The sequence below is a fragment of the Haloferax profundi genome, from assembly GCF_001469865.1.
Taxonomy (GTDB): Archaea; Halobacteriota; Halobacteria; order Halobacteriales; family Haloferacaceae; genus Haloferax; species Haloferax profundi.
Genome location: NZ_LOPV01000429.1, coordinates 1 through 52,983 on the forward strand (window position 1 = coordinate 1; position 52,983 = coordinate 52,983).

General features: G+C 63.3%; 52 protein-coding genes and 1 tRNA gene. 33 read left to right on the forward strand and 20 right to left on the reverse strand.

The genetic code is table 11. From position 1 onward, the window contains the following. On the forward strand, positions 1 to 2,323 hold a 2,323-nt coding region (locus tag AUR66_RS14385; RefSeq protein WP_058572969.1), incomplete at its 5' end, for an ATP-dependent DNA helicase. Beyond that, positions 2,320 to 2,814, forward strand: a complete 495-nt coding sequence (cgi121, locus tag AUR66_RS14390) for a KEOPS complex subunit Cgi121 (RefSeq protein WP_058572970.1) — start codon at positions 2,320 to 2,322, stop codon at positions 2,812 to 2,814. The genes AUR66_RS14385 and cgi121, both read left to right, overlap by 4 nt. A 221-nt stretch (positions 2,815 to 3,035) precedes the next feature. Here cgi121 and AUR66_RS14395 read toward each other — a convergent pair. Continuing rightward, positions 3,036 to 3,108: transfer RNA gene (locus tag AUR66_RS14395), tRNA-Gln, on the reverse strand. 132 nt (positions 3,109 to 3,240) lie between these two features. Between AUR66_RS14395 and AUR66_RS14400 the strand changes: the two genes are divergently transcribed. Continuing rightward, on the forward strand, positions 3,241 to 3,813 hold the full coding sequence (locus AUR66_RS14400; protein WP_058572971.1) for an IMP cyclohydrolase: 573 nt from the start codon (positions 3,241 to 3,243) through the stop codon (positions 3,811 to 3,813). A 69-nt stretch (positions 3,814 to 3,882) separates the two neighbouring features. Beyond that, complete coding sequence (locus AUR66_RS14405) at positions 3,883 to 4,542, forward strand: metallophosphoesterase family protein (protein ID WP_058572972.1); 660 nt, start codon at positions 3,883 to 3,885, stop codon at positions 4,540 to 4,542. A gap of 71 nt (positions 4,543 to 4,613) precedes the next feature. Here the strand turns inward: AUR66_RS14405 and AUR66_RS14410 are convergent, their stop codons facing one another. Next, a complete protein-coding gene (locus tag AUR66_RS14410; protein WP_058572973.1) occupies positions 4,614 to 5,960 on the reverse strand; it encodes a tryptophanase in 1,347 nt (448 codons plus the stop codon). 287 nt (positions 5,961 to 6,247) lie between these two features. Beyond that, entirely contained in the window at positions 6,248 to 7,426 is a 1,179-nt protein-coding gene (locus AUR66_RS14415) for an aspartate kinase (RefSeq protein ID WP_058572974.1), read from the reverse strand. 185 nt (positions 7,427 to 7,611) lie between these two features. Between AUR66_RS14415 and AUR66_RS14420 the strand changes: the two genes are divergently transcribed. After that, the gene (locus tag AUR66_RS14420) at positions 7,612 to 8,040 is read left to right on the forward strand and encodes a hypothetical protein (protein ID WP_058572975.1); all 429 of its coding nucleotides are present in this window, start codon (positions 7,612 to 7,614) and stop codon (positions 8,038 to 8,040) included. Positions 8,041 to 8,136: 96 nt separating this feature from the next. Here the strand turns inward: AUR66_RS14420 and AUR66_RS14425 are convergent, their stop codons facing one another. Then, complete coding sequence (locus AUR66_RS14425; protein WP_058572976.1) at positions 8,137 to 9,693, reverse strand: DNA-directed DNA polymerase II small subunit; 1,557 nt, start codon at positions 9,691 to 9,693, stop codon at positions 8,137 to 8,139. Between the two features lie 79 nt (positions 9,694 to 9,772). Here AUR66_RS14425 and AUR66_RS14430 point away from each other — a divergent pair, with 79 nt between their 5' ends. Next, a complete protein-coding gene (locus AUR66_RS14430) occupies positions 9,773 to 10,585 on the forward strand; it encodes a S26 family signal peptidase (RefSeq protein WP_157533142.1) in 813 nt (270 codons plus the stop codon). Positions 10,586 to 10,648: 63 nt separating this feature from the next. Here the strand turns inward: AUR66_RS14430 and AUR66_RS14435 are convergent, their stop codons facing one another. After that, positions 10,649 to 12,250 (reverse strand): Cdc6/Cdc18 family protein, encoded by a 1,602-nt coding sequence (locus tag AUR66_RS14435; RefSeq protein ID WP_058572977.1) that lies wholly within the window; start codon positions 12,248 to 12,250, stop codon positions 10,649 to 10,651. A gap of 375 nt (positions 12,251 to 12,625) precedes the next feature. Here AUR66_RS14435 and AUR66_RS21335 point away from each other — a divergent pair, with 375 nt between their 5' ends. The 6 genes from AUR66_RS21335 to AUR66_RS14465 all read left to right on the forward strand — a co-directional run bounded on the left by AUR66_RS21335 (position 12,626) and on the right by AUR66_RS14465 (position 19,186). Beyond that, on the forward strand, positions 12,626 to 12,778 hold the full coding sequence (locus AUR66_RS21335) for a hypothetical protein (RefSeq protein WP_157533143.1): 153 nt from the start codon (positions 12,626 to 12,628) through the stop codon (positions 12,776 to 12,778). Between the two features lie 1,061 nt (positions 12,779 to 13,839). Then, positions 13,840 to 14,481, forward strand: coding sequence for an Era-like GTP-binding protein (locus AUR66_RS14445; protein ID WP_058572979.1), 642 nt, complete (start codon positions 13,840 to 13,842; stop codon positions 14,479 to 14,481). Positions 14,482 to 14,487: 6 nt separating this feature from the next. Next, complete coding sequence (locus tag AUR66_RS14450) at positions 14,488 to 14,880, forward strand: DUF2073 domain-containing protein (protein ID WP_058572980.1); 393 nt, start codon at positions 14,488 to 14,490, stop codon at positions 14,878 to 14,880. Positions 14,881 to 14,928: 48 nt separating this feature from the next. Further along, positions 14,929 to 15,939 (forward strand): OapC/ArvC family zinc-ribbon domain-containing protein, encoded by a 1,011-nt coding sequence (locus AUR66_RS14455; RefSeq protein WP_082682225.1) that lies wholly within the window; start codon positions 14,929 to 14,931, stop codon positions 15,937 to 15,939. A gap of 320 nt (positions 15,940 to 16,259) precedes the next feature. Next, positions 16,260 to 18,818 carry a DEAD/DEAH box helicase gene (locus AUR66_RS14460; protein WP_058572982.1) on the forward strand — a complete coding sequence of 853 codons (2,559 nt, stop codon included), beginning with the start codon at positions 16,260 to 16,262 and terminating at the stop codon, positions 18,816 to 18,818. A 143-nt stretch (positions 18,819 to 18,961) separates the two neighbouring features. Next, positions 18,962 to 19,186, forward strand: a complete 225-nt coding sequence (locus AUR66_RS14465) for a hypothetical protein (RefSeq protein ID WP_058572983.1) — start codon at positions 18,962 to 18,964, stop codon at positions 19,184 to 19,186. A 122-nt stretch (positions 19,187 to 19,308) separates the two neighbouring features. Here the strand turns inward: AUR66_RS14465 and AUR66_RS14470 are convergent, their stop codons facing one another. Both AUR66_RS14470 and AUR66_RS14475 read right to left on the reverse strand, forming a co-directional pair. Next, a complete protein-coding gene (locus AUR66_RS14470) occupies positions 19,309 to 19,506 on the reverse strand; it encodes a universal stress protein (protein ID WP_231727907.1) in 198 nt (65 codons plus the stop codon). A gap of 54 nt (positions 19,507 to 19,560) precedes the next feature. Further along, on the reverse strand, positions 19,561 to 20,256 hold the full coding sequence (locus tag AUR66_RS14475) for an Sjogren's syndrome/scleroderma autoantigen 1 family protein (protein WP_058572984.1): 696 nt from the start codon (positions 20,254 to 20,256) through the stop codon (positions 19,561 to 19,563). Between the two features lie 152 nt (positions 20,257 to 20,408). On the opposite strand from AUR66_RS14475, the gene mdh reads away from it, so the two are divergent. After that, positions 20,409 to 21,323 (forward strand): malate dehydrogenase, encoded by a 915-nt coding sequence (gene mdh, locus AUR66_RS14480; RefSeq protein ID WP_058572985.1) that lies wholly within the window; start codon positions 20,409 to 20,411, stop codon positions 21,321 to 21,323. Positions 21,324 to 21,402: 79 nt separating this feature from the next. Here mdh and AUR66_RS14485 read toward each other — a convergent pair whose 3' ends face one another. After that, positions 21,403 to 23,142 carry an excinuclease ABC subunit C gene (locus AUR66_RS14485; protein WP_058572986.1) on the reverse strand — a complete coding sequence of 580 codons (1,740 nt, stop codon included), beginning with the start codon at positions 23,140 to 23,142 and terminating at the stop codon, positions 21,403 to 21,405. A 223-nt stretch (positions 23,143 to 23,365) separates the two neighbouring features. On the opposite strand from AUR66_RS14485, the gene AUR66_RS14490 reads away from it, so the two are divergent. Next, entirely contained in the window at positions 23,366 to 24,880 is a 1,515-nt protein-coding gene (locus tag AUR66_RS14490) for a methyl-accepting chemotaxis protein (protein ID WP_058572987.1), read from the forward strand. A 38-nt stretch (positions 24,881 to 24,918) separates the two neighbouring features. Here AUR66_RS14490 and AUR66_RS14495 read toward each other — a convergent pair whose 3' ends face one another. Further along, a complete protein-coding gene (locus AUR66_RS14495; RefSeq protein WP_058572988.1) occupies positions 24,919 to 25,455 on the reverse strand; it encodes a VIT1/CCC1 transporter family protein in 537 nt (178 codons plus the stop codon). Between the two features lie 128 nt (positions 25,456 to 25,583). On the opposite strand from AUR66_RS14495, the gene AUR66_RS14500 reads away from it, so the two are divergent. From AUR66_RS14500 to AUR66_RS14510, 3 genes are all read left to right on the forward strand, one after another. Then, positions 25,584 to 25,859 carry a hypothetical protein gene (locus tag AUR66_RS14500; RefSeq protein ID WP_058572989.1) on the forward strand — a complete coding sequence of 92 codons (276 nt, stop codon included), beginning with the start codon at positions 25,584 to 25,586 and terminating at the stop codon, positions 25,857 to 25,859. A gap of 164 nt (positions 25,860 to 26,023) precedes the next feature. Further along, on the forward strand, positions 26,024 to 26,992 hold the full coding sequence (locus AUR66_RS14505; protein WP_058572990.1) for an ABC transporter ATP-binding protein: 969 nt from the start codon (positions 26,024 to 26,026) through the stop codon (positions 26,990 to 26,992). Then, positions 26,989 to 27,915: an ABC transporter permease gene (locus AUR66_RS14510; protein ID WP_058572991.1), complete on the forward strand. Its 927-nt coding sequence runs from the start codon at positions 26,989 to 26,991 to the stop codon at positions 27,913 to 27,915. Before AUR66_RS14505 ends, AUR66_RS14510 begins: the two co-directional genes overlap by 4 nt. Before the next feature lie 17 nt (positions 27,916 to 27,932). On the opposite strand, the gene ligA is transcribed toward AUR66_RS14510, so the two are convergent. Further along, positions 27,933 to 30,035: an NAD-dependent DNA ligase LigA gene (ligA, locus tag AUR66_RS14515; protein ID WP_058572992.1), complete on the reverse strand. Its 2,103-nt coding sequence runs from the start codon at positions 30,033 to 30,035 to the stop codon at positions 27,933 to 27,935. A 54-nt stretch (positions 30,036 to 30,089) separates the two neighbouring features. Further along, the gene (locus AUR66_RS14520) at positions 30,090 to 30,308 is read right to left on the reverse strand and encodes a hypothetical protein (protein ID WP_058572993.1); all 219 of its coding nucleotides are present in this window, start codon (positions 30,306 to 30,308) and stop codon (positions 30,090 to 30,092) included. Positions 30,309 to 30,463: 155 nt separating this feature from the next. Between AUR66_RS14520 and AUR66_RS14525 the strand changes: the two genes are divergently transcribed. The 9 genes from AUR66_RS14525 (at position 30,464) to AUR66_RS14565 (ending at position 39,164) form a co-directional block, all read left to right on the forward strand. Then, a complete protein-coding gene (locus AUR66_RS14525) occupies positions 30,464 to 31,789 on the forward strand; it encodes an O-acetylhomoserine aminocarboxypropyltransferase/cysteine synthase family protein (RefSeq protein ID WP_058572994.1) in 1,326 nt (441 codons plus the stop codon). Continuing rightward, entirely contained in the window at positions 31,786 to 33,033 is a 1,248-nt protein-coding gene (gene metX, locus AUR66_RS14530; RefSeq protein ID WP_058572995.1) for a homoserine O-acetyltransferase MetX, read from the forward strand. The genes AUR66_RS14525 and metX overlap by 4 nt, the downstream gene beginning before the upstream one ends. 119 nt (positions 33,034 to 33,152) lie before the next feature. Then, positions 33,153 to 34,445: an O-acetylhomoserine aminocarboxypropyltransferase/cysteine synthase family protein gene (locus AUR66_RS14535; protein WP_058572996.1), complete on the forward strand. Its 1,293-nt coding sequence runs from the start codon at positions 33,153 to 33,155 to the stop codon at positions 34,443 to 34,445. Positions 34,446 to 34,573: 128 nt separating this feature from the next. Next, positions 34,574 to 35,695: an inorganic phosphate transporter gene (locus AUR66_RS14540; protein ID WP_197409796.1), complete on the forward strand. Its 1,122-nt coding sequence runs from the start codon at positions 34,574 to 34,576 to the stop codon at positions 35,693 to 35,695. A gap of 123 nt (positions 35,696 to 35,818) precedes the next feature. Then, on the forward strand, positions 35,819 to 36,208 hold the full coding sequence (gene fer, locus AUR66_RS14545) for a ferredoxin Fer (protein WP_058572998.1): 390 nt from the start codon (positions 35,819 to 35,821) through the stop codon (positions 36,206 to 36,208). 101 nt (positions 36,209 to 36,309) lie between these two features. Then, on the forward strand, positions 36,310 to 37,266 hold the full coding sequence (locus AUR66_RS14550) for a hypothetical protein (protein WP_058572999.1): 957 nt from the start codon (positions 36,310 to 36,312) through the stop codon (positions 37,264 to 37,266). A 103-nt stretch (positions 37,267 to 37,369) separates the two neighbouring features. Then, positions 37,370 to 38,431: an A24 family peptidase gene (locus tag AUR66_RS14555; protein WP_058573000.1), complete on the forward strand. Its 1,062-nt coding sequence runs from the start codon at positions 37,370 to 37,372 to the stop codon at positions 38,429 to 38,431. 94 nt (positions 38,432 to 38,525) lie between these two features. Next, positions 38,526 to 38,894 carry a phosphoribosyl-AMP cyclohydrolase gene (hisI, locus tag AUR66_RS14560; protein ID WP_058573001.1) on the forward strand — a complete coding sequence of 123 codons (369 nt, stop codon included), beginning with the start codon at positions 38,526 to 38,528 and terminating at the stop codon, positions 38,892 to 38,894. A gap of 24 nt (positions 38,895 to 38,918) precedes the next feature. Then, positions 38,919 to 39,164 (forward strand): hypothetical protein, encoded by a 246-nt coding sequence (locus AUR66_RS14565; protein ID WP_058573002.1) that lies wholly within the window; start codon positions 38,919 to 38,921, stop codon positions 39,162 to 39,164. A gap of 38 nt (positions 39,165 to 39,202) precedes the next feature. Here the strand turns inward: AUR66_RS14565 and glmM are convergent, their stop codons facing one another. Then, entirely contained in the window at positions 39,203 to 40,567 is a 1,365-nt protein-coding gene (gene glmM / locus AUR66_RS14570) for a phosphoglucosamine mutase (RefSeq protein ID WP_058573003.1), read from the reverse strand. A 126-nt stretch (positions 40,568 to 40,693) separates the two neighbouring features. Between glmM and hisA the strand changes: the two genes are divergently transcribed. Beyond that, a complete protein-coding gene (gene hisA / locus AUR66_RS14575; protein WP_058573004.1) occupies positions 40,694 to 41,410 on the forward strand; it encodes a 1-(5-phosphoribosyl)-5-[(5-phosphoribosylamino)methylideneamino]imidazole-4-carboxamide isomerase in 717 nt (238 codons plus the stop codon). Positions 41,411 to 41,428: 18 nt separating this feature from the next. On the opposite strand, the gene AUR66_RS14580 is transcribed toward hisA, so the two are convergent. Beyond that, positions 41,429 to 41,785, reverse strand: a complete 357-nt coding sequence (locus AUR66_RS14580) for a hypothetical protein (protein WP_058573005.1) — start codon at positions 41,783 to 41,785, stop codon at positions 41,429 to 41,431. A 15-nt stretch (positions 41,786 to 41,800) separates the two neighbouring features. Further along, positions 41,801 to 41,959: a hypothetical protein gene (locus AUR66_RS14585; protein WP_231727908.1), complete on the reverse strand. Its 159-nt coding sequence runs from the start codon at positions 41,957 to 41,959 to the stop codon at positions 41,801 to 41,803. Between the two features lie 441 nt (positions 41,960 to 42,400). Between AUR66_RS14585 and AUR66_RS14590 the strand changes: the two genes are divergently transcribed. The 3 genes from AUR66_RS14590 to hisB all read left to right on the forward strand — a co-directional run bounded on the left by AUR66_RS14590 (position 42,401) and on the right by hisB (position 44,001). Continuing rightward, complete coding sequence (locus tag AUR66_RS14590; RefSeq protein ID WP_058573006.1) at positions 42,401 to 43,024, forward strand: DUF7344 domain-containing protein; 624 nt, start codon at positions 42,401 to 42,403, stop codon at positions 43,022 to 43,024. Positions 43,025 to 43,164: 140 nt separating this feature from the next. After that, complete coding sequence (locus AUR66_RS14595) at positions 43,165 to 43,344, forward strand: hypothetical protein (RefSeq protein WP_058573007.1); 180 nt, start codon at positions 43,165 to 43,167, stop codon at positions 43,342 to 43,344. A gap of 63 nt (positions 43,345 to 43,407) precedes the next feature. Beyond that, complete coding sequence (gene hisB / locus AUR66_RS14600; RefSeq protein WP_058573008.1) at positions 43,408 to 44,001, forward strand: imidazoleglycerol-phosphate dehydratase HisB; 594 nt, start codon at positions 43,408 to 43,410, stop codon at positions 43,999 to 44,001. Positions 44,002 to 44,004: 3 nt separating this feature from the next. On the opposite strand, the gene AUR66_RS14605 is transcribed toward hisB, so the two are convergent. Continuing rightward, positions 44,005 to 44,742 carry a hypothetical protein gene (locus AUR66_RS14605; protein ID WP_058573009.1) on the reverse strand — a complete coding sequence of 246 codons (738 nt, stop codon included), beginning with the start codon at positions 44,740 to 44,742 and terminating at the stop codon, positions 44,005 to 44,007. Between the two features lie 139 nt (positions 44,743 to 44,881). Here AUR66_RS14605 and AUR66_RS14610 point away from each other — a divergent pair, with 139 nt between their 5' ends. Together AUR66_RS14610 and AUR66_RS14615 are read left to right on the forward strand one after the other, a co-directional pair. Further along, positions 44,882 to 45,385, forward strand: a complete 504-nt coding sequence (locus AUR66_RS14610; protein WP_058573010.1) for an ACT domain-containing protein — start codon at positions 44,882 to 44,884, stop codon at positions 45,383 to 45,385. 280 nt (positions 45,386 to 45,665) lie between these two features. Next, complete coding sequence (locus tag AUR66_RS14615) at positions 45,666 to 46,298, forward strand: IMPACT family protein (protein WP_058573011.1); 633 nt, start codon at positions 45,666 to 45,668, stop codon at positions 46,296 to 46,298. Positions 46,299 to 46,342: 44 nt separating this feature from the next. On the opposite strand, the gene AUR66_RS14620 is transcribed toward AUR66_RS14615, so the two are convergent. The 5 genes from AUR66_RS14620 to upp form a co-directional block, all read right to left on the reverse strand. Further along, positions 46,343 to 49,183, reverse strand: coding sequence for a TRAP transporter permease (locus AUR66_RS14620; protein WP_058573012.1), 2,841 nt, complete (start codon positions 49,181 to 49,183; stop codon positions 46,343 to 46,345). 3 nt (positions 49,184 to 49,186) lie between these two features. Next, complete coding sequence (locus AUR66_RS14625; protein ID WP_058573013.1) at positions 49,187 to 49,675, reverse strand: DUF1850 domain-containing protein; 489 nt, start codon at positions 49,673 to 49,675, stop codon at positions 49,187 to 49,189. Between the two features lie 51 nt (positions 49,676 to 49,726). Then, positions 49,727 to 50,770: a TAXI family TRAP transporter solute-binding subunit gene (locus tag AUR66_RS14630; protein ID WP_058573014.1), complete on the reverse strand. Its 1,044-nt coding sequence runs from the start codon at positions 50,768 to 50,770 to the stop codon at positions 49,727 to 49,729. 388 nt (positions 50,771 to 51,158) lie between these two features. Next, entirely contained in the window at positions 51,159 to 51,368 is a 210-nt protein-coding gene (locus AUR66_RS14635; RefSeq protein ID WP_058573015.1) for a DUF7569 family protein, read from the reverse strand. A gap of 93 nt (positions 51,369 to 51,461) precedes the next feature. Then, positions 51,462 to 52,142 (reverse strand): uracil phosphoribosyltransferase, encoded by a 681-nt coding sequence (upp, locus tag AUR66_RS14640; protein ID WP_058573016.1) that lies wholly within the window; start codon positions 52,140 to 52,142, stop codon positions 51,462 to 51,464. Positions 52,143 to 52,389: 247 nt separating this feature from the next. On the opposite strand from upp, the gene AUR66_RS14645 reads away from it, so the two are divergent. Next, positions 52,390 to 52,719, forward strand: coding sequence for a hypothetical protein (locus AUR66_RS14645; RefSeq protein WP_058573017.1), 330 nt, complete (start codon positions 52,390 to 52,392; stop codon positions 52,717 to 52,719). Positions 52,720 to 52,983 lie beyond the last annotated feature (264 nt).

Consider the following 52,983-nt stretch of genomic DNA (forward strand, 5'->3'; position numbering starts at 1 on the left):
CGGCGAGAGCCTCGTCGCCGCCGTCCCGACAGCGAGTGGAAAGACACTCATCGCCGAACTCGCGATGCTGTCGAGCGTCGCCCGCGGCGGGAAAGCGCTTTACATCGTCCCGCTCAGAGCGCTCGCCTCGGAGAAGAAAGCCGAGTTCGAACGCTGGGAGGAGTACGGCATCGACGTGGGCGTCTCCACGGGGAACTACGAGTCCAGTGGCGAGTGGTTGTCGTCGCGCGACATCATCGTCGCTACCTCCGAGAAGGTGGACTCCCTCGTCCGCAACAACGCGGCGTGGATGGACCAGTTGACCTGCGTCGTCTCCGACGAAGTCCATCTCGTCAACGACCGAAACCGCGGCCCGACGCTCGAAGTCACGCTGGCGAAACTCCGGCGACTCAACCCGAGTCTGCAAGTCGTCGCGCTCTCGGCGACTGTCGGCAACGCGGGCGAAGTCGCCGACTGGTTGGACGCCGAACTCGTCCAGTCCGACTGGCGACCCATCGACCTGAAGATGGGCGTCCACTACGGCAACGCCATCAACTTCGACGACGGGAGTCAACGAGAAGTTCCCGTCGGCCGCGGCGACAGACAGACGCCTGCACTCGTCGCCGACGCCCTCGATGGCGACGACGCCGACGACCAGGGGTCGTCGCTCGTCTTCGTCAACTCGCGGCGGAACGCCGAGTCCGCGGCGCGGCGGATGGCCGACGTGACAGAGCAGTACATCACGGGCGACGAACGCGGTGAACTCGCGGAACTCGCGGCCGAGATACGCGACATCTCGGACACCGAAACGTCGGAAGACCTCGCAAAAGTCGTCGCCAAAGGCGCGGCGTTCCACCACGCTGGCCTCGCGTCGGAACACCGAACCCTCGTCGAGGACGCGTTCCGCGACAGACTCATCAAGTGCATCTGCGCGACGCCCACGCTCGCCGCCGGCGTCAACACCCCGAGTCGCCGCGTCGTCGTCCGCGACTGGCAACGCTACGACGGTGACTACGGCGGCATGAAACCGCTCGACGTGCTCGAAGTCCATCAGATGATGGGCCGCGCGGGTCGCCCCGGACTCGACCCCTACGGCGAAGCGGTCCTCCTCGCCAAAGACGCGGACTCCCGGGACGAACTGTTCGAGCGGTACATCTGGGCCGACGCGGAAGACGTGCACTCGAAACTCGCGGCCGAACCCGCCCTTCGGACGCACCTGCTCGCAACCATCGCGTCTGGGTTCGCCCACACCCGCGAGGGCCTCCTCGACTTCCTCGACCAGACGCTCTACGCGACGCAGACCGACGACCCCGAGCGGTTAGCACAGGTGACAGACCGCGTCCTCGACTACCTCGAAATCAACGGGTTCGTCGAATTTGAGGGTGAGACAATCAAGGCAACCCCGGTCGGCCACACCGTCTCGCGCCTCTACCTCGACCCGATGAGCGCCGCCGAGATTATCGACGGCCTCGAATGGGCGGCGAAACATCGGTCGGAGAAACTTCGCGCACTCGAAGGCGAGACGAATCCCAAACGACAACGAGAGTCCGACGCCACCGCAGGATTCCAGAAGGCCAGCGAGATGGTCACTGCCGGCGGAGACGGCGAGAACGACGGGTCGGACGACGAGTTCGAATCGGACCGCACGTATCCGACGCCGCTCGGCCTCTACCACCTCGTCTGCCGGACGCCGGACATGTACCAACTGTACCTGAAATCGGGCGACAGAGAGACCTACACCGAACTGTGCTACGAGCGCGAACCCGAATTCCTCGGCCGCGTCCCCTCGGAGTACGAGGACGTCGCCTTCGAAGACTGGCTCTCGGCGCTCAAGACGGCGCGACTCCTCGAAGACTGGGTCAGCGAGACCGACGAGGACAGAGTCACGGAGCGGTACGGCGTCGGCCCCGGCGACATCCGCGGGAAAGTCGAGACGGCAGAGTGGTTGCTCGGTGCCGCCGAACGACTCGCCAGCGAACTCGACCTCGACGCCGTCTACGCGGTGCGTGAGGCCAAGAAACGCGTCGAGTACGGTGTCCGCGAGGAACTGCTCGACCTCGCTGGGGTCCGCGGCGTCGGTCGAAAACGTGCCCGGCGACTGTTCGAAGCAGGTGTCGAAACGCGCGCCGACCTCAGAGAGGCGGACAAGTCGCGCATCCTCGCCGCACTCCGCGGACGACGAAAGACTGCCGAGAACATTCTCGAAGCGGCAGGTCGAAAGGACCCCTCGATGGACGACGTCGACGAGTCAGACGCGCCGGACGACGCCGTCCCCGACGACACTGGATTCGAAACGGCGAAAGACAGGGCCGACCAACAGGCGAGTCTGGGTGATTTCGAATGAGAGTCCTCGAAGCAGAAGCGACCGTCTCGGACCTCGACGCGTTCATCGCCACCGTCGGCGACATCTCGGACGACACGGGCGCGACGATTCAAGCGTTCGACGCCCGGTTCGTCGTCGGCCGCGACCACCTCGAACGGGCGGTCGAACTCGCCGACCGTGCCATCGCTCGCGGGAACGAAATCGCTCGTGACCGCGCCGTCGAGTTCATCCTCTACGCCAGCGGTCGCCGGCAAATCAACCGCGCGTTCGAGATGGGCGTCTCCGAGGGGACGCTCCCTGTCGTGATTGTCGTCGACGGCGGCGACGAAGGAGCGGCAGAGACGGCGCTGTTCGACCGTCTGGACCTCGAACAGGCAGAGACGCTCGACGACTACGACCGAGACCAAGTCTGTGACTTCTTCGACATCGGCGCGGCCGAAATCACCGCCGCCGACGGGGACATCCCAGCACTCGTCCAAGAACGCGTCGCACTCCTCACGGTCGACCGCTGACGCCGATTTGTAAAGGTCATCTCGACACCGATTCGACCGCTGTCGTGCGATTGTTCCACACGAAACGAACCCCTTTGGATTTTGAAAGCTACCCCTTCGTTTCAAGTGGAGACGAGGGGCGCGGAACCCCTGAGAGTGGATGTGAGAAACGGGAAGAATAGTCCCACCAGGATTCGAACTTCCGGGAGTCGCCTCCCGACGTTCGAATCGCGAGACCAGTATAGTCCCACCAGGATTCGAACCTGGGTCGTTGCCCCCAGAAGGCAACAGGATTGGCCACTACCCCATGGGACTTCGCATCACTTCGTACTTCACGAGTATTTGTAAACGTTGCGTGTCGGGGTTTCAATGCCAACTACTCACACACTGTCGGATAGACGTGCATAAACCGCCACCTATTTGCCCTCGTTCTATCCATTGTCGTGTATGTACGTCGGACGATTCGTCGTCGTCGGTCCCGGAATCGGTGCCTACCGCGTCTCCTCTCGGTCCTTCCCGAATCGACAGGTCGTCGAGCGGGACGGTACCCTGACCGTCGGGCCGACGCCCGACGCCCCGGAGACTGACAACCCCTACATCGCCTACAACTGCGTCCGCGAAGGTGGCGACTACGTCGTCGTCGGCAACGGGTCGCAGGTCGACCCCATCGCAGAGAAACTCGACATGGGCTACACGCCCCGCGACGCCCTCGCGGAGATTCTCCTCGCACTCGACTACGAGAAAGACGACTACAACACGCCGCGTATCGCCGGCGTCGTCGGCGCAGACGAAGCCTACATCGGCATCGTCCGCAAGGACGCCCTCGTCGTCGAGGAAGTCGACGAACCCACACTCGTCGCAACCTACGAAGAAGACGACCCCCGAGCGTTCGACCTGACGGCCGAGAACGCTGTCGACGCCGCCCGCGAACTCTACGACCACGAGTTCGAACACGCCGTCTGTGCCGCAGCGGCGACCGTCGGCGATTCGGTGGAAACGGCCTTCTACAACGGCGAGTAAGAGAGTCAGCGAACGACCGGCTTTCAGCCCGGCCACCACCTTTTCAATCACGCGACCGTACTGGTAGCTATGCGTCTGGGCGTCATTTCGGACGTGCACGGGAACCTGCCAGCACTCGACGCTGTTCTGTCGGACATGCCACCCGTCGAGCACGTCGTCTGTGCCGGCGACGTGGTCGGATACAATCCGTGGCCCGACGAGTGCGTAACCGAACTCGCGGAGCGTTCGGTCCCAACCGTCTCGGGGAATCACGACCGAGCGGTGACCGCTGGGACCGGCTTTCGGTTCAACAGTCTGGCCGCTGCAGGGGTCGACTTCGCCCGGGACGAACTCTCGCCGGAATCACTCGACTGGCTGACGTCGCTGCCGAAGACCCAGACTGTCTTCGACGGACACGTCAAACTCGTCCACGGCCACCCCAACGACCCTGACCGCTACACGTACCCCGACGATTTCTCCCCCAGTCTCCTCTCGGGTGAAGACCTCCTCGTCATGGGACACACTCACGTCCAGGGTCACGCCGTCTACGACGACGGCATCGTCCTCAACCCCGGGAGCGTCGGCCAACCCCGCGACGGCGACCCGCGGGCGGCCTACGCCGTCGTGGACCTCGACGCGATGGCCGTGGACGAACACCGCGTCGGGTACGATATCGACCGCGTGGCCGAACGCGTCACCGAGGTCGGACTGCCGGAACGAATCGCCACCCGACTCTACGAGGGCCGGTGAGCAGAACCGACGAATTCGAGACGAAGACGACGCGAAAACAGCGGTCGGCGTCGAACAGCGGTCGCCGTCGCTTAGTTCGAGACGGGTTCGAGTTTCGCCGAGAAGTGCCGGAGTTCCTTCATCGGCGGTTCCTCGACGATTTCGAGGCCGTGGTACTCCTCGGCCGTCTCCACCACCTTCGCCGCCGTCTCGGCGATGTGTTCGAGGTGTTCGTAACTGTAGGTCCGCCGCGGGAGAGCGAGACGGACGACGTCCGGGCGGTCGGTTCCGGGGAACGCGAATCCGCCGAGTTCGACGCCGCGGACGCCGCCTTCACGGTAGAGCGCACAGACGAGTTCCTGCCCCGGGAACTGGTCTTTCGGGATGTGCGGGAATATCTCGCCGGCGTCGAGGTAGACGGCGTGGCCACCCGTCGGGAGGTAGACAGGGACACCTTCTTCGGAGAGTAAGTCGCCGAGGTCGGCCACCTGTTCGACTCTGTCGCTGACGTACGGCGGCGAGACTGCTTCGCGCAGGCCGACGGCCATCGCCTCGATGTCGCGACCCGAGAGACCACCGTAGGTTGGGAACCCTTCGAAGAGAATCGCGCGCTGTTTGGCGTGTTCGAAGATGGTCTCGTCGCGCATGGCGGTGAACCCGCCGATGTTGACGAGGGCGTCTTTCTTGCCGGACATGGTGATTGCGTCGGCGTGGGCGAACTGTTCGCGAGCAATCTCTGCGACCGACTGGTCTTCGTACCCCGCTTCGTGTTCCTTGATGAAGTGGGCGTTCTCGGCGAACCGACAGGCGTCGATGACGAACAGGGCGTCGATGTCGCGGGCGAACTCGGCCACAGCGCGGATGTTCGCCATCGAGACGGGTTGGCCGGCGACGGAGTTGTTCGTAATCGTCTGGACGACGACCGGAATCGCGTCTGCGCCGACTTCCTCGACGAGGGCGTACCCCGCGTCGATGTCGAAGTTCCCCTTGAACTTCTCGTTCGAATTGGGGTCACGGGCGGCGGGCGACGGACAATCGACGGGTTCGGCACCCTGATTGACGACGTGTGCCCGCGTCGTGTCGAAGTGGGAGTTGTTCGGAACCACGTCGCCTTCTTCGAGAAGGACACCGTAGAGGACGTTCTCGGCACCGCGACCCTGGTGGGTCGGGATGACGTACTCGAATCCCATCACGTCGCGGACGGACTCGGCGAGTCGCGCGAACGATTCGCTGCCGGCGTACGCTTCGTCGCCGCGAATCATGGCGGCCCACTGCTCGGCCGACATGGTTCCCGTCCCAGAATCAGTGAGTAAGTCGATGTAGACGTCGCGAGCGTCGAGATTGAATACGTTGTACCCTGCCCGTTCGAGGGCGGCCTCTCGTTCCTCGCGAGAGGGAAGTTCGATGGGTTCGACCATCTTTGCTTTGTACGAGCGCATACCCGACACACGCCTGCGAATGTGAAGAATCGTATAGGCGGAAAAACGAGGGACTGCGCGCGTTTCTCGGCGTTCGTGGACGAGAGTGTACATCGGTGTGGACGCCGCTGTGAGCGCCGTCAGCGAACCACCTGTCGCCCAAGAAGTGTAACAGATATCGCTCAGGATGTCACCTATCGCGCACCCGTGGTCGTGCCTCCACGGCGACAGGTCGACAAAAGTACCCGGTGGAACGCCACCGGTCGACCGTCCAGACGGAGACGTCCGGACGGTGCAGCACTACGGCGTTAGAATTCCTGCTGGATGATTTTGAGTGTGTCTTCGCGGTCGTCCCACGCGACGAAGACAGCGACGGACGTCGCAGACGTGATGACGTCGTGGATGTTGATGCCGGCGTCGGCGAGGGGTTGGACGATGTCGAGGATGACGCCCGGTCGGTTCGGGAGTTCGCCGCCGGTGACGCGAATGACGGCGATGTCGTCTTCGACGGTGACCGACGAGAGTGCGTCGTCGGAGACGACCCGGTCGTGGAGGACTGCTTCCGCCTGATTGGCGTCGTCTTCGAGGACGTAGAACGTGATAGAGTCCATGCCGGAGGCGACCGAATCGACGTTGATTTCCTCGTCACGGAGGGCGACAGAGAGGTCCGCGAGGATTCCCGGTCGGTTGCGAATCGCCCGGCCCGCGACGGTGAGACAGGCCAGCGGTTCTTCCTGCATGTCGATGAGGTTGTGGAACTCGCCTTCGATGAGCGTCCCGCCGGTGAGCAGGTCACCGTGTTGGTAGTGGACGACGCGAACGTCGAGTGCTTCGTCCTTGTAGGAGAGCGCAGAGGGTGCGACGACTTCGGCACCACGGAACGAGAGGTTCCGGAGTTCGTCGACGGTGATGCGGCCGACGTTCCGCGCGCCCTCGACGACGCGCGGGTCCCCGGTCATGACGCCTTCGACGTCGGTCACGATGACGACTTCGTCGGCGTCCATGTACTTCCCGAGCATGACGGCGGTGGTGTCAGACCCGCCACGGCCGAGCGTCGTAATCTCGCCGGCGTGGTTCTGTGCGAGGAACCCCGTGATGACCGGGACGACGCCGTCTAACTCCTCGGCGAGTTCGGCGGCGCGTCGCTGGGTCTCTTCGACGTCGACTTCGCCGAGGTCGTTCGTGATGACCGGCCAGTCGTCGGCGCCGGGTTCGACGAACAGGGCGTCGACCCCGCGGGCGGCGAGGGCCGCTTTCAGCATCCGGACACTCGTCCGTTCGCCCATCGAGACGATTTCGGCCCGGTCTCTATCGTCTGCGTCGAACTGAATCTCGTCGAGCAGGTCGTCGGTCGTCGACCCCATCGCGGAGGCGACGACGGCTATCTCGTGTCCTTTCTCGACCGCTGCCGCGATGGAATCTGCGGCGCGGTTGATTCGGTCACCACTCCCGAGAGAGGTGCCACCGAACTTCGCGACTACGCGCATCGTTCCTCCGAATCGTGGTGCTTCGACGCTTGGTGCTCAATCATGCGAGGGGCTAACGCGGGGGGACGTATAACTATGTCCTCTTTTTCAACCGTTGCCGACATCCCGAAATACGGTTGCGAGACGGCCCTTATCCCCCGTCTCTCGGTACGGAGGTTTATCAACGAAGGAGCGGAACGTTCACTATGGAAGTCAGAGACGCCGTCGACTCCGACGCCGAAGCGCTCGCCGCCGTCGCGAACGCGCCGAGCAGAGCGATGCGTCGGTTGATACGCGACCGAACCGTTCGGGTCGCCACGGAGGACGCCGGTTCCGACCCGAACGTGGACGCGCCGGCGGCAGACGAACCGATTCTCGGGTTCGTCGGCTTCGACGTGCAGGAGGGCGTCGTCCACGTGACTCGCCTCGACGGCACGGAAGCGGCGGTGTGCCGCCTCCTCGAAGAACCCCTCCGGTTCGCGAGTGCAGAAGGTCTTCCGGTCGAAGTTCTCGTCGTCGAGTCCGAACCGTCGCTCCGCGAGGCAGTGACGAGCGCCGGGTTCGAACAAGTCGGCAACGGCCCGCGGTTCGACGGCTATCCGACGGTCCGCTATCGGTACAGCGAGACGGCGTAATCGACCGTCAGAACCGAGTGTTCGAGTGGAAGCGAAGGGGTCCAGTCGTCGGTGTCGACGGACCTGTCGAACTCAGCCCCGACGAGAAAATCCGGGTCAGGAGAACTTCCTGACCGTCATGTCCAGTGTGTCTAGGTCGACGATGGGTGCGTAGCCCGAGTCGGGGTCGATGTTGACGGACTTCTGGAAGTCGGTCTGGGACTGCCAGCACCCGGAGTTGACCGCGAGGACGTTGTGGTACTTGCCCCATCCGAGTTTGTGGACGTGGCCGGTGTGGAAGATGTCCGGTACCTGTTCCATGACGAGATAGTCGAGTTCTTCGGGCGCGAGGCGCGTGTGGCCACCGAACTGCGGCGCGACGTGGCGCTTCTTCAGCAGTTGGTACATCGCCTTGTGCGGTTCGTCGTAACTCGCCTTCTCCGCGGGGAGTTCGGCGATGACCTCGTCCAGCGAGACGCCGTGGTACATGAGGATGTTGACGCCTTCGAGCGTGACCATCGAAGGATTGCTCGTAATCGTGGCGTCGTGCGCAGACATGATGTCACGGAGTTCGTCGTCGAATCCCGGTTGTGGTTCCGCGAGGCGAACCGCGTCGTGGTTGCCGGGAATCATCACGATGTCGAGGTCACCGGGGACCGATTTGAGGCGTTCCGAGAACGCCTCGTACTGGTCGTAGATGTCGACGACGTCGAGTTCTTCGTCCTGATTCGGGTAGACACCGACGCCTTCGACCATGTCGCCGGCGATGAGGAGGTACTCGATGTTCGCCGCCTCTTCTGTGTGTAGCCAATCGGCGAAGCGGTCCCACGCTTCCGCCATGAACTCCTGACTGCCGACGTGCACGTCGGAGATGAGCGCCGCCTGCACGTGGCGGTCCGCGGTGTTCGGCCTGTGCCCACGGGGAACGTCCGGGAAGTGCATCGAGTCGACGAAGAGGATGCCTGCGTCTCCAGAGAGCGTCCCCTGGACCGCGATACACTCGTCCATGAGGAGTTCGTCGACGTACGCGGCGATGTCCTTGTCCTTCATCACGAGACACGGGAACGTCCCCGTCGTGTCTTCGAGTTCGACAATCCAGTGACCGCTCTTGGTCGAGCGAACGTCGTTGACGAGGCCGACGAGTTCGGCGTCCTCGCCGCCGGACATCTTGGAGATGGCCTTGGCCGGGCGGTGGTTGACGCGCCCGCGAAGCATCTTCGAGAGTTTCTCGTACCGGTCGCGGAACACCTTCACGAAGTCGTCGTACTCGCCGGTTCCAGTCGACTGACCGGTCATGTCGTTCGCGATTTCGAGCGACCGGAGCGCCGGATCTGTGTTTCGGCCGCTCCACGACCCCTTCGCTTCAGGTGGAGTTGTCTCACTAACAGGTTCGGTCTGGTCGGCCGGTGTTGCAGGTGAAACAGAGGGGTCTTTCTCGGGCGCACCGCTCGCAGGTTCGACCTCGGGCGGGTCCGCTTCGGGTGTAGACGCGAGCACCCCGCGGACGTGGTCGGCAGTGATTCGAAGCGCGTCGTCCGGGACTGACTCGACGACCTGGGCGAGTGTCACGCCCGGGTCGTCTGACCCAGCGATGAGCGTCACGGCCTCGCGTTCTGCGTTGTAGCCGCGACTGACGAGTGCCCGGACGATGCGCGCCGGCGTCTCCAGTGGCACACGGCGAAATCGGCGGAGCGGAGCAAAAAGGGTGCCGAAACCCAGAACGTTGAAACCCAGTCCGGGTAAATTGAGAGTGATGAGTGCCGACGACGGTCCCCCGGTCCCCAAATCCTCGCGGGGTGGGCCCGACCCCGACGAAGGGTTTCTCAAACGACTCCGAACCGCGGAGGATGGCCCACTCCTGTTCATCCGCGAAGCACTGGTCAGTGCCTTCGCGGTGCTCGCTGTCGGCTTGCTCCTGTTCGCCGTCAGTGGCGTCTGGCCACCCATGGTCGCCGTCGAGAGCGGCAGCATGGAACCGCACATGCACAAAGGTGACCTCGTGTTCATCACCGGACCGGAGCGATACGCGCCCGACGCGGCAGTCGAAGGTACGTCCGTCGTCACCGCCGAAGTCGGTGCCGACGTCGACTATCGAACGTTCGGCGGCGACGGCAGCGTCATCGTCTACGACAATCCAGGTGTCGGCGGCCCACCCATCATCCACCGCTCGATGCTCTGGGTCGAAGAGGGTGAAAACTGGTACGACAGGGCCAACCCCGACTACATGTCGGCGAGCAACTGCCAGCAACTCACCCACTGTCCGGCACCCTACGACGGGTTCATCACCAAAGGCGACAACAACGCGCGCTACGACCAGGTGAGCGGTATCAGCGAACCCGTCCGCCCCGAGTGGGTCCAGGGTGTCGCCCGCATCCGCATCCCGTTCCTCGGATGGGTTCGCCTGACCCTCGCGAGTACCATGTCGACGGCGACACCGGTGACGCCGGTGACTCTCGAACACGTACCTGTTTCAGTCGTGGAGGCACCTGTTCCAGTCGAACAAGCACTCTCGGCCTCAGTGACCAGCGACCCGATACACGTCACTCAGCCGTCGCTGGCAGCGTGAACCGACCGGAAAATCGCTCTTCTCCGTGTAGTGCAGCACTTCGCTGCGCTTCGGTGCTTCCACTCAGTTATCGAACCGAGCCTGCACGAACGGTTGGGCGCTCTCGATGTCACCGAGACGCGAGTCGGTGAGTAAGACGGCCTCCGTCTCGTCGATGGGAACTGAGAGGCTGATTTCCTTCGTTCGGCCGTACCGTCCCTTCGAGACGACGACGGCGTTGACGATGCCGAGCATGTCGAGTTCCGAGATGAGGTCCGTGACACGACGCTGCGTGAGCACGTCGGCGTCTATCTCCTCGCAGAGGCGCTTGTAGATGTTGAACACCTCGCCAGTGTTGATGTTGCGAACACCGTTCTTCTCGAGGAGGATGATAGCGAAGAGGACGATTTTCGACTGCGTGGGGAGCGTCCGGACGACTTCGACGACCCGGTCGAGTTCTATCTTGTCCTGCGCCTGTCGGACGTGTGCCTCTTCGACGGTGTCGGCCTGTCCACGCTCGGCGAGTTCGCCTGCGGTACGAAGCAAGTCGAGGGCACGGCGGGCGTCACCGTGTTCCTGCGCGGCGAACGCAGCACACAACGGGATGACGTCGTCGGTCAGTGCGCCGCCTTTGAACGCGACGTCGGCGCGGTGCTGGAGGATGTCTCGAAGTTGGTTAGCGTCGTACGGTGGGAAGACGATTTCTTCCTCGCCGAGACTCGACTTGACCCGCGGGTCGAGGAAGTCGGTGAACTTCAGGTCGTTCGAGATACCCATGATAGAGATACGCGAGTTGTCGAGTTCGGAGTTCATCCGCGAGAGGTTGTAGAGCGTGTCGTCGCCGGATTTCTCGACGAGTTTGTCGATTTCGTCGAGCATGATGACGACCACGCGCTCTTTGTAATCGACGGCGTCGAAGAACGTCGTATAGACCCGGTCTGTGGGCCACCCGGTCATCGGCACCGTCTCCATCTCGTCGGCGTCGTTCGAGAGTTCCTCGGCCCGTTCGTCTATCTCTGCAATCGAATCGTAGGGGGTATCTTCGAGTGCGTTCGGGTCTTCTGTCGCCCGTGTGCGCATCTCATCGAGTCGGTCGATCTCCGCCTCGATTCGTTCGAAGTTCTTCTCGATGAACTTGTTCGCGAGTTGGGCGAGGACACGATACTGCGTGTCCGTCACCTCGCAGTTGATGTACTCGACTTCACACGGGACGTCGTACTTCTGCGACGTCGATTCGAGTTCCTGACTCACGAACTTCGCGCTCGCAGTCTTTCCGGTCCCGGTCTTCCCGTAGATGAGAATGTTCGACGGCGTCTCCCCGCGTAACGCGGAGACCAGAATCGTCGCCATCTGGTTGATTTGGTCGGTACGGTGGGGGAGTTCGTGCGGCGTGTACGACGGCCGAAGCACCTCTTTGTTCTCGAAGATTGGTTCTCCGGCGAGGAGGTCGTCGAACAACCCTTTCGACTCGTCGTCGTCGTTCAAGACGACTTTGTCGAGACCAACGTCGGGGTCTTTGTGCTGGTCGACGTCGACGTCGTCCTCGTCCGGAACGTCGGCATCGGGGCCGATGCTCGCCTGGATATCGATATCCTCGGCGGATACGTCGGTCGATTCTGCGTCCCGTGCAGAACTATCCGCTTCTTCTGCTCGGTGGCCACCTCGTGAATTGTCGTCCTCACCCATCGTGAATACCCCTTCGTTTCAATTGGAATAGTCGCCCGAAACGGCCCTGAGAGAGCATGAGACCGGATATAACCGGCATCTGCTCGTGAAGCCACAGCAGGCGATTCCAGATGATGCAAAGGAACCAAACGAAGAGTTGGTACAAAAGTCTTACTTCTCCGACTTATCGGCCACTCGAGCGTGCAAAAATCGCGAGACCAGAAGGGTTTCGACAGGAGAGCTTCGGAGTCCCGTCTCGGCAGAGACGGTGCTGTCCGTCAGAATCACGTGACGACAGGTTCTGTTCGAGTGAACGTTCGATTCGGTTCGACTCGAATCGGTGTGTTTGCGACAAACTAATCACGTACTATCGGCAGGTTGCACACCCATCGGTCGGTGGTCATCACCGACGTCGACAATCGTGTAGATGTCGACAATCGCGCAGATGCCGACCTCGATATCGACTATCACGTAGATGTCGAACGCAGTCTGGGTATCGAAAGCGGCTGGTTCTCGGACGCACTCGAAGGAGCCACCGTGAACCGATGACTCGTTCGCGGAGTGCATCGCGAGCGCGCGCGAGTGCGCAGTTCCTCGACGGGAAGTGTCCCGAGACGTGTTTCGTGGTGGCGTTTGGACGAGCGAACGAGTTGGCGTTCGCCCACGGCGGGCCGAGCAAGTCGACGAGTCGTTCGCTTGGAGCGACTCCGACACGAAAAATCGCGTCCGTAACCCCCTTCGTTTCGTGTGGAGACGAGTGAATCGCTCTATCGAATAAATCAGGTAGTAGCAGCGTTCTCCTTCTCGTTTGACCCCCTCGTTTCCGCTGCAATTAACTGCCGGTTCTCCAGTTCGACAGGAAACCCTTGGGTCTCGATTCCCCCACACCCCTTTGTTTCGGGTGGAGACGACAACAGGTGGGGAGGGGGGTTCGGCGACTTCTAGAAGGCCGTGGTTTTATTACACTGGGATGCACACCATACCCGTAGTAGAGAAAATAGTGTTATTATTGGGTGGGTGTGGACTAGAATTAACAGTCGACCGCCGTCTAGCGGTTCACCCTCCCTCCCCTCTCGCGGCGTTCCACCTGAAACGAAGGGGTGGGGGTGTTCCTCCCCCCTGTTCACCGTCCGTCACCACCCGCTACCGTCGACTTCCACCTCGAGAGGTCGTCAGGCCGTTGGTCTGGTTCACTGTCCGACGAAACAGCCTCACTTTCACGTCGTCGTCGACGTTACCTTCTCTTCGTGTCTGTCGACGTTCCAGCGAGAGGACCTGCACGTCGACACGGTGCAGTCGCACTCTGACTGGTTTCCACGATAAACGTCCGTTACACGTCTGATAAACGTCCAATTATCCTCGCTCGTGTGCGCACACGGGAACAAGAAGTACACTTTCTCCCGAATTATCGGTCTGCACACGAACACAGGGGGTAAAATCGGTCGAATCGGTGAGTTTCGGGAGGTTCGACCCAAAGAGACGAACACACTCGGTTCTGGTAATTGTATCTGAAACTTGACTAGTGTCTGACGTAGTGCTTAAGTGAGTCCGGTTGGGTGATACCTCCATACGCCCTCCACGACGCGTTCGGGAGGTGCGGGAGGCCCAGGATGGGACTGCTCACAGATCTAAGAGACAGCATCTCACGAGTCGTCGACCGGCTCTTTTCGGAGAGCGAGCCGAAGCGGATCGGAATTTATGGCCCGCCCAACGCCGGGAAGACGACTCTCGCAAATCGTATCGCCCGTGACTGGACCGGTGACGCAATCGGTCCCGAGAGCCACATCCCTCACGAGACCCGTCGCGCCCGACGGAAGGAGAACGTGGAGATCGAACGGAACGGCAAGAAAGTCACCATCGACATCGTCGACACGCCGGGTGTCACGACGAAAGTCGACTACAAGGAGTTCCTCGAACACGACATGGAGAAAGACGACGCCGTCCGTCGGTCCCGCGAGGCGACCGAAGGCGTCGCCGAAGCCATGCACTGGCTCCGCGAGGACGTCGATGGCGTCATCTACGTTCTCGACAGCACGAAAGACCCAATCTCGCAGGTCAACACGATGCTCATCGGTATCATCGAGAGCCAGGACCTGCCGGTGCTCATCTTCGCAAACAAGATAGACCTCGAAGAGTCGAACGTCGAGCGCATCACCAACGCGTATCCGCAACACGAGACGGTCGAACTCTCGGCACTCGAGGGAGAGAACATGGACGAAGTGTACGCAAAAATCGCGGAGTACTTCGCGTGATTCACCATGCCTGAAGCAACGGCCTCCGACAACGGTTCTGGTGGGGTCCAGATAGACCTCTTCAGTGGAAATCGGATGGCAAACCTCACGAGCATGGAGAAGATTCGTCTCATCCTCGACGGTGTTCGCGATGGAAACATCGTCATCCTCGAAGAGGGTCTCTCGCCCGACGAAGAGTCGAAACTCATCGAAGTGACGATGGCAGAGATTAGCCCCGACGAGTTCAACGGCATCGAGATAGAGACGTATCCGCGCTCACAGACCGCAGACCAGAGTTTCCTCGACCGACTGATGGGTCGGCAATCGACGCAGAAACTCACGGTCATCGGTCCAGCGAACCAGATTCAGACGCTCCACAAAGACGAGAATCTCATCAGTGCGCTCGTCTCGCGAAAGTAGGGGTTCGCAAACGACCAATCACGCGCCATCCGGCGCCCACATTTACCAATGCCACATCAATGCACGACGTGCGGTAAGGTGTTCCCCGACGGCTCGAAAGAGATGCTCTCGGGGTGCCCGAGCTGCGGCGGTAACAAATTTCAGTTCCAACCCGCGTCTAGCGCCGGCGGCACTCCCGCCGACGCCGCGGGAGGCAGTGACGACACTCCTACGCAGCGCGGCGCCGGAACGCGGGACTTGACGTCCTCTGCGGCCGACGCCGTCCGTGAACGAGCGACAGAGACAGAATCCCGTCCCGACACCGGTGACGAGGAAGTGACGGTCAGCGACTGGGTGAACTCGAAGCGAGAGTCTGGAGCGTCGGCAGACGCTGCCAGACCTGATTCGTCGCGTGCGTCGTCGACTGACGCGCCGGCCGGTCCCGCGAGTCGTTCACCGAACGACCCCGCGAGTGATTCACCAAGTGCACCATCTGGTGAGTCGAGTAGCGACGACTCGTCGCGTGGGTGGGGCGAGTGGCCCACTGCGCCGAATAGTCCATCAGAGACCGAACCCGAACCCCCACGTGGTACCACTGCAGGCGAAGCGGCGGGGTCGGAAACAGCAGGTTCGTCGGACCACGCGCCGCACATCCGCGCACGAGAGACGGACGAGGATACGTCCCAGAGGAGCGCTCGAAGCGACGTAGTCACGCCGGAGGAACTCGCTGCTGCCGGTGCGAAACACCGTGAGTCCACCGAACGGACCGAACCCGGTGTCACTGCGTCCGACCGGAACGAGACACCAGACGAAGCAGAGGCGTCTGCACCACAGACTGCTCCGCCGGACGTCGACGGGACGACCATCGAACCGTCGTCCGACGAACGTCCTGACCTCGACCAACTCCGCGAGGAACTCAACGACCAGTTCGAGAGCATCAAGATCGTCAACCCCGGTCAGTACGAACTCAACCTCATGGAACTGTACGACCGAGACGAGTACATCATCTCGCTCCGTGAGGATGGCCGGTACGTCATCGAAGTCCCCGACTCGTGGGGTCCTGGGTCGCGAGAAGACTAACCTGTCTCCTTCACTTCTCGACTCGACGAATCAGTCCGGATCGGCTGGTCTTCCAGACGAGTAGGCACAATCGTTATATACGATAGTTGAGATTATATTCTCTTGGGGAACGCTATGTCCAACCCACGTACGAGTACAAGAGTCGCCGAGTGGGCGGCGCTCGTTGGAGCGTCGCTTCCGGAACCGCGACCAGACGACCCCGACTTCGACGCTGCCGACAGCGCACGGTGACGACCATCACCGACGCAGCGGACGGCAGTTCATTTCACTTTCACCGTGCTCTACGAACCCTTATCGGCCAGGGCACGTAATCCCAATCGATGCCGGCCTCTGAGGACGTCGCGTACGTCGACCACTCGCTACTCGTCCCGTCGTTCATCGAGCGACGACTCTATCAGATTCGACTCGCAGGCGCCGCACGCGACGACCACACCCTCGTCTGTCTGCCGACTGGTCTCGGAAAGACGACGGTCAGTCTCCTCGTCACCGCCGAGCGACTGTACGAAGTCGGTGGCAAGTCACTGTTCCTCGCCCCGACGAAACCGCTCGTCCAACAGCACGCCGACTTCTACCGTGAGGCCCTCACCATTCCCGACGACGAAATCGTGGTCTTCACCGGCGACGTTCGCCCCGACGACCGGGCGGAACTCTGGCAAGACGCCCAGATAGTCATCGCGACGCCGCAGGTCATCGAAAACGACCTCATCGGGAACCGAATCTCGCTCAGCGACGTGACGCACCTCACCTTCGACGAGTGCCACCGTGCCAGCGGCGACTACGCGTACGTCTACATCGCAGAACGCTACCACGCCGACGCGGAGAACCCACTGGTCACGGGGATGAGTGCCTCGCCCGGTGGCGACCAAGAGGCCATCCTCGAAGTGTGTGAGAACCTCGGAATCGCGGACGTCGAGGTGATGACCGAAGGCGACGCCGACGTCGACGAGTACACACACGACACCGACGTCGAGTGGAACCGCATCCAACTCCCCGACGAGATTCTGGAGATTCGCGACGCCCTCAACGAGGTCATCACCGACCGACTGGACAAACTCAAGCAGTTGGGTGTCGCGCGTTCGACCAACCCCGACGTCTCGCAGAAAGACCTCAACCGGATGCGTGCGGAACTCCAGCGTCTGATGAACGCCGACAAGTCGGAGGGCTACAAGGGCATGTCGACGCACGCGGAGGTGATGAAACTCCGGCGTGCGGTCGAACTCGTCGAGACGCAGTCTGTCGAGTCCGTCCGGCGCTACTTCGAACGCCAGCGAAACGCGGCCCGGTCGTCCGGGGCGTCGAAGGCGAGTCAGCGACTCGTCGCGGAACCCAAAGTTCGGGAGGCGATGCGGAAAGCGGAGTCGTTCGACGGTCTCCACCCGAAGTTCAGGAAGACGCGCATCCTCCTCGCCGAGACACTGGGTATCCACGACGGCGAACGCGTCATCGTGTTCACCGAGTCGCGCGACACTGCCGAGGCGTTGACCGAGTTCCTCTCTGAGAACTTCTCTGTCCGCCGATTCGTCGGTCAGGGTGACCGCGAAGGGTCAGACGGGATGTCCCAGAAGGAGCAACAAGAGACACTCGACAAGTTCCGCAGCGGCGAGTTCGAAGTCCTCGTCTCTACCTCTGTCGCAGAGGAGGGACTGGACGTGCCGGAAGTCGACTTGGTGCTCTTCTTCGAACCCGTGCCGACGGCCATCCGCTCCATCCAGCGCAAAGGTCGGACCGGCCGACAGGCAGACGGCCGCGTGGTGGTCCTCCTCGCCGAAGACACGCGCGACGAGGCGTACTTCTGGATATCGCGCCGACGCGAGAAGACGATGCAGAACGAACTCCGCGAACTCAAGGGTGCTGCGGCGGATATCGAGGCCGAACTCGACCACTCGCAGCGTGACCTCGCGGCGTTCGCAGGGAGCGAATCCACCGGAAACGATGGGGGAGACGCCGCGACGAACGCAGAAGCGGTGAGTGAACCTGCCGACACCTCGTCCGACGAGGCCTCCGAAACTGTCGCCGCTGCGAGCGCGAAGAACGGACAGTCCGGCCTCGCCGACTTCGGCCCATCGGACGAGCAGTTGGCACGGGTCGAACCCAGTGACGAGTCCGACGACGCCGAGGCCACGGGAGACGAACCCACTGACGACACTGACGACGTGAACGTCGACGCCGGCGACGACGACTCGACAGCAGACGACCAGGCGGGAACCATCGCGAAGGCCGGGGCCGACGACGGCGTCGAAATCGTCGTCGACCAGCGCGAACTCGATTCGAACATCGCGCGCACGCTCTCGAAGCGCGAGGACGTGACGACGCGACTCGAAACCCTCGCCGTCGGCGACTACGTCCTCTCGGACCGCGTCGCAGTCGAGCGAAAGAGCGTCTCGGACTTCCTCGACACGCTCACGGGTGGCGACCGCTCGCTGTTCGAGCAAATTGCCGACCTCACGCGACACTACGCCCGCCCGCTTCTCGTCGTCGAGGGACGGGGTCTCTACGAAGAGCGGAACATCCACCCCGGTGCGATTCGCGGTGCCCTCTCGTCTGTCGCCGTCGACTTCGGCGTGAGCGTCCTCTTCACCGAGGACGAAGACGACACCGCAGAGATGCTCGCGACCATCGCCACCCGTGAACAGACCGACCGTGAACGGAGCGTGAGCGTCCACGGCGGCAAGAGCGCCAAGACACTCGACGAACAACAAGAGTACGTCGTCTCCGCCATCGCCGACATCGGTCCCGTCACTGCGCGGACGCTCCTCGAAGCGTTTGGGAGTGTAGAAGCGGTGATGACGGCGAGCGAGGACGACTTGCAGGAAGTCCGTGGCGTCGGCGCAGTCACCGCCGAGCGAATCCGCGAAGTCGTCGGGTCGGAGTACCGCTGAAATTGACAGGATTCGCCGTCCCCGAAAACGCCGATTTCTCCCGAGATTCGATACAAAGACGGTAGTGATAGTCGTCGGTATTGGTCACTATTGTTGTGGCGGAAAAAACATTATATGGTCTGGGACTAAATTACTACTCGAACATGAGTAACTCTTCCTCGACCACCGAAACCCCGACCGGACAGCGCACGTTCTACGGCGAACCACAACACGAAGATAGCCACGTGAACGACCGAGACATCTTCTGTGCGGACGAATCACGCGACGACGAACGTGGTCTGTTCACCCAGACCTCGCACTACCTCGCTACGACCGACGAGGACTTCGCACACTCGACCGGAACGCAGCACACTGTTCGCGTCGCGTAAGCACCGCCGGCAAGTCGAGGAAGCGACTTTTCGCGGAGAAGTAGTACGTACTGCTACGGCATCGGCACCGTCCGATAGCCGTCGGTTTCGGTCGGCGTTCCACACGTCGACTGTGATGGTCGTCAGTTCTGGTTCGTCCGGGACGTCTGCCGAGGCGAGGCGTTCGCGGGCATCGTCGAGGATGGCGTCAGTCGCGTCAGTCTGTTGGTTTGTGAAGTGGACGACGTGGAGGCCCCGTCCATTCCGACGGCCATGTCGATGGCGAAGTCGAGGGCGCGCTTACTGGCGTCGGTGCCGTCGATGGGGATGAGAATCTGCATACCGAGTGGAGGGTTTGGGGAGGCGTCAGTTCTACTGACTCGCTGGCGTCCCGACTAGCGGTCCAGTGCGGCGATTGCTTCGGCCGCTTCCCGTGCTGCTGCGAGGAACTCGCTCGCGCGACGTGGGTCGTCTGTCGACTCTGCCTGTTCTGCGGCCCACGTCAGCGTCCGAACGAGTGACTCGCGCGCAGTCGAAACACCGTCAGACGGTGTCTGACGAGCCGACGAACTTCGTTCGTCGACATCGCTGGGCTGTGTCCGGCGGGCCGACGGGCGTCGCTCGTCGACGTCGCGTGACTCTGCCCGGGGGGCGGTTCGGGTGGACGACGACGCGCGCCTCGTTGCCGACGCCTGCGGGGGAGTTTCAGTGGGTTGTGAGGCTGTTTCAGCGGCGGACTGCGTCGCCGATGGGGTTCCTGCCGACTCGGCAGACTCGTCAGCGGTCTGTTGTTCGGTCGCACCCTCGGCCGCCTGTGGGGCCGATTCCGCCTCAGCGACCGCTTCGGCGGCGTTCTCGGCATCCGCGTCGGCGCTCGCAGCCGCCTGCCCTTGGGTCTGGCAGGTCGGACAGAACTCCTGTCCGTCGTACCGGAAGATGGGGTCGCCGCACTGGTCGCAGTGCTTGTTCGTCATCGTCGCGCCCTTGAGGAGCAACTCGCTCATCCGCTGTGTCGAGCGGCGTTTCTCCTCGTCGCGCTCGTACTTCTCCCGAAGTCGCTGACGTTCTGCCTCCTTGTCGAACTCGCTCATGTGGGTTTGGACGCCGCGTACGTCGAAAAACCCCACGGCGTAGACCGAGTGTGAGAGACAATTCGACAGTCGTCGAATTGTGAATCGACAGACAGTGCCACGGTGTTCGTTCCGAAACGTTTACTCGGAATCCACAGCGACGCTAATGTGGTATGACGAAAGTTAGCGTGATTGGCGCGGCCGGTACGGTCGGCGCTGCGGCTGGATACAACCTCGCGCTTCGTGACGTCTGCGACGAACTCGTGTTCGTAGACATCCCGAAGATGGAAGACAAGACGGTCGGTCAGGCGGCCGACACGAACCACGGCATCGCGTACGACTCGAACACGGTCGTCACGCAGGGTGGCTACGAGGACACCGCTGGGTCCGACGTGGTCGTCATCACGGCAGGCATTCCGCGCCAGCCGGGTCAGACCCGTATCGACCTCGCGGGCGACAACGCACCCATCATGGACGACATCGGCTCCTCGCTCGCCGAGTACAACGACGACTTCGTCTCCATCACGACGTCGAACCCCGTCGACCTGCTCAACCGACACCTGTACGAGACGGGCGACCGTGACCGCCACAAAGTCATCGGCTTCGGTGGCCGTCTCGACTCCGCGCGCTTCCGCTACGTCCTGAGCCAGCGCTTCGACGCACCGGTCAAGAACGTCGACGCGACCATCCTCGGCGAGCACGGTGACGCGCAGGTCCCCGTCTTCTCGAAGGTTCGCGTCAACGGCAACGACCCATCGTTCTCCGCCGACGAGAAGGACGAGATTCTCGGCGACCTCAAGGAGTCCGCCATGGACGTCATCGAGCGCAAGGGCGCGACCCAGTGGGGTCCGGCGACGGGCGTCGCACACATGGTCGAAGCCGTCCTGCACGACACCGGCGAAGTGCTCCCCGGTTCGCTCGTCCTCGACGGCGAGTACGGCTACGAGGACACCGCCTTCGGCGTCCCCGTCAAACTCGGCTCGAACGGCATCGAAGAGGTCGTCGAGTGGGACCTCGACGACTACGAGGCCGACCTCATGGACGACGCCGCCGAGAAACTCCGCGACCAGTACAACAAAATCGCGTAAACTGCACCGGGCCGTTCCACGCGACGAATCCGACCTTTTTCGACGACACGACTGCGCCGACAGAGCGCTCTCGCACCCGTCACAGTCGCCGCTTCAGTTCTTCTGCTGTCTTCGTCCCCACTCCCGGCACGTCTGTCAAGTCCTCCATCGTCGCTTCCCGAACGCCTTCGACGCTCCCGAACCGCGTCAACAGCGCGCGTCGCGTCTTCGGGCCGATTCCCGGTACGTCGTCGAGGACCGTCTTCACCTCGTCGCGGAGCGTCTGGTGATACTGAACCGCGAATCGGTGCGCCTCGTCGCGGACGCGCTGGAGGACGTGCAAGTGAGGCGCGTCGTCTGACCAGTCGAAGGTCCGGCCGGGCGTGATGACCAGTTCGCGCTCTTTGGCGATGCCCACTGCGGGGACGTTCCACCCCGTCTCTTCGAGTGCGTCGATGGCAGCGTTCAACTGCCCTTTCCCGCCGTCGATGAGGAGCAAGTCAGGGTCGGGTCTGTCGTCCCGGCCTTCGAGTGCTCTGGTCGCCCGCCAGTGAATCAACTCGCGCATGTTCGCGTAGTCGTCGTTCCGCTCGGGGAGTCGCCGCCGGCGGTAGTCGGCCGTCTCGGCGCTGCCATCGACGAAGCACACGTCGCTCCCGACGACGGACTTCCCCTGTGCGTGACTCACGTCGAATCCTTCGATACGCGAGACGCGGCGCACGTCGAGGTTCAGTTCGCGGGCGAGCGTCGCGAGTCCGTCGTCGCGTCCGGCGCGTCTGCGGGCGTTCTTCAGCGCCAGTTCGACGAGTTTCGCTTCGCGGCCAGCACCGGGGACGCGGACGCTCACGCCCTCGGATTCGAGCCACGAGACCACGTCCGCGTCGTCCGGATGCTCGGACAAGACGACTGCGTCGGGGAGTTCGCGCTCGGCGTAGAACTGCGCGAGGAACGCCGAGAGGACGGCGGCGGTCCGGTCTTCGCCTTCTGGTGCGTCGAGGTGGTGGCGTGTTCTATCGACCAACTGGCCGCGTTCGGCGTGGAGGCGGGCTACCGTCGCCGAGTCGCCGCGGAGCGAGACGCCCAGCACGTCCATCGCCCGTTCGTCCGACGGCGACGACACGGCGGCCTCACCCGCGCCGTGGAACGATTCGACCGCTTCGAGTCTGTCGCGGAGGTTGGCAGCGCGTTCGAACTCTTCGGCCTGTGCCGCCGCTTCCATCTCTCGGCGGAGTGGGTCGGCGAGGACGCCTGTCTCGCCTTCGAAGAACCGAACCGCCGACTCCACGTCCTCTCGATAGGCGTCCTCGGCTATCTCGCCGGTGCACGGCGCGGTACAGAGACCCATCTCGAAGTCGAGACACGGACGCGAGCGATTCGCGTACTTGTGGTCTGAACACCCGCGGAGGCCGTACGTCTCGCGGATGGCCTTCACCACCGTCTCGACGCGGCCTTTGTCGGTGTACGGGCCGAATACGGTTGCGGAGTCCTCTGGGTCCCGTGTCACGTCGATTCGCGGGACTGGGTGGTTCGTCAGTTGGACGAGCGGGTAGGATTTGTCGTCTTTGAGGCGGACGTTGTACCGTGGCTGGTGGCGCTTGATGAGATTGGCTTCGAGGAGGAGTGCCTGCGTCTCGGTGTCCGTGACGGCGAAGTCGATACCCTCGGAACGGGCGACCATCCGCGAGATGCGCTCTGACCGCGGGTCGGCGTACGACCGGACACGAGCACGGATGTCCACCGCCTTTCCCACGTAGAGTACCGTCTCACCGTCGAAGAACTGGTACACGCCGGGGTCGGACGGCAACTCGCCGGCCCGCTCTCTGACCGCGCCTGCGTCCATCTGGCGGTGGTTACCCCGCGAACGGCTTGAGGCTGACGCGTCTTCGGTGCGTGAGTAGAGGGGAGCCATCGCGGACTGAGTCTGTGCCACGCTCGTCACCAGTGTCACCTCGTGGCTGATTCTCACCCTCTCGATTCCATAGACGACACTTCTGCACAGTGGTTATCGTAGCTGATAATTGGCTCGAAACTTACTCGTGTGGGGGTCGGAAACGTGGGTTCAAATGGCACTCGGAATTATCAGCCGTCTTCGCTCGTGGTTCGGCAGTCAGACAGCGATACCTGACGGCGGAACCGCCGCAGTCGTCGACGCACCCGACTTGAACGTCGACGACGACGTCCTCCTCGACGGCGTCGGTCTGCCGGCGTTCGTCCTCGACGAAGAAGGCCGGGTCGCCGCGTGGAACTCTGGTGTCGAAGCACTCACTGGAACGACTGCGCACGCAGCACTCGGCCACCACAACGTCGGCGAACTGTTCTACGACGAATCTGCCGCGACAGTTCTCGCACAGACCGTCCTCAAACAGCCAAACGCTGCGGACGAACTCGCCGGCGTCGAGTTAGACGACCCAGACCGACTCCTCTACGCCGAAGAAGAGACGTTCGCCGACGCGAACGGCGTCGATTGTCACGCCCGACACACTGCGATGCCGTTGTACGAAGATGGGGAACTCGTGGGCGTCCTCCAGACCGTCCGCAACCGAACCGAGGAAGTCGAGCGCCACCGCGAAATCGCCACGCTCGTCGACGAAGTCGAACAGACGCTCACGGAGTTGAGTCAGGGGAACCTCGACGCTCGTGCGGACATCGACGGCTCTGGCGTCGTCGACGACCAACTCCTCCTCGTCGTCGATTCGGTGAACGAGACGGCGCGGAACCTCTCCCGCTTGACTTCGAACGTCCAGGACGAGACGGAGACGGCGACGGCAGCGGTCACTCGTGCAGCGTCTGCCGCCGACGCTATCGTCGACAACGTCGAACAGCAACGCGACTTGCTCGACGAGGGGTCGACGCAGATGCAGCAGTTCAGCGCGACGATGGAAGAAGTCGCCGCGACGGCCGACGAAGTCGACGCCGCGGCAGGTGAGGCCCGCGAGGCGGCCGCAGAGGGTCGCGAGGCGAACACCGAAGCGCGGTCGGCAACCGAGAGCGTCGTCACCATGAGCGACGAACTCGTCGACCGCGTGACCGAACTCGGCGACCGGATGGACGACATCGAGGCCGTCGTCGAAGTCATCTCCGAAGTCGCAGAGCAGACGAACCTGCTGGCGCTCAACGCCAACATCGAGGCTGCCCGCGCCGGCCAAGACGGCGACGGGTTCGCCGTCGTCGCAGAGGAAGTCAAGTCGCTCGCCGACGAGACGCGCCAGCACACCGAAGACATCACGGCGCAAATCGAGAGTATCCAGTCTCGGACGGACGAGGCCGTCACCGCGGCGACCGAATCCAACGACCGTATCGAACACGCCGACGAGAGCATCACCGAGATGCTCGAAGCGTTCGAGGAGATTGCGTCGTCCATCGACGTGGCCGCCGACGGTGTCGCCGAAGTGTCGCGAGCGACGGACGAACAGGCCGAAGCGGTCGAAGACCTCACCGCGACCATCGAGGACGTTCACGACCGAACTATCGAGACCGAGGGCGCAGTCGACAGCATCGTCACGGCAACCGACGAGAGCGCACAGGCGCTCACGGCGCTCTCGATGGAAGTCGAAGAACTGACCGGCGGCCGGGCGTAAGCCGTCTCGAACTCGACGGACGAACTGCTGTTTTCTGCTCAGGCGAATCCAGCGAGGAAGTTACCAACCGCGTAGGCGACTGCCGCCGCGGCCATTCCGACGACGAACATCTCACCGCCGTTTGCGACCCACGACCGATTCGTGACGAGACTCCGACTCGCACCGACGACGAAGAACGCCGCGCCGGTGACGACGATAGAGATGGGAAACAGCGGTTCGAGGCGGAAGACGTACGGGAGAAGTGGCGTCCACCCGGCCACGATGAAGGCGAGGAACGTCGCAGCGGCGGTCTGAACGGGCGTCTTCCCGTCGGTTCGGACGTGACCGTCACCGACTGCGTCGTGATAGTCTTCTTCCGACCGCTCGGAGAGGTAGTTACTCATCCCCATCGAGAACCCGTCGGCGAAGAGGTTCGCGAACCCGAGGACGATGACGATGCCCGGACTCAATGCCGCGCCGGCGACACCGGCGACGACGGCGAACGTCGTGACGATGCCGTCGTTGGCGCCGTAGATTATCTCGGGGAGGTAGCGCCCAGACGACTGTACGTCGTCACCGAGCAATGTCTCGAGCATGGCAGAGACGTACGCTCGGTGAGGGCATAAACCGACGGCCGGGAATCTCCCCGACTCCACGTTCGGAGTGAGGGAACCCGACGACCGGATGCGGCACGCGTAAGAGTCCCCCGGCCGAACCACGGCCCATGAGCGACGACGACACTGCTCAACTCTGGTTGGTCGAGCGGTCTTACGACGACAGGGACCTCATCGTACTCATCTACGCGACGACCGACGGCGAGTACGAACTCCGCAAGGAACTCGCCGCGGCGGTGATGCACCAGCGGCGGATGGCCACGACGGCGGCTATCGAGGCACCGGTTGCGAATCTCGAATCTGTCTCCGACGACGCCCTGCGCGAGCGATACGCCGCCGAGGCGACGAAGATGTCCGAGACACACGACCCCGACGACGAAGTCTGAGGCGAATTTCGACCGTACAGGCCTTTGCGTCCCCGTACAGGCGCACTCGAATCGCCGTACAGGCCTTCACATCTCCGCACACTCTGTCTCGTCTCTGCGAATCTGTTATCGGCCCTGATTCTTGCACCTAAAACCCTTTAACCCAGTACGACGCAGGCCCGTCCATGGCCGCCATCGAACTACACGGGGTGACGAAACGGTTCGAAGACGACCGTGGCGTACTCGGTACGCTCGGGCTCTCTTCCGACACCGACAGCGTGACCGCCGTCGACAACCTCTCGTTCTCCGTCGAGGAGGGAGAGGTGTTCGGGTTCCTCGGTCCCAACGGTGCCGGAAAGTCCACGACTATCAACATGCTCTTGGACTTCGTCCGCCCGACGAGCGGGTCCGTCCGCGTCCTCGGACACGACGCACAGGCCGAGAGCGTCGCCGTCCGCCGCCGGACCGGTGTCCTCCCAGAAGGGTACGACGTGTACGACCGTCTCACGGGTCGTGAACACGTCGAATTTGCTATCGAGTCGAAAGAAGCCGACGACGACCCCGACGAACTGCTCTCCCGTGTCGGCCTCGACCCAGACGACGCCGAACGCCGCGCCGGTGGGTACTCGAAAGGGATGGCTCAGCGCCTCGCACTCGCGATGGCGCTCGCCGGGAGTCCCGACCTCCTCATCCTCGACGAACCGTCGTCGGGGCTGGACCCCGCAGGTGCGCGCGAGATGCGCGAAATCGTCCGCGCGGAGGCAGACCGTGGCGCGACAGTGTTCTTCTCCAGCCACGTCCTCGGACAGGTCGAAGCAGTCTGTGACCGCGTTGGCATCATGCGCGAGGGCGAACTCATCGCCGAAGACAGCATCGAGAGCCTCCGCGACAGACTGGAGGCCGAGGCGATTCTCCGCCTCGACGTGGAGGGCGACGCCGACCTCTCGGCGGTTCGTGCCCTCGACGGCGTCTCGTCGGTCGAATCCAGTGATGGTCGCCTCGTCGTCGCGTGTACCGACGACGCGAAGACGCGAGTCATCGAGGCAGTCGAGTCCAACGGGGCGACTGTCGCCGACTTCGAGACGGATTCGGCGTCGCTGGAGGACATCTTCCTCGCGTACACCGAAGACGAGAAACAGGAGGTCACCGCATGACCCTCGAATCTGTCGCGCGCAAAGACTTCCGCGACGCCCTCCGCTCGCGGTGGCTCTTGGGCCTCACGCTGTTCTTCAGCCTCATCATCGGCGGGTCGACGGCGCTGTTCTACGGCGTCCTGCTGAAGGGTGCGGGTGCGAACTCGGAGACGCTGTTCGGACTGACGACTGCACCGGGCGGTCTGTTTAGTTTCTCCTACGCGGGCATGCTCGGGTTCATCCTCGCGCTCATCGCCCTCGTCACCGCTCACGGGTCGCTCATCGACGAACGCGAGTCCGGGACGATGAAACTCCTGCTCTCGCTGCCGAACTCCCGCCGAGACGTGGTGTTCGGGAAACTCGTGGGCCGGACGCTCGTGGTCCTCATCTCGATGCTCGTCGGGTTCGTCATCGCGCTGTTCGCGATGCTCTTGACCGGCGGACAGGTGATGTTCGCCTCCTACGCGGGTCAGGTCGCCCTCTCGGGACTGTTGGCGACGGCGTTCGTCTCCATCGGTATCTGGCTCTCGGCCACTTCCGAGTCGCAACGGCAGGCCCTCTTCAGCACCGTCGGCCTGTACTTCATCTTCGCCGTCCTCTGGTCGACGGTGGTTACGGGCGTCCCGCGGATTCTCAACTGGGCGATAGAACAACTGCCGGGCGTCGAACCGATGGCGGGCGAACAAGTCGCGCTCATGCAGATGTTCATCAAGTACCTGAACCCGCTTCGCGCCTACGAGACGCTCGTGGCGCAACTGTACGGTCCGGCCGCCGCGGCCCGTCTGTTCAAGGCGGGACTCGGTGAGTCACTGGTCCTCCAACCCATCTTACAGGAGTCGATTCCGTTCTACCTCTCCGGGCCGTTCATCCTCGCCGTCCTCCTCGGGTGGATTGTCATCCCGCCACTCCTCGGCTACTGGACGTTCACGCGCGTCGACCTCTGAGGGAATCTCTTCTTTCGTTATTCCGGCGGATACGAGACGCCGCGTTCTGCGAGAAACGCCGCGAACTCGTCTTCGTCGAGCGTCGGCACTGCGTTTTCGTCGGCGTCGTCGCGTTTCGACTGGCCCGGGTTCCCACCGACGACGAGGTAGTCGGTGTTGCCCGAGACCGACCCCGTGACGTTGCCACCGTGTGATTCCACGAGTTCGCGGACGGCGCTTCGACTCACTTGCAGAGTCCCGGTCACGACGATGGTGACGCCGTCGAGTTCGTCGCCGCCGTCTTCGACGGGTTCTGGGTCGACACCGTGGTCGAGGAGCGACCGAATCACGACGCGATTGTCCTCGTTCTCGAAGAAGTCGCGAACGCGGTGGGCCACCGTCTCACCCACGTCAGGGACGGTGGTCAGACGGTCTTCGAACGCGTCGAACCGGGATTCGGCGACGTCTTCGTCGATGGGGAACTCGTCGATGGACCCAAACTCACGGGCGAGGGCACGAGCAGTCGCTTCCCCTACCTCGGGGATGCTCAGACCGACGAGGAACGAGGCGAGCGACGGCGATTTCGTCTCCTCGATGGCGTCGACGAGGTTCTGTGCGCTCGTCTCACCCCACCCCTCCAGTTCGACCAGGTCGTCCACCGTCAGGTCGTAGAGGTCGGCGACGTTCTCCACGAGTCCCGCGTCGACGAGTTGGGCGACCCGTTCGCCGCCCAGTCCGTCGATGTCCATCGCGCCTTTGACTGCGAAGTGGCCGATTGACGCTTCGCGCTGGGCCGGGCAGGTGAGGCCACCGGAACAGAACGCCAGTGGTCCATCGCGGTCGACCTGACTCCCACAGACGGGACACTCGTCGGGGAACTCGTAGGTTCCGCCACCATCCTCGACGACGTCGACCACCTGTGGGATGACGTCGCCGGCACGTTTCACGCGGACGCGGTCACCGACGGCCACGCCGAGTGACGCGATTTCGTCGGGGTTGTGGAGCGTCGCCCGCGAGACGGTCACGCCACCAACGTCTACCGGGTCGAGGAGTGCGACTGGCGTGAGTCGTCCCGTCCGACCGACCTGCACCACGATGTCCCGGACTGTCGTCACCTCGTGGCGGGCCGGGAACTTGTAGGCGAACGCCCACCGAACCGACCTGCTCTTTTCGCCCAACTGCTCGCGCGCCTCGCGCGAGTCCACCTTGATGACGGTGCCGTCGATTTCGAAGTCGAGGTCGTCGCGCAGGTCGAGCATCTCGTCGCGGTAGTCGATTGCGCCCTCCACGTCGTCCACGAATTCCACGTGGTCGTCGGCGACGCGGAGGCCCCAGTCCCGGAATCGGTCGAGCGCGGCCCGTTGCGTCTCGGGCGTGTCACTCGCGTCGAGGATGTCGTAGAAGAAGACGGCGAGTGGTCGGTCCGCGACGACGGTGGGGTCGAGGTTGCGAAGGGTCCCGGCGGCGGCGTTTCGCGGGTTGGCGAACGGGTCTTCCCCCGCTTCGACACGCTGGCGGTTCAGGTCGCTGAAGGCAGGTTTCGGCATGTACACTTCGCCCCGGACGGCCAGGTGCTCGGGTGGGTCGCCCCGGAGAGACAGCGGGACGGTGGGGATCGTCTTCACCTGCGCGCTCACGTCGTCGCCGCGTTGGCCGTCGCCGCGGGTCGCCGCGCGGGCGAACTGGCCGTCTTCGTAGACGACTTCGACCGAGAGGCCGTCGAACTTCGGTTCGCAGACGTACGCGACGTCCCCGACTTCCCGGCGGACGCGTTCGTCGAACTCCCGCAGGTCATCGGCCTCGGTGCTCTGGTCGATAGAGAGCATCGGCGCGGCGTGTTCGACCGTCTCCAGTTTGTCGAGAGGTTCGCCACCGACACGGTTCGTCGGACTGTTGGTCGTATCGAGGTCGAACGCGCCTTCGAGCGCGACGAGACGGGAAAAGAGCGCGTCGTAAGCCGCATCGGAGACGAGTGGTTCGGCTTCGACGTAGTAACGGTGGTCGTGCTCGCGGATGGCCTCGCGGAGGAGTTCGGCCTGTCGTTCGGCGTCCTCGCGGGCGAGTTCCTCGGCGGGGTCGAACTCGGTCGGCGGGTTCCGAAGATAGGGGTTCGACTCGGTGTCGGCGTCGGCGTCACTCATTGGGTGACGTGTCGGACGGGTAGCGGGTAAACGCTCCGGGAAATCGGGGACGAGTCAGGCGAAGAGATACGCGACACCCAGTGCAGTCATGAAGATACCACCGAACCGCGTGAGCGTCACGTTCCACTCGGCGGGTTCTACCTCGTCCCACGACGTCTTGCTCCCGATTGAATCCAGTCGCTCCGTGAACTGGGCCGTCTTGTAGGGTTTGACGGCACCGGGGAGGCCGATGGCGAGGAACACGACACCGACCCCGAAGAGGTGTTCAGCCATACCACAACTGTCTGACTGGCCGACATGTATTTTCGGGCCAGTCGAGTCGGGCAGTCCGGTCGTCTCCGACGGAATCCACCACTCTCGCGACAACCGTGGGCAACGCTTGCCGTAACTAGTGGTTATTCTTCGTTCCAGAAATATGCATCTCATACATGAACCGAGGTTTCCGCACTCGTGGCCTCCACGCCGGGCAGGACCCGGACCCGGCCACAGGGGCCCGTGCCCCGCCACTCTATCAGACCACGTCGTACGTCTTCGACGACGCGGACACCGCCGCAGACCTCTACGCGCTCGAATCCGACGGCGACGTGTACTCACGAATCTCGAACCCGACGACTCGTATCCTCGAACGCCGACTCGCCGCCCTCGAAGCGGGCGTCGATTCGGTCGTCACTGCCTCGGGAATGGCCGCCCTCGACGCCATCACTACCGTCCTCGCCTCCGCCGGTGACAACGTCGTCCTCTCGGAGGACATGTACGGCGGCACCTCATCGTACTTCTCGAAGACGGCGACTCGCAGAGGAATCGAACCACGGACCGTCGAGACACTGGACGTGGACGCCTACGACGACGCAATCGACGAAGACACCGCGTTCGTCCACGTCGAGACGGTTGCGAACCCCTCCCTGAAGACGCCGGATTTCGAGGCAATCGCCGAGGTGGCCCACGACAACCGCGTTCCACTCGTCGTGGACAACACGTTCGCCACGCCGGCGCTCTGTCGGCCCATCGAACACGGCGCAGACATCGTCTGGGAGTCCACGACGAAGTGGATTCACGGGTCGGGAACCACCGTCGGCGGCGTCGTCGTCGACGGCGGCACCTTCCCGTGGGACGCCGCAGACTACGACGAACTCTCCGGTGAGAACCCGGCGTTCGGCGTCGATTTCGTCGAGCGATTCGGTGAACGCGCGTTCTCACAGGTCGTCCGCCACCGTGCCGTCAGAAGCACCGGCAGTTGCCAGTCGCCCTTCGACGCGTGGCAGACGATTCAGGGCCTCGAAACGCTCGCGCTCCGAATGCGCGCCCACTGCGAGAACGCCCGGCAGGTCGCCGAACACCTCCGCGACCACGAGGCCGTCTCGTGGGTGTCGTACCCCGGATTCGAGGACCACGAGACGCACGAACTCGCGTCGCGGTATCTGGAAGGTGGATACGCCGGGATGGTCACGTTCGGCCTCGACGGTGCGGACGACGAGGAATCCTACGAGGCGGCAAAGACCGTCTGCGAATCGGTCGAACTCGTGAGTTTCCTCGCCAACATCGGCGACGCGAAGTCACTCCTCATCCACCCGGCGTCGACGACGCACGCGCAACTCTCGCTGGACGAACAGCGTGCGGCGGGCGTCCAACCCGACATGCTGCGCCTCTCGGTCGGTATCGAAGATGCTGCGGACATCGTTTCCGACCTCGACCAGGCCATCGACCGGGCACTTGCAGCACGACCTGTCGCTGCGACTGGTGAGGTGGAATCATGAGTCGCACACGAACCGCCCCGGGTCGACGAGTCGAATCGGACGTCGTCGACGTGGGCGAGTTCCAGTTCGAGTCGGGCGAACTCATCCCCAACTTGCACGTCGCGTACGAGGCCTACGGCGAGTTCACCGGCGACAACGCAGTCGTCGTCTGTCACGCCCTCACTGGAAGCCAACACGTCGCGAGTCTCGGAAGTGGGTCGAGTGTCTCGGGACAGGCCCGCGCGTGGTGGTCCGACATCGTCGGGCCGGGCAAAGCCATCGACACCAACGACTACTACGTCGTCTGTGTGAACGTGCCGGGGTCCTGTTACGGGACCAGCGGTCCCGCGAGCGAGGGTCCGGACGGCGAACCGTGGGGGACCGACTTCCCGCCGGTCACCGTCTCCGACTGGACGCGCGCACAGCGTCTGCTCCTCGACCACCTCGGAATTGGCCGACTCCACGCCGTCGTCGGCGGGTCCGTCGGCGGGATGAACGCCCTCGACTGGGCCGTCCAATATCCCGACGACGTGGACCGCCTCGTCGTCGTCGCGGCGGCGGCGCGACTCGACCCGCAGTGTCTCGGCCTCGACGCCGTCGCGCGCCGCGCCATCACGACCGACCCGAACTGGAACGGCGGCAACTACTACGGCGACGACCAGCCAGACCCCGAACAGGGACTCGGATTGGCCCGGCAAATCGGCCACCTGATGTACCTCTCGAAGGACTCGATGGACCGGAAGTTCGGCCGGCGGTCCGCCGGTCGCGGTGGCCGCGGGGACACGTACCCTGCCGACCCAGCGGCGGCGTTCTTCCCCTACCGCGAAGTCGAGTCGTACCTCGACTATCAAGCCGAGAAGTTCGCCGAACGCTTCGACGCGAACTCGTATCTGTACCTCACGCGCGCCATGGACGACTTCGACCTCTCGGAGGGATACGAGTCCGACGCTGCTGCGCTCGCCGCGTTCGAGGGCGAGGCGCTCCTCGTCTCGTTCACTGGTGACTGGCACTTCACGACCGAGCAGTCGGAGTCGCTGGCGGAGGCCTTCCGCCGGAGCGGCGCGCCAGTGGCACACCACGTCGTCGAGTCCGACCACGGCCACGACGCCTTCCTCGTCGAACCCGAGAAGGTCGGCCCGCCACTCGGTGACTTCCTCACGGAGGGCGTCGCTGGCCGGGCCGTGACCGACACCGTCGCCGACGGCGGCGAACCGGAGTCGGAGAAAGACTTCGCACCGGTTCACTCGTCGCTGTTCAGTCGGTAGAGCGACCCGAGTACCGTCGCTCGCTGGCGCGACCAGCGTCGCGTGCACCCGCGTCGCAGACACCGGCGGGAATTGCGCGCGTCACCCTGTTTTAGCCCCGTCAGGCCGAGTCACGAACTATGAGTGACGACAAACCGGGATTCCACACCCGGAGCCTTCACGCAGGACAGGACCCGGACGACGCGACGGGTGCCCGTGCCCCGCCACTGTACCAGACCACCTCGTACGTCTTTGAGGACGCCGCGGACGCCGCCGCGCAGTTCGCCCTCGAAAAGCCCGGCCACATCTACTCGCGTCTGATGAACCCGACGGTCGGGATGCTCCAAGAGCGTCTCGCCTCGCTCGAAAGCGGCGTCGGTGCCGTCGCCACCTCCTCGGGGATGGCCGCGTTCGACCTCCTGAACTTCCTCCTCGCGTCGGCCGGCGACAACATCGTCTCCGCGTCGTCGCTCTACGGCGGGACCTACACGTACCTCACGCACTCTGTCGAGCGCCGCGGGGTCACCACCCGGTTCGTCGACACCCTCGACGTGGACGCCTACGAGGAAGCAATCGACGAGGACACCGCGTTCGTTCACCTCGAAACCATCGGCAACCCTGCACTCGTGACGCCCGATATCGAGGCAATCGCCGAGGTGGCCCACGACCACGGGACGCCGCTCGTCGTGGACAACACGTTCGCGACGCCGTACCTCTGTAACCCCATCGAACACGGCGCAGACATCGTCTGGCAGTCCACGACGAAGTGGATTCACGGCGCTGGCACGACCATCGGCGGCGTCGTCGTCGACGGCGGGAACTTCCCGTGGAGCGAGTACGCCGACGACTACCCCGAGATTGCCAAGCCGAACCCGGCGTACCACGGCGTCAACTTCGACGAGACGTTCGGGCCCGCAGGGTTCACCTACGCCGCCATCGCCCGCGGTCTGCGCGACCTCGGTAACTCCCAGTCGCCGTTCGACGCGTGGCAGACGCTGGAAAAACTCGAGTCGCTCCCGCTTCGGATGCGTGCACACTGCGAGAACGCACAGGCCGTCGCAGAGTTCTTAGACGACCACGAGAAGGTGTCGTGGGTGAACTACCCCGGCCTCGAATCGCACGAGACCCACGAGGAAGCCTCGAAGTACCTCGACGGCGGGTACGGCGGCATGATTACGTTCGGACTCGCAGACGGCTACGAGGCGGCGAAGGGCACCGTCAACGGCGTCGAACTCGCGTCACTCCTCGCCAACGTCGGCGACGCGAAGACGCTCGTCATCCACCCGGCGTCGACGACGCACCAGCAACTCACCGAAGAAGAACAGGCCGCCGCAGGCGTCACGCCCGACATGGTCCGCCTCTCGGTCGGCATCGAAGACGTAGACGACATCATCGCCGACCTGGACCAGGCGATTCGCTCGGCGTCGGTCTGAAACGCTCGGCTCACGGCTCGCCCTCACATGGGTGAGGAATCGACAGTTCGACCGTCGCTCCTTTTGCAGATGAGCGGGAATGGGAGTTCGTGGTAGAATCACTCCTGTTCGTCGGACTCTTGGTGGCAGTGTTCGTCGGGTTCAACATCGGCGGGTCGTCGACGGGGGTCGCGTTCGGACCGGCCGTCGGGAGCGACGTGCTCGGCAAACCCGCCGCTGCGGCGTTGATGACCGGGTTCGCGCTCCTCGGTGGGTGGACCATCGGACGGGAAGTCGTCGCCAAGATGGGCGGCGAAATCGTTCCGCAGAGTGAGTTCACCCTCGCGGCGAGCGTCGCCGTCCTCTTCTTCGTCGGGTTGGCGCTCTTAGTCTCCAACACGTTCGGCGTCCCTGCATCCACGTCGATGACCGCAGTCGGCGCAATCGCTGGCCTCGGCCTCGCGCGCGGGTCGCTCAACTCCGACGTGATGCTCGAAATCATCTCGTGGTGGATTGTCGCGCCGGTCATCGCGTTCTGGATTTGTGCCGTCATCGGTCGGTACATCTACCCGTACCTCGACGCGTGGCTCAAACTCGACCAGAGTCCGGGCGCACTCGTCGAACTCGACCGAAACGGCACCATCCCACGCCCTCGTCTCGGGCCGAATACGACCTACCGTGAGTTCGGGAGCACGATTCTCGTCGTCGTCGTCGCCTGTTACATGGCGTTCTCTGCGGGTGCGTCGAACGTCGCCAACGCAGTGGCACCGCTCGTCGGCAACGGCGCAATCGGGATGAACACCGGTATCCTCATCGCGGGTGGGGCGATTGGCCTCGGTGCGTTCACTATCGCCCGCCGGACGCTCGACACCGTCGGCAACGACCTCACAGACCTCCCGATTCTCGCGGCACTCATCGTCGAGGCGGTGAGCGCCTCTCTCATCTCGTTCCTCTCGGCAATCGGCATCCCGGCGAGTCTGGCAGTCAGTGCGACGATGTGCATCGTCGGCCTCGGGTGGGGACGTGCGACCCGGACCGTCAAACTCGGCGAGGCGCTCAGCGGCCGAGAATCGGTGCAAGTGTCGGTCAACGCCCTCGCTGCCGAGCGTGAGGACGAAGTCCCGAAGATGGGCGAAGAGGCGCCCGACGAACTCTCTGCTCACGACCTGTTCGACCCCGGCACGACTGGCCGCGTCATCTTCTTCTGGATGCTCACGCCATCGGTGTCGGCTATCGCCTCGTACGCGTTGTTCTCGTCGAGCGTGTTTTAATCGGACATCTCCCCGTTCGGTTGTCGTCTCCTTTCGGTCTACCGTGACTGAGGCCGTCACGCCGGCCAGTTTCGCCGCACGGAACAGCAAAGTCTAATGGTGTGGCCTCCGAACCGCTTGTTGATGCCCACGGTAACCTACCTCAACTACGAAACTCTCGACGACCAGGGCTGGGACCTCGACGACGAGGACCTCTTCGAGAAGGCGGCTGACGCCGGTCTCGACGCCGAAAACTTCGGCGAGCTCGAAGTCAACCAGGGCGAGTACATCCTCGAAGCCGCAGAGGCACAGGGCTACGACTGGCCCTTCAGCTGCCGCGCAGGTGCCTGTGCGAACTGTGCCGCCATCGTCAAAGAAGGCGACATCGAGATGGACATGCAGCAGATCCTCTCCGACGAGGAAGTCAACGACAAGAACGTCCGTCTGACCTGCATCGGTTCGCCCACGGCTGACGAGGTCAAGATCGTCTACAACGCGAAGCACCTCGACTACCTGCAGAACCGCGTCATCTAAGACGCCAACTCAGCACTTTCTTTCGGCAGTCGGTCGGTGAGCGACTGCGCCGTCTGTCGACCCCCGACAGACATTTGTCACCTTGTACGGTGCGTCTGCATGTGTCGCCGTTCGCCCACGCCTTCCCAGACGAACTCGACTTCTCGCTTCCACCGGAACCGACCGAACTTGGACGTTTGAGTGCCTTTCTCGTCTGCGTCTCGCTCACGACTGCCGGTGCGTACTGGCTCTCACTCCGTCTGCGTGGTGTCCCTGTTCTGGACGTGCTCTCGTCTCCGGGCCTCGCGGGTCTCGCACTCCCGACGCTCGCGTACGCGAGATACGTCGGTATCGACCTCCCACTTCGCGTCGACCTGTCGCTGACACGGGTCCGACCGAGTGACGTCGGGACAGTGGGTGCTGTCCTCCTCGCGCCCACCCTCGCCCTCGTCGCCGTGACTGTCGCCACGCCGCTCGTCTTCGGCACGTCGTTCGCGGCGGTCGTCGGGTCGACGTTTCACCCGAAGGCGTCGGTGTTGGCCGCCGCTTCGTGGTGGGCCGAACCAACGTTTCTCGCCGGGGCTGGCTATGGCGTGTTGACCGCGCTGATGTTCGAACACCTGCGAACACGGGTGTCGCTCTCGTCGCGTGGGGGCGTCCTCTCCGCGGCGGCCCTGGCGATGTACTTCCACGGTGGACTTCGAAGCGCCGCGCTGACGCTCGTCTCGTTCCCCAAACAGTGGCGACTCGGCCTCTTTGCCATCCTCCTCGTCGCCACCGTCGCCGGCGGTATCACCGTCGGGTTCGTCTACCGAAGTGCAGTCGAACGTTCGATTCGGGTGGTCTACCGGCCCGTCTTCGTCCCGGTCTTTGCGCTCGGGGTGCTCTCGCTCGTCGCGTTCGTGACGCTGTTTGCCGAGGTTCCCGGTGGGTTCGAACACGCACTGTGGGGACTCGCGTTCGGGTGTGCCGCGCACGGATACGCCCGAACCAGGTCCGTGTGGGTACCAGTCGTCGCGATGTCGCTGTTCGGCCTCGCCGTCCGCCTCGTCGGGTTCGTCGAACTCGCCGTCTTCTAATCTCGTCCGATTCGGCCCAGCTTTCCCCCTGCACACTACACTCCCAGTTTCACGACTGAGAACCTTCCCGAACACCTAACTCCCCTGCCCCCAGTCTGCCGGTATGTTCGGTATCGGCACGCTCCCCGACCTCTTGCGACTGGTCGTCGTGCCCGTCCTCGCGTGGACCGCGTGGCGGGACATCCGCACGCGACGCGTCCCGAACGTCGTCTGGTATCCACTGGCGGCGCTCGGACTCGTCTTGCTCGTGTGGGAGACTCTCGGCCACCTCCCGGTCGAGACGGTGTTCGACCGCCTCTACCTCATCCGGGTCGGTGTGAGCGTCTTCTTCGTCGTCCCGCTCTCGTACATGTTCTGGCGACTCGGCGGATTCGGTGGTGCCGACGCCAAGGCACTCATGGTCTTCGCCATCTTGCTGCCGACGTTCCCGAGTTACACCCTCGGCGAACTCGTCTTGCCCCTCGAACGGACGACCCTCGGCGTCTTCTCGATGACCATCCTCACGAACACCGTCATCATCGGCCTCGCGTACCCTATCCTGCTCGCCGTCCGCAACCTCGTCGCGGGCGAGTTCGAGTTCCCACTCTCGTTCGTCGGCCGGCGCGTCTCCGTTCCGTCGCTCGCGACCACTCACGGCCGCCTGTTCGAGTCGCCCGACGGTGTCACGCGAAACGGGTTGGACCTCGACGCACTCCGGATGTACCTGCGCTGGCGCGGCCTGTCGCTCGCAGACCTCAGAGCAGCATCCGAGGCGCTCCGTGACCCGGAGACTATCGGCGAGACGTTCGACCCGACGGACGGCGCGGTTCACCGACAGGTGAGTACCGACGGCGGGTCCGCAGCGAGAACCGCACGTGACGAGGACGTCGACGCTGCCCACGAGTCTGCCCAAGACGCCGACACCGACGCTGCCCACGAACCTGCCTCGGACACCGACTTCGAGGACCCGTGGGGTGCAGCAGCATTCCTCGACTCTATCGACGGGTCTGCCTACGGGACCACACCGGAGAAACTCCGCGGTGGTCTCGAACTGGTGACGACCCGTGAGTCCGTCTGGATTTCTCCCGGCATCCCGTTCATCGTCCCGATGTTCGTCGGCCTGGTCGTCGCGTTCGTCTACGGAGACATCCTCTTCGGCGTCCTCGGTGCACTCGGAATCGTCTGATGTGGACCGATAATCACTCGGTGTCACGCGATGGCGACCCGACGGCGTCCGACGACGCACAAGAGATAACCCCCGTGACCCCGTGGCCGGAACCATGACGGTCGATGTCGACTTCGGTGAGGACGGACTCGTCCCCGCCGTGGCGCAGGACGCTGACTCCGGGGAGGTACTCATGCTGGCGTACGTCTCGCCGGAGGCCCTCGAACGGACGTTGGAGACGGGCCGGGCACACTACTACTCGCGCAGTCGCGACGAACTCTGGGAGAAGGGCGCATCGAGCGGTCACACACAGGACGTACAGGAGGTTCGGGTCGACTGCGACGCCGACACGCTTCTGTACGTCGTCGACCAGAACGTCGGCGCGTGTCACACCGGCCATCGGTCGTGTTTCTACCGGACCATCGACGGCGAGAACGTCGGCGAACGCGTCTTCGACCCCGACGACGTGTACGACGACGAGTAACCGGACGACGAATCGACAGCAGGGATGGTAAACGAAATCACCGTCGTGGCCGTCGTCGTCGGACTCGGGTGCTTCGCACTCGGGGCCCGACTCCTCAAGAGCGCCGCTGCCGCCCGGCGCGTGGCCCGGTCGGACGACCCAGAGTTCGTCCTCGACCCGACGCGGGAGGACCCGCCGGACGACGAACTCGACGGTGGTGACCTCGAACGCGGGTTCATGTTACTGGTGTTCGGGGCGCTGGCGCTCGTCTTCGCGGCGATTAGTCTGTAGATTCGAATCGCGTGGGAAAACCTGACTTTCTCGGCGTTTTACAGGTCGTCCAGCGCGGAACGGAGCGCGTCGGCCGCGCCCTCGGCGAGTTCGGTCGCTCGTTCTTCGCTGCGGCCCTCGGCGTAGATGCGAACTTTCGGTTCGGTCCCCGAGGGTCGCACGAGAACCCACGCGTCGCCGTAGTCGAGGCGGTAGCCATCGGTCGTATTCGGTGTCGCGTCGGCCTCCGTGGCGTACTCGTCGGCAGCGTTGAGCATCGCCGTCAACTCCGCTTCCTCGGTGTACTCGATGTTGATGCGGACGTTGAAGTAGTCTTGATACGGGGCGACGACTTCGCTCGCGGGTCGCTCGGCGACGAGTTCGAGGAACTTCGCCGCGATGTACGCCCCGTCGCGGACGAGGCGATAGTTCGGGAAGAAGACCCCACCGTTCCCCTCGCCCGCGACGGGGACGTTCGTCCCGGCGCGCCAGAGGTCGCGGATGCGCGTGATGAGGTTTGTCGCGCCGATGGGCGTGAGTTCGAGGTCGGCCCCGACCTCCTCGCACACGTCGACGAGTCGCTGGGAGACGTTCACCGCGGAGACGGTGGCGTCGCCGGGTTCGAGGAAGGCGGCGGCGAGGGCGGCGAGCGACGCTTCGCCGGAGATAGAGTCGCCGTGTTCGTCGACGAAGACGGCCCGGTCGGCGTCGCCGTCGTGGGCGATTCCGAGGTCGGCGTCTGTCGCGCGGACGAGTCGTTCGAGGTCTCTGAGATTCTCCGGAACAGGTTCGGACTCTCGGCCGGGGAAGTGGCCGTCTGGTTGGGCGTTGACCGTGCGGACCTCACAGCCGAGTTCGCGGAGGAAGTCGGGCGTGACGAGCGAGCCGGCACCGTGTCCGGGGTCGAGTGCGATGGTGAGGTTCGCCTCGGCGATGGCCTCGCGGTCCACGGTGGCGAGGAGTTCTTCGCGGTAGTCGTCGTTCGCGGTGTCTATCGACCGGCACGTCCCGACTTCGTCCCACGCGGCGACGTCGAACTCCTCGGTGAGGATGTGGTCTTCGATGCGCTCTAACTCGTCGACAGAGAGTTCGACACCGTCCTCGCCGACGAGTTTGACGCCGTTGAACTCCGGCGGGTTGTGAGATGCCGTGATGACGACGCCCGGAATCGACTGGTCTTCGCAGTACCGGACGGCGGCGGGTGTCGGCACGACACCCAGGTCGTCTACGTCGACGCCGACGCTCGCGAGACCGGACGTGGCGGCGTTGACGAACATCTCTCCTGTGGTTCGAGTGTCGCGTGCGATGGCGACGCGGTCGGCGGTCCAGACCGTCCCGGCGGCCTTGGCGACGCGGAGGACGAACTCCGGTGTGAGGCTCTCACCAACCACACCGCGCGTCCCGCTGGAACCGAAGAGTTTCATTGGGTATGTCTGTATCACGCCACGACAAAGCCGTTCCGAACTGTTGCTTCACGACTTCCACAATGTCTCGTCTGCGATGTCACCGGATTCGGTGCGTTTAGGCACGTCGCTCGCTCACGATGCTGTATGTTCCCGGAGTTCGAAGTCGTCCCCGCTGTCGACATGCAAGACGGTGAAGTCGTCCAACTCGTCCAGGGCGAACGCGGCACCGAAAAGACGTACGGCGAACCGGTCGAGGCCGCACGCCGCTGGGTCGACGCCGGCGCGAAGACACTCCACCTCGTAGACCTCGACGGCGCGTTCGAGGGCGAGCGAAAGAACGCTCAGGCGGTCGATTCTGTGCTCGACGCAGTAGACGTCCCCGTCCAACTCGGCGGCGGAATTCGAACTGCCGACGACGCCCGTGCACTCTTCGACAGGGGCGTCGACCGTGTCATCTTCGGTACGGCGGCAGTCGAGAACCCCGACATCGTCTCGGAACTCGCCAGTGACTACCCCGACGGCGTGATGGTCAGCCTCGACGCGAAAGACGGCGAAGTCGTCGTCTCCGGGTGGACCGAAGGGACCGGTCTCGACCCCGCAGAGGCCGCCGCCCGCTACGAAGAACTCGGTGCGGCAGCAATCTTGTTCACCGACGTGGACGTGGAGGGACAACTCGAAGGCGTCCACCTCGAAACGACCTCACGAGTCGTCGATGCTGTCGACATTCCGGTCGTTGCATCTGGCGGCGTCGCCTCGCTCGACGATGTCTCCGAACTCCGCGACGTGGGTGCCGCCGCTGCCGTCGTCGGGACTGCGCTCTACGAAGGTCGGTTCACACTCGAAGAAGCGATGGACGTGTAAGCCACGCTCTCTCCGGACTCAGAGGCGAACGTAGCGCCCGACGAGCGCAGCGACGCTGTCGACGACGCCGTAGACGCCGACGGCGACGAACAGTACCCCGATGAGCACGGTTTCGAGCCGCGATGTCGCGAGAAACGGACCACTGAGGACGAGCATACTAAGCGTCACGACGTCTCGTTTCGGGTTCAGTTCGAGTCTGTTCGTGGCCGGTGCACCGGGCCGTGCGGCGCGCTGTGGCCTCTCTGGCGTGTCGTTTGCGGACCGTGGTCGGTCTGCTCGTGCCGTTTTCGACGTTCGCCGCTCGTCTGCTCGTTTGTCCGCCGATTCGTCTCTGCGGGCGTTCGCTGACAGACCACCGCCTACCGTGTTGGACATTCCGTCTCCACCTTGTCAGCGATTGTTCTGTGCCCCGTCGGCGAGTACCGTCGCACCGACTGCCAGTGCGACGAGTGCGAGTCCGAGGCCGACGGCTATCTCTGACCGTGCTGTCAGCAGGAGTCCCCCGACGCAGATGGTGTATCCGGCCACCAGCGCTCCCTTGCGATGCATGTCCCTCTCTACGCGTCCAAAGATATGAATTTCAGGCAGACGAGCGTCTGACGCTCGACTCGAAACGAGGGGGTCCGCGAACCACCGTCGTCACTGGGTCTCTCGCGTTCTTATCCATCGGCAAACGCCGGTCGGGCCCACGTCGTCGACGGCGGGGGTCTCACACCACGGTTGGTGCCAGCATACCACGTGGATGTTTGTTCACCTAATGGTGTCCATCAGGCCAGGCAACGAGTCGTGGTCGGTCGTCAACCACTGACTAACGGACTAATTTCGGGAAAACCGCTGTACTGCGACACCGTGGATGTGTGATATTTATCGGCTTTTAACGAGGAATCTCGGTGTTACAGACACGTTAGGATGTCTACCAGGGGACTAACTAAGATAATGTCTCTTCTTCAACACGTACGGGAAGCACGAGGAACATCCAATGGAGGAACTATGAGCGGGTCGACACCCAGAGAACAGAACGCCCCCTTCGGAGTCGCGACGTCGATAGAATCGGTCGACGATTCGGTGGACCCACCGACCAGAGACGACGTCTTCGAGGCACTGAGCAACCGCCGCCGCCGGTACGCCTTGCACCATCTCAAACGCATCGACGGCGACGAACCGGTCGAACTCTCGGAGATTTCGAGGCAGGTTGCAGCGTGGGAACTCGGAACCGACCCACGAGAACTGTCGTACGACGACCGGAAGAACGTCCACACGTCACTGTATCAGTTTCACGCACCGAAGATGGACGAACTGGGACTCGTCCAGTACGACCAACGTGGTGGAACGGTCGAACTCACCGAGTATGGCAGAGAAATCGACGTCTACCTCGAGACAGTCTCCGAAGAGCAAATCCCGTGGAGCGTCTACTTCTTTTTGCTCTCTGCGGGGATGATTGTGCTCGTCGGTGCTGCGTGGGCCGACCTCTTTCCCTTCTCGACGATTCCCGACATCGCGTGGGCGGAAGTGGTCGCATCCCTCTTTTTGCTCTCTTCGGCCGCCTTCGTCTATCACAGTCGGTACTCGATGCGCGTCGGGAACGACGGTCCACCGCCGGAGGTGGAAGAATGACACGACAGAGAGACGTGATTGCCACCCTGTCGCTCGCCGTTCACACTGCGTGCGTGCGTTCGTCGGGTGAGACACCGACCGCAGCGACTCACAGCGTGAACGACGAAATTCGTGTCTCTCGACTGGCGAGGCGGTGGTGAATGAGTCTCCTCGACCGTGTACCGGGCATGGTCTCAGGTGCCCCACGGCGAAACGTGCTCGTCTTGCTGTTGTATCTCCTGTTTCTCTTCTTCTCTGTGAGTCTCTTTTTGCTGGAGCGGACCGCCGCCATCGTCGCGCTTGCGGCTCGCCCACTTCGGTGGTGGACAGTTCGACGCTGACGTGGTCGGCCTCTGTCACCGACGACGCGAATTCATATATGTTCGGCCTCCCTCGAACGCGATATGAGCGACGCCGACCGAACTGCGGCCGTCTCCCGCGAGACATCCGAGACGACCATCGACGTGACACTCGCCGTCGACGGCGACGGCGACGCCGTCGTCGAAACCGGCATCGGATTCTTCGACCACATGCTGGAGGCCTTCGCCAAACACGGCCTGTTCGACCTGACCGTCCAGTGCGACGGTGACCTGCACATCGACGACCACCACACCGTCGAGGACGTGGCTATCGTCCTCGGCGAGGCGTTCACGGAAGCACTCGGCGACAAGCGCGGTATCGTCCGCTACGCCGACCGAAAGGTTCCGCTCGACGAAGCAGTTGCATCGGTCGTCGTCGACGTGTCTGGTCGCCCCTTTTTCGACTTTTCCGGCGAGTTCTCGCAACCCTACGTCGGCGAGTTCACGAGCGTCATGGCCGAGCACTTCGCCATGTCACTGGCGATGAACGCCGGACTCACCCTCCACGCCGGTGTCGAAGGCGAGAACGCCCACCACGAGGTCGAAGCGCTGTTCAAAGCGCTCGCACGCGCACTCGACGACGCGACTCGCGTGGACCCGCGTCGCTCTGACACGCCGAGCACGAAAGGAAAGCTGTAGTCCTCAGGGTTTTCGGAGCGTTCCGCCGTCGTCGACGAGGAGTCCGCGCTCGACTGCGTAGTCGAAGATATCTGCGACCTGGTCGTCGTCCAGGTCGTACGCGTTCGACGCCAGTGCTTCCACCTCCGCTCGCTCGACGGGGAACTCGCGGTTCTGGAGGATACGGACGACTTTTCTGAACTGTGGGGGCTCAGCCGGTGTGTCGTCGGTGGTGACGTCGTCACCCTCGGCGTCGCCTGCTGGTTCGTCGCTGCTAGCGTCGTCTCCCGTCTCGTCTTCGCCACCAGCGTCACCTTCGGCGTCGACTGAGTCGTCTCCATCAGTCTCGTCGTTGGAACTCGATTCGCTCTCGTCTGTCTGCACCGAGTCGGTGTCGAGTGGGTCTGCAGCGGCAGTCTCTGGCGAGTTCGGCGAGTCGTGGTCGGCCGGTTCGGGCGGCGACGGTGCCGGGTCGACGGCGTCGACGTCGACTGTCGCAGCGTCGCCAGTCGATTCGGAACCACCTGCTGAGGGGGTCGCAGATGCCCCCGTCTCGGCGGGCGCGTCGTCGGGGACTTCCACCTCGGCTTCGACGCCGAGTCGCGTGAGAAGCGGTTCGACGACGTCCGTCAGCGTCTCCTCGCAGTGTTCACAGAGGACGACCCGTCGTTGGTCGTCTGCGGGCGTGAGTTCCGGCGGGAGTACCTCGAAGACACCGGCGGCGTCGGCACCGCAGAAGTCGCACGTGCGTAGTTGGCGCATGCACGAGGCGTCTTCCCGACGACGGTTAAACCCTCTTGCCGGCCCGGTCGGTGGCCCGTGAGAGGACGCACCGACCACGGTCCAGTCGTGCGTTCGACATACCACTTAATGTGACTGCCCGCAAACTGCGGGACGACGAATGTTCGACGAGATTATGGAGAAGTTCGAAGGCAGTCCGAGCCAACAGGCTGTCATTCGACTGCTCTTGGAACGCGGCTTCTCCGTGAACGACCAGGGACGGGTCGTTTCGGGCGGCATCGAGATTCCGAACACTGGCATCGCCCGCGAGGCCGGCGTCGACCGGCGCGTGGTGGACTCGACGACAGACGCCATCCTCGCGGACGAGGAACTCCGGCGCATCTTCCAGAACATCTCGGCGATTCCGAGTCTGATGGACCTCGCCCCGGTCCTCGACCTCTCCGTGCTCACCGTCGAGGTTGCGAACGCGGACGAACCGGGAATCGTCGCTACCGTCACCTCGAAACTCGCCGACGCCGGTATCTCCATCCGCCAGACGATTAGCGAGGACCCCGAGTTCACCGACGACCCGAAACTCTACATCATCACCGACGAACCCGTCCCCGGCGACTTACTCAACGACCTCTCGAACCTCGGGTTCGTCCGGCGCATCACCATCGCCTGAACCCGTCTACCCTGTTAGTTCGTCGTAGTTTCTGTCAGTCTAGCAATAAGATTCATATGTGATTTCCTGCTATCTAGTCTCATGTCTCACGTCCGCAACTGTATGTGCTGTGGTGCGCAGATTTCGGAGACACGCCACCTCTGCGGGGTCTGTATCCAAAACGGGTGTACGTCGTACGCGAACGCCTGCGGACAGTGACTTGACGACCGGGCCATTCTGACGACCGGACACCTCCGCCCGGTGGGAATCCTTTTGCATACCGCGATGCCAACTCGGAGTCATGACTGACGCCTACCGTACCGTCACAGGCCGGGCCGAAGCGCGGTTCGAAGTCAGTGGTTCTGAGTTCATCGGCTACATCTCGCCCGCAGAGACGGTTGCAGAGGCGGAGGCGTTCATCGACGACATCGAAGACCGACATCCGGACGCGACGCACAACGTCCCCGCGTACCGCGTGCCAGCAGGTGCGGCGTCGTCTGCCGTCCCCGGCGGGGGGAACGTCATGCTTCGCGAGTACCAGAGTGACGACGGCGAACCCACCGGGTCGTCGGGGAAACCTGCACTCAACGTCCTCGTCCAGCAAGACGTGCGCAACGTCGTCGCCGTCGTGACCCGGTACTACGGCGGGACCAACCTCGGTGTCGGTGGCCTCGCTCGGGCGTACTCTCGCGCCGTCAAAGAAGCCCTCGACGCGGCCGGTATCGTCGAAGAGATACCGCACGAACGGTTCACCGCGACGGTCGACTACGACGACTCCGGGGACGTTCGCGGCATCCTCGAATCGACGGGCGTCGAGTTCGAAGCCGACTACGACCAACGGGTCTCCTTTTCGGTTCGCGTCCCCATCGACGACGCCGACGCACTCCGCGATAGACTCAGGAGTGCGACGAGTGGCCGTGTCGAGATAGAATGAGCAGCGAACGTGAGGAACGAAGACCGAACCGCGAACTGACCGAGTTAGTCAGTCGGTTCGGGTGACCCTGCTGGGGCCTCTCGCTTCCCCTGTTCTGCTTCGCGGCGGTTCTTCAGCGCGAGTGCGCCGAAGATAATTCCACCGAGGCCGCGCATCGCCAGGTCGACAGTGACCGTCGTGGGGACGGTCCCGACGAGTCCGAGTGCGCCGCCGAGGTCGAACACCGCGTTCAGTATCAGCATCGGTGCCATCAGCAGGAACGCGGCGACGGCGAAGAGGCCACGCTCGACGCGGGTCACGCGGCTGTAGAAGTAGCCGATGACTGTCACACCTAGCGCGATGACGCCGACGAGAACCCCGACGACGGGGATGACGACTTCGGGGATGAAGTACCCGATGTCGGCGATATCCGCGCCAGTGACGACTGCGGCCTGTTCACCACGGCCGCGGAGCAGGAGGATGCCGGGCGTGAGTGCGAACGCGAACGGGACGACAGCCTTGTTGAGTGACAGCGAGAACGCCTTGACCCCGGTCTGGAACGGGTCAGACCGGGCGATACCAGACGCGGCGTACGCTGCCACTGCCACCGGTGGTGTGATGTCTGCAATCACCCCGAAGTAGAGGATGAACAGGTGTGCCGCCAGAAGCGGGATGTCCGACGACTGCGCGATGGCCGGGCCGAGGAGGGAGACGAGGATGATGTACGTCACCGTCGTCGGCATCCCCATCCCGAGGATGATGGAGGCGATGGCCGTAAAGAGCAGGAGCAGGACGATAGACCCGCCGGCGACTGCTTTGATGAGTGCCGTCAGGTTCGGTCCGAGACCCGTCGCGCTGACGACGCCGGGGATGATACCCGCGGCGGCGACGGCGACGACGACTTCCGTCGAGGTTCGAGCACCAGAGTCCATCGACTTGCCGATGAACGTCACGTAGCGGAACGCGTTGACGTCCGACAGCGACGGCCGAGAGACGGCGGTTGCGATGCGGTCGGACGCGTCGTCCACTGCCTCGTCGAATTCGAGGAGTGGTGATTCGAGTGCCGGGCGAGCGAGCATCACGACGAGACTCACGAAGATGGCGATGATGCCAAGTTCACCGGCGGCAGCGAGGACGGCATCGACGATGCCGAGTGCTTCACCGCTACCGCCCGTGATGGCGTCGATGATGCCGACACCAGTTGTGGCGTACGCGGCGATTTGTGCGACGAAGAGTGCCGCGATGCCACCGACGAGTGGAATTCTGGTCCGCCCGTTGTACGCTGCGACCACCGAGAGGAGCGCCATGATGGCGATGAGCGTGAACCACGCGGACCGCGCGACGGTCAGACGCTCGACGAGGAGGTAGTACAGCAACAGGAGAATCGGGATGAGGTAGAACCACCCGCGTGCGAGGTGGAAGCGAAGGTCGACGACCTCAGAGCGGTCGAGGCCACCGATGTTGGCCCGAGTCGCTTCGAGGTGGACCATGACCCACACCCCGAAGAAGAACACGACGGCGGGAATCGCCGCCGCGATGATGATGTCCGAGAACGGGACGCCGATGAACTCGATCATCAGGAACGCTGCCGCGCCCATGACGGGCGGGAGAATCTGCCCGCCGGAGGACGCGGACGCCTCGACGGCACCTGCGAACTCAGAGCGGTAACCAGACCGCTTCATCAACGGGATGGTGAAGGCACCGGTCGTCACGGTGTTCGCAATCGAGGACCCGGAGATGGTCCCCATGAACCCGGACGCGAGGATGGACGCCTTCGCCGGGCCACCTTTTCGGGTCCCCGTCGCGGCGTACGCGAGGTCGATGAACCACTGGCCTGCGCCGGACATCTCCAGGAACGCCCCGAACAGGATGAAGATGTAGATGAACTGCACCGAGACGGTGACCGGGATGCCGAACACACCGTTTTCGGTGTTGTACCAGAGGTTCTGGATGATGTTCGCCCACGTCCCTTCGGGGATGGAGAGGACGCCGATGAGGGGCGTCGTCGGCGAGATGAGGAATCCGTACTTTGCGTAGACGATGAACGAGGCGACGATGAGCGTCAGGTAGAACCCGAGCGAGCGTCGGGTCGCTTCCAGCACCAAGAGGACGCCGACGACACCGAGGAAGAACGGGTACGACACGTCCGCGAGGGGGATACCGACGGCACTGATAATCTCGGCGACGAAGCCGAGTGGGCCGAGGTACTCCGCGACGGTCCGACCCGCGTCGAGGCCGAAGATACGGAGTTGCTGAATCTCGGACCACTCCATGACCATGTAGGCGGCCGTCGCGGCGGCGAGCACCATGAAGAACACGTCGACCGGTGTGATGCGCTCACGGTCCGGGTCGACGGCGAGCCAGCGGACGAACCGGCGAACACCGGCAGCGCCCCGGGTGAGTGGGCTGTCTTCACCGAGGCTCGACGCGAGCGATGGTACCACGCGCCCGAGACGTGCCGCGACGGCACCGTGTCCGGTCGTCGGCGGGAAGAGGATGAACGCCAAGATGAGCGCGAAGGCGACGTGAATCGAGTTCACCTGCAGGAGTTGCAGTGAACCGAGCGAAACCTCTCCGACGAGAGGAAGCGTCGCGGAGAAGTCGAAGCCACGCGCCGCCAGCCACACTTGGAACACCGAGAAGGAGATGGCGATGAAGGAGGTGACGACTGCGGCCCATCCGGCAATGGTCCGCTTGCGGTCGATGCCCTCCAGCATCTCCTGTGCCTCTTCTTCGGATATCTTTTCGTCTGTATCGGTCCCCTCACTGTCGTTCGGCGCCTCACCACCGTCGGTTCGAACCGGTGGCACGTCGCCGTCGTGTCCTCCCGTGCGGTCGGACTGAGGGGCATCACTGCTGTCGTTGGGGTCGTCGGGTCGACCCTCGTCGTGTGTTCTGTTCGTCATTGGTCAGTGGAGGGCAGCATCGAGGACCGACTGGTTCGTGACGTGAAGGCGAACCGAGCGCGCATCGGAGAGCGCGACGAGGTCGTACGTCTCGTCTCCGACGTGGAGTTTGTGGCCGGCGACGTGGCCGGGCTTGATGTACACTTCCTCCCAGCTTCCTTCTGGGTCGAAGACGTACGACCCATTTTCCTTGTGGACGTCAGCGTAGGCTGGAAGGCCCCACCCGTACGACTCGAACTCCATTCTCGTCATCTCGAGTTCACCGTTTCTTCGAACTGTGTACTCGTCGAGGACGCGCGTCTTCTCGACGCTGTGCATATACTCGACGGACACGGTAGTATCTTCTTGAACTGGCGCTGTCAGTAGCGTCTCACCGGTCTCCGCATCTTCGACGACGAGCGCCTGCCCGCCAGGAACGGCGGCACTCCCGCCGACAGCGAGTGCTAACACGGCGACTACGACGAGGAAACGTGTTCGGTTCGAATCGAGCATCGAAAGGATTGGTCGGGTTGGTATACTTCTGTTCTAGGGCGCCCTGGTGAGTTAGCCGAAGTAGGCCTGCGCACCGGGGTGCAGCTCGATGGACATGCCGTCTTGGGCACTCTCCGCCGAGATGAAGTCCGTCTTGATGGTCAGCTGGTCGACGTTGTCGAAGATTGCCGCAGTGACCGCCTCGACAGTCGCGTCGGACTGTTCGGCGTTGGTCGCAATCATCGCCTGGACCGAGACGGTCGGGGCGGGGTTCTCGAGGCCGTAGGTACCGGCTGGGACTTCGTCGTCCGCGTAGAACGGTGCGGCGCCCTTGACTGCCTCGCGGTCGTCACCTTCGACGGGCACGATGCGGACGTCTTCGGTCGCAGCGAGTTCTTCGATGGCACCGACTGGCCAGCCACCGACGACGAACGCAGCGTCGATGTCGCCGTTCTTCAGCTGGTCAGATGCCTGCGAGAAGCCGGTGTTCTGCTCGTTGTAGTCGGTGATACCGAGTGCTTCGAGAATCTGGTTCGCGTTGACCTGCGTCCCGGAGCCGAGGTCACCAGTGTTGATGGTCGCACCCGAGAGGTCGCCCGTCGTCTCGATTCCCGTGTCAGCGAGCGTGACGATGTGAATCGTCTCGGGGTAGAGCGTGGCGACACCACGGAGGTTCTCGACGGCGTTCCCTTGGAACGCCTCGATACCCTCACCGTTGCGGGCGAAGTACGCGACGTCGTTCTGAATCAGTGCGAAGTCGGCGTCACCGCGTGCGAGGCTACCGACGTTCTCGACGGAGGCACCGGTCGACTGAACCTGAATGGTGAAGTCCGTGTCGGACTCGATGACCGACTTGAACTCGTTCGAGAGTGGGAAGTAGGTCCCACCCGTGCCACCTGCGTGCCACGAGAGGCGGGCCGACCCACCGTTGCCGCCGTCGTCACCTTCGGTGGTGGTCTCTTCGGCTGCCGTCGTCTCTTCGGCCGCCGTCGTCTCCTCGCCACCTTCGGTAGTCGTCTCTTCGCCGTCGCCACCGCCGGTACACCCGGCGAGGCCAGCGAGACCAACTGCGCCTGTTGCAGCGATAAACTGTCTACGGTCGAGCTTCCGAGTCATACAGTACCATTCGTATTTATCAATATAAATCACTGTTCATGTCAGACTCCGAAATGTGTATATTTTCACACTATGAATTATAAATTATTATTATAAATCGGCGTTTTAATGTGGGCTACGTTACCGTAGAACTATCACCTGTCGTTCGTGGGAAAATGTCGTTCGAGAAGTATTAACTATTCGGCAGTCTTCGTCAGGACGGCGAGCGGGGCGGTTCCCTCGTGTTCGACTCGAAACGAAGGGGTTCGGCGGTGTCTGTGCTCGTGGTATCGTCGAGTATGTGGGTGTTTATCACACTACTCGAATGAGGTGTGGTTCGGGACGTTCGACTCGAACGAAAACCCCCTGACTCCGGTCACTTTTCGACCCGAAAAGAGGGGGTTTCGCCTCAGTCGACGATTATCTCTGAGTCGGACGATTCCGACGACGCGTCGGACGCTTTCGGCGACATCTCGTCTTTGTACCGCGTAATCCAGTCGGCGAAACAGTTCGGACAGAGTCGTTGGTCGTCGACCGTCGAACGGTCGACCTGGAGGCGAACCGCCCGTGCGAGTGCGTCTTCGACCGGTTGCCCGCAACCGTCACATGGGTCGCTCATCTCCGACTCCCTCCGCGAGTACGAGTGTCGTCCATGATTCGGAGTGCGTGGGCGGTAACTTAGTCGTTACCCGCGTGCTTCGCGAGTGCGAGCCTAGGTGGTTCGAAACGCACGGTCACCGGCGTCGCCGAGGCCGGGGACGATGTACCCGTCGTCGTCGAGGTAGTCGTCGATAGCGACCGTCAGCAGGTCGACTTCGGGGAACTGCTCGCCGACGCGAAGGAGTCCGTCCGGGGCCGAGACGGCCGAGAGGACGAAGAGTTTCTCGGGGTCGACACCCGCGTTTTCGAGGACGTGGTCGAGGACGGCGCACATCGTCGACCCCGTCGCGAGCATCGGGTCGGCCACGATGACGGTGTCCGCTTCCGTGATTTCGGGGAGTTTCACGTAGTCGATGGTGATGGGGAAACTCCCTTCCTCGCTCATGCCTGCCTCTTCGTCGCGGCCTGCAGAGATGACACCCTGCTTCGCACGCGGGAAGGCCTTCAGGAGGCCCTCGACGAACGGCGTGGCGGCGCGGAGGACGTTGATGATGACGACGTTGTCGAGGCCCTTTACACGCTCACCGGTGGTCTCTTCCAGTGGCGTCTGGATGGTGACGTATTCGGTCTCCATCGCGCCGTCGATAATCTCGTAGCCACAGATACGGCCGAGTTTGACGAGGCCTTTCCGGAAGGCAACCTGCGTCGTCTGGACGTCTCGGAGGCGCGAGAGCGTGTCCTTTGCCAGCGCGTGGGTGATGAGGTACGCGTCGTCTCGGTCTTCGATGGGCATCTTACCGAATAAGCGGACCCCCGAAGGACATAAATGCGGCTATCGGCCGCCAGCGGCTCCCTGCGGGTAGTTCACGAATGGGGCGCGAGGGAGTCGCACGACGACGGATGCGAGTCGCGTTACGGACTCGTTACGTGGAGAGATACGGGTCGGCCGCAAACACCACCGAGTACACGTTCCCTACTGTGACACTCTGGACGAGGATATGCTGAGTATATCTTTGTCGTCGTAGCGCGTAGTATGGGCTATGTACCTGCGGAATCGCCACGGAAAGAGCGTCGACGCCGTTCCGTTCTTCGTCGTGGCCTCGCTCGCGTTCATGTTCGTCGTCTCGTTCGGGCCACTCTACGGGACGTTGTTCGGCCTCTCTATCGCGGCGGGCGTCGTCGGGTCACTCGTCGTCACCGCCGGGTGCAGTTGCGCCGCCTACTACCGTCTCGTCTGGACCGTGGACCCTGACCTCCGTGGCGAGATTCCGGTGAGCGTTCGCTTGCGGAATCTGGGGTACGCCGCGTTGGCGCTCTTCTTCCTCCTCGTCTTGTTGCTACTCCCGGTCATCCATCGGATGTACTACTGAGACACGTCGGCGATGCCAGCGGTGTCTCGTCTCGTCGACGTGACTCGCATCGACGTGTTGTGTGAGTCGTGCACTTGTGAGAGCGGTCGTGCACCTGTGAGAACGGTCGTGCACCGTGTTCGGTCACCTGACCGGGGATTTAACAATCGAGCCAACGAGCCGAATCTATGGGTCTCGTTAGCACACTCAGAGACGTTCTCGTGGCCGCGAACCAGTCGGCAGACCGGTCGGGAACTGGCCGTGAATCGAACGGCGGGTACTGGT

What these genes read in the sequence shown, in the direction of transcription:
- hisB (WP_058573008.1), top strand. Translation starts at nt 43,408, where the DNA reads ATGAGCGACGCCGACCGAACTGCGGCCGTCTCCCGCGAGACATCCGAG.
- AUR66_RS14585 (WP_231727908.1), bottom strand. Translation starts at nt 41,959, where the DNA reads ATGCATCGCAAGGGAGCGCTGGTGGCCGGATACACCATCTGCGTCGGG.
- hisA (WP_058573004.1), top strand. Translation starts at nt 40,694, where the DNA reads ATGTTCCCGGAGTTCGAAGTCGTCCCCGCTGTCGACATGCAAGACGGT.
- AUR66_RS14470 (WP_231727907.1), bottom strand. Translation starts at nt 19,506, where the DNA reads ATGCAGATTCTCATCCCCATCGACGGCACCGACGCCAGTAAGCGCGCC.
- AUR66_RS14615 (WP_058573011.1), top strand. Translation starts at nt 45,666, where the DNA reads ATGACTGACGCCTACCGTACCGTCACAGGCCGGGCCGAAGCGCGGTTC.
- upp (WP_058573016.1), bottom strand. Translation starts at nt 52,142, where the DNA reads ATGCCCATCGAAGACCGAGACGACGCGTACCTCATCACCCACGCGCTG.
- AUR66_RS14565 (WP_058573002.1), top strand. Translation starts at nt 38,919, where the DNA reads ATGGTAAACGAAATCACCGTCGTGGCCGTCGTCGTCGGACTCGGGTGC.
- hisI (WP_058573001.1), top strand. Translation starts at nt 38,526, where the DNA reads ATGACGGTCGATGTCGACTTCGGTGAGGACGGACTCGTCCCCGCCGTG.
- AUR66_RS14520 (WP_058572993.1), bottom strand. Translation starts at nt 30,308, where the DNA reads ATGGCTGAACACCTCTTCGGGGTCGGTGTCGTGTTCCTCGCCATCGGC.
- AUR66_RS14435 (WP_058572977.1), bottom strand. Translation starts at nt 12,250, where the DNA reads ATGGGTGAGGACGACAATTCACGAGGTGGCCACCGAGCAGAAGAAGCG.
- AUR66_RS14415 (WP_058572974.1), bottom strand. Translation starts at nt 7,426, where the DNA reads ATGCGCGTAGTCGCGAAGTTCGGTGGCACCTCTCTCGGGAGTGGTGAC.
- metX (WP_058572995.1), top strand. Translation starts at nt 31,786, where the DNA reads ATGAGTCGCACACGAACCGCCCCGGGTCGACGAGTCGAATCGGACGTC.
- mdh (WP_058572985.1), top strand. Translation starts at nt 20,409, where the DNA reads ATGACGAAAGTTAGCGTGATTGGCGCGGCCGGTACGGTCGGCGCTGCG.
- AUR66_RS14490 (WP_058572987.1), top strand. Translation starts at nt 23,366, where the DNA reads ATGGCACTCGGAATTATCAGCCGTCTTCGCTCGTGGTTCGGCAGTCAG.
- AUR66_RS14535 (WP_058572996.1), top strand. Translation starts at nt 33,153, where the DNA reads ATGAGTGACGACAAACCGGGATTCCACACCCGGAGCCTTCACGCAGGA.
- cgi121 (WP_058572970.1), top strand. Translation starts at nt 2,320, where the DNA reads ATGAGAGTCCTCGAAGCAGAAGCGACCGTCTCGGACCTCGACGCGTTC.
- AUR66_RS14475 (WP_058572984.1), bottom strand. Translation starts at nt 20,256, where the DNA reads ATGAGCGAGTTCGACAAGGAGGCAGAACGTCAGCGACTTCGGGAGAAG.
- AUR66_RS14465 (WP_058572983.1), top strand. Translation starts at nt 18,962, where the DNA reads ATGAGTAACTCTTCCTCGACCACCGAAACCCCGACCGGACAGCGCACG.
- glmM (WP_058573003.1), bottom strand. Translation starts at nt 40,567, where the DNA reads ATGAAACTCTTCGGTTCCAGCGGGACGCGCGGTGTGGTTGGTGAGAGC.
- AUR66_RS14590 (WP_058573006.1), top strand. Translation starts at nt 42,401, where the DNA reads ATGAGCGGGTCGACACCCAGAGAACAGAACGCCCCCTTCGGAGTCGCG.
- AUR66_RS14635 (WP_058573015.1), bottom strand. Translation starts at nt 51,368, where the DNA reads ATGAGCGACCCATGTGACGGTTGCGGGCAACCGGTCGAAGACGCACTC.
- AUR66_RS14495 (WP_058572988.1), bottom strand. Translation starts at nt 25,455, where the DNA reads ATGCTCGAGACATTGCTCGGTGACGACGTACAGTCGTCTGGGCGCTAC.
- AUR66_RS14625 (WP_058573013.1), bottom strand. Translation starts at nt 49,675, where the DNA reads ATGCTCGATTCGAACCGAACACGTTTCCTCGTCGTAGTCGCCGTGTTA.
- AUR66_RS14510 (WP_058572991.1), top strand. Translation starts at nt 26,989, where the DNA reads ATGACCCTCGAATCTGTCGCGCGCAAAGACTTCCGCGACGCCCTCCGC.
- AUR66_RS14430 (WP_157533142.1), top strand. Translation starts at nt 9,773, where the DNA reads ATGAGTGCCGACGACGGTCCCCCGGTCCCCAAATCCTCGCGGGGTGGG.
- ligA (WP_058572992.1), bottom strand. Translation starts at nt 30,035, where the DNA reads ATGAGTGACGCCGACGCCGACACCGAGTCGAACCCCTATCTTCGGAAC.
- AUR66_RS14630 (WP_058573014.1), bottom strand. Translation starts at nt 50,770, where the DNA reads ATGACTCGGAAGCTCGACCGTAGACAGTTTATCGCTGCAACAGGCGCA.
- AUR66_RS14620 (WP_058573012.1), bottom strand. Translation starts at nt 49,183, where the DNA reads ATGACGAACAGAACACACGACGAGGGTCGACCCGACGACCCCAACGAC.
- AUR66_RS14400 (WP_058572971.1), top strand. Translation starts at nt 3,241, where the DNA reads ATGTACGTCGGACGATTCGTCGTCGTCGGTCCCGGAATCGGTGCCTAC.
- fer (WP_058572998.1), top strand. Translation starts at nt 35,819, where the DNA reads ATGCCCACGGTAACCTACCTCAACTACGAAACTCTCGACGACCAGGGC.
- AUR66_RS14500 (WP_058572989.1), top strand. Translation starts at nt 25,584, where the DNA reads ATGAGCGACGACGACACTGCTCAACTCTGGTTGGTCGAGCGGTCTTAC.
- AUR66_RS14450 (WP_058572980.1), top strand. Translation starts at nt 14,488, where the DNA reads ATGCCTGAAGCAACGGCCTCCGACAACGGTTCTGGTGGGGTCCAGATA.
- AUR66_RS14645 (WP_058573017.1), top strand. Translation starts at nt 52,390, where the DNA reads ATGTACCTGCGGAATCGCCACGGAAAGAGCGTCGACGCCGTTCCGTTC.
- AUR66_RS14485 (WP_058572986.1), bottom strand. Translation starts at nt 23,142, where the DNA reads ATGGACGCAGGCGCGGTCAGAGAGCGGGCCGGCGAGTTGCCGTCCGAC.
- AUR66_RS14455 (WP_082682225.1), top strand. Translation starts at nt 14,929, where the DNA reads ATGCCACATCAATGCACGACGTGCGGTAAGGTGTTCCCCGACGGCTCG.
- AUR66_RS14580 (WP_058573005.1), bottom strand. Translation starts at nt 41,785, where the DNA reads ATGTCCAACACGGTAGGCGGTGGTCTGTCAGCGAACGCCCGCAGAGAC.
- AUR66_RS14505 (WP_058572990.1), top strand. Translation starts at nt 26,024, where the DNA reads ATGGCCGCCATCGAACTACACGGGGTGACGAAACGGTTCGAAGACGAC.
- AUR66_RS14405 (WP_058572972.1), top strand. Translation starts at nt 3,883, where the DNA reads ATGCGTCTGGGCGTCATTTCGGACGTGCACGGGAACCTGCCAGCACTC.
- AUR66_RS14610 (WP_058573010.1), top strand. Translation starts at nt 44,882, where the DNA reads ATGTTCGACGAGATTATGGAGAAGTTCGAAGGCAGTCCGAGCCAACAG.
- AUR66_RS14460 (WP_058572982.1), top strand. Translation starts at nt 16,260, where the DNA reads ATGCCGGCCTCTGAGGACGTCGCGTACGTCGACCACTCGCTACTCGTC.
- AUR66_RS14525 (WP_058572994.1), top strand. Translation starts at nt 30,464, where the DNA reads ATGAACCGAGGTTTCCGCACTCGTGGCCTCCACGCCGGGCAGGACCCG.
- AUR66_RS14595 (WP_058573007.1), top strand. Translation starts at nt 43,165, where the DNA reads ATGAGTCTCCTCGACCGTGTACCGGGCATGGTCTCAGGTGCCCCACGG.
- AUR66_RS14420 (WP_058572975.1), top strand. Translation starts at nt 7,612, where the DNA reads ATGGAAGTCAGAGACGCCGTCGACTCCGACGCCGAAGCGCTCGCCGCC.
- AUR66_RS14605 (WP_058573009.1), bottom strand. Translation starts at nt 44,742, where the DNA reads ATGCGCCAACTACGCACGTGCGACTTCTGCGGTGCCGACGCCGCCGGT.
- AUR66_RS14445 (WP_058572979.1), top strand. Translation starts at nt 13,840, where the DNA reads ATGGGACTGCTCACAGATCTAAGAGACAGCATCTCACGAGTCGTCGAC.
- AUR66_RS14555 (WP_058573000.1), top strand. Translation starts at nt 37,370, where the DNA reads ATGTTCGGTATCGGCACGCTCCCCGACCTCTTGCGACTGGTCGTCGTG.
- AUR66_RS14410 (WP_058572973.1), bottom strand. Translation starts at nt 5,960, where the DNA reads ATGCGCTCGTACAAAGCAAAGATGGTCGAACCCATCGAACTTCCCTCT.